Origin of the sequence: Amycolatopsis sp. 505 (assembly GCF_031625235.1) — a bacterium.
GTDB lineage: Bacteria > Actinomycetota > Actinomycetes > Mycobacteriales > Pseudonocardiaceae > Amycolatopsis.
The window spans coordinates 590,111-647,130 of sequence record NZ_JACKQP010000005.1 but is presented as its reverse complement, the minus strand read 5'-3'; the positions used below and the strand labels follow the sequence as shown (position 1 = coordinate 647,130).

At 72.1% G+C, this 57,020-nt stretch carries 52 protein-coding genes (2 of these 52 running past the window's edge); 18 read left to right on the top strand and 34 right to left on the bottom strand.

Annotated features, from left to right (window positions below; translation table 11 throughout):
• The 3 genes from H5965_RS22310 to H5965_RS22300 form a co-directional block, all read right to left on the bottom strand.
• On the bottom strand, positions 1-475 hold the start of the coding sequence (locus H5965_RS22310) for an ABC transporter permease subunit (RefSeq protein ID WP_310971984.1). It extends 1,535 nt beyond the left edge of the window; the window shows 475 of its 2,010 coding nt (coding positions 1-475); the start codon lies at positions 473-475; the stop codon falls past the left edge of the window.
• Entirely contained in the window at positions 472-1,908 is a 1,437-nt protein-coding gene (locus H5965_RS22305) for an extracellular solute-binding protein (RefSeq protein ID WP_310971983.1), read from the bottom strand. The genes H5965_RS22310 and H5965_RS22305 overlap by 4 nt, the downstream gene beginning before the upstream one ends.
• 150 nt (positions 1,909-2,058) lie before the next feature.
• On the bottom strand, positions 2,059-2,805 hold the full coding sequence (locus H5965_RS22300) for an FCD domain-containing protein (protein ID WP_310971982.1): 747 nt from the start codon (positions 2,803-2,805) through the stop codon (positions 2,059-2,061).
• 72 nt (positions 2,806-2,877) lie between these two features.
• Here H5965_RS22300 and H5965_RS22295 point away from each other — a divergent pair, with 72 nt between their 5' ends.
• Together H5965_RS22295 and H5965_RS22290 are read left to right on the top strand one after the other, a co-directional pair.
• A complete protein-coding gene (locus tag H5965_RS22295; protein WP_310971980.1) occupies positions 2,878-4,035 on the top strand; it encodes a mandelate racemase/muconate lactonizing enzyme family protein in 1,158 nt (385 codons plus the stop codon).
• Between the two features lie 123 nt (positions 4,036-4,158).
• Positions 4,159-4,371 carry a three-helix bundle dimerization domain-containing protein gene (locus H5965_RS22290; protein ID WP_310971979.1) on the top strand — a complete coding sequence of 71 codons (213 nt, stop codon included), beginning with the start codon at positions 4,159-4,161 and terminating at the stop codon, positions 4,369-4,371.
• A gap of 203 nt (positions 4,372-4,574) precedes the next feature.
• Here H5965_RS22290 and H5965_RS22285 read toward each other — a convergent pair whose 3' ends face one another.
• Positions 4,575-5,882 carry a pyridoxal phosphate-dependent decarboxylase family protein gene (locus tag H5965_RS22285; protein WP_396136925.1) on the bottom strand — a complete coding sequence of 436 codons (1,308 nt, stop codon included), beginning with the start codon at positions 5,880-5,882 and terminating at the stop codon, positions 4,575-4,577.
• A gap of 166 nt (positions 5,883-6,048) precedes the next feature.
• Here H5965_RS22285 and H5965_RS22280 point away from each other — a divergent pair, with 166 nt between their 5' ends.
• The 6 genes from H5965_RS22280 to H5965_RS22255 all read left to right on the top strand — a co-directional run bounded on the left by H5965_RS22280 (position 6,049) and on the right by H5965_RS22255 (position 9,662).
• Positions 6,049-6,498, top strand: a complete 450-nt coding sequence (locus H5965_RS22280) for a MarR family winged helix-turn-helix transcriptional regulator (protein ID WP_310971977.1) — start codon at positions 6,049-6,051, stop codon at positions 6,496-6,498.
• 4 nt (positions 6,499-6,502) lie between these two features.
• Positions 6,503-7,267 (top strand): PIG-L deacetylase family protein, encoded by a 765-nt coding sequence (locus tag H5965_RS22275; RefSeq protein ID WP_310971976.1) that lies wholly within the window; start codon positions 6,503-6,505, stop codon positions 7,265-7,267.
• A 44-nt stretch (positions 7,268-7,311) separates the two neighbouring features.
• Complete coding sequence (locus tag H5965_RS22270) at positions 7,312-7,698, top strand: DUF6153 family protein (protein WP_310971975.1); 387 nt, start codon at positions 7,312-7,314, stop codon at positions 7,696-7,698.
• Between the two features lie 52 nt (positions 7,699-7,750).
• Positions 7,751-8,284, top strand: a complete 534-nt coding sequence (locus H5965_RS22265) for a DUF305 domain-containing protein (protein ID WP_310971974.1) — start codon at positions 7,751-7,753, stop codon at positions 8,282-8,284.
• Between the two features lie 89 nt (positions 8,285-8,373).
• The gene (locus tag H5965_RS22260; RefSeq protein WP_310971973.1) at positions 8,374-8,736 is read left to right on the top strand and encodes a BlaI/MecI/CopY family transcriptional regulator; all 363 of its coding nucleotides are present in this window, start codon (positions 8,374-8,376) and stop codon (positions 8,734-8,736) included.
• On the top strand, positions 8,733-9,662 hold the full coding sequence (locus H5965_RS22255) for a M56 family metallopeptidase (protein WP_310971972.1): 930 nt from the start codon (positions 8,733-8,735) through the stop codon (positions 9,660-9,662). The genes H5965_RS22260 and H5965_RS22255 overlap by 4 nt, the downstream gene beginning before the upstream one ends.
• Positions 9,663-9,668: 6 nt before the next feature.
• On the opposite strand, the gene H5965_RS22250 is transcribed toward H5965_RS22255, so the two are convergent.
• The 3 genes from H5965_RS22250 to H5965_RS22240 are packed head-to-tail and all read right to left on the bottom strand — an operon-like array spanning position 9,669 to position 13,028.
• Positions 9,669-11,927 (bottom strand): heavy metal translocating P-type ATPase, encoded by a 2,259-nt coding sequence (locus H5965_RS22250; RefSeq protein WP_310971971.1) that lies wholly within the window; start codon positions 11,925-11,927, stop codon positions 9,669-9,671.
• The gene (locus H5965_RS22245) at positions 11,924-12,796 is read right to left on the bottom strand and encodes a hypothetical protein (protein ID WP_310971970.1); all 873 of its coding nucleotides are present in this window, start codon (positions 12,794-12,796) and stop codon (positions 11,924-11,926) included. Before H5965_RS22245 ends, H5965_RS22250 begins: the two co-directional genes overlap by 4 nt.
• Positions 12,797-12,821: 25 nt before the next feature.
• On the bottom strand, positions 12,822-13,028 hold the full coding sequence (locus H5965_RS22240; protein ID WP_310972037.1) for a heavy-metal-associated domain-containing protein: 207 nt from the start codon (positions 13,026-13,028) through the stop codon (positions 12,822-12,824).
• A 137-nt stretch (positions 13,029-13,165) separates the two neighbouring features.
• On the opposite strand from H5965_RS22240, the gene H5965_RS22235 reads away from it, so the two are divergent.
• Entirely contained in the window at positions 13,166-13,732 is a 567-nt protein-coding gene (locus H5965_RS22235) for a dihydrofolate reductase family protein (RefSeq protein ID WP_310971969.1), read from the top strand.
• 6 nt (positions 13,733-13,738) lie between these two features.
• On the opposite strand, the gene H5965_RS22230 is transcribed toward H5965_RS22235, so the two are convergent.
• The 4 genes from H5965_RS22230 to H5965_RS22215 all read right to left on the bottom strand — a co-directional run bounded on the left by H5965_RS22230 (position 13,739) and on the right by H5965_RS22215 (position 17,304).
• Complete coding sequence (locus H5965_RS22230; RefSeq protein WP_310971968.1) at positions 13,739-14,686, bottom strand: RNA polymerase subunit sigma-70; 948 nt, start codon at positions 14,684-14,686, stop codon at positions 13,739-13,741.
• 23 nt (positions 14,687-14,709) lie between these two features.
• The gene (locus H5965_RS22225; RefSeq protein ID WP_310971967.1) at positions 14,710-15,378 is read right to left on the bottom strand and encodes a DUF2306 domain-containing protein; all 669 of its coding nucleotides are present in this window, start codon (positions 15,376-15,378) and stop codon (positions 14,710-14,712) included.
• A gap of 115 nt (positions 15,379-15,493) precedes the next feature.
• Positions 15,494-16,174, bottom strand: coding sequence for a response regulator transcription factor (locus H5965_RS22220; RefSeq protein ID WP_310971966.1), 681 nt, complete (start codon positions 16,172-16,174; stop codon positions 15,494-15,496).
• Entirely contained in the window at positions 16,171-17,304 is a 1,134-nt protein-coding gene (locus H5965_RS22215) for a histidine kinase (RefSeq protein WP_310971965.1), read from the bottom strand. Before H5965_RS22215 ends, H5965_RS22220 begins: the two co-directional genes overlap by 4 nt.
• Positions 17,305-17,520: 216 nt before the next feature.
• On the opposite strand from H5965_RS22215, the gene H5965_RS22210 reads away from it, so the two are divergent.
• The 3 genes from H5965_RS22210 (at position 17,521) to H5965_RS22200 (ending at position 20,800) form a co-directional block, all read left to right on the top strand.
• The gene (locus H5965_RS22210) at positions 17,521-17,814 is read left to right on the top strand and encodes a hypothetical protein (protein ID WP_310971964.1); all 294 of its coding nucleotides are present in this window, start codon (positions 17,521-17,523) and stop codon (positions 17,812-17,814) included.
• Positions 17,815-17,942: 128 nt separating this feature from the next.
• Complete coding sequence (locus H5965_RS22205) at positions 17,943-19,340, top strand: CHAP domain-containing protein (protein WP_310971963.1); 1,398 nt, start codon at positions 17,943-17,945, stop codon at positions 19,338-19,340.
• 17 nt (positions 19,341-19,357) lie between these two features.
• On the top strand, positions 19,358-20,800 hold the full coding sequence (locus H5965_RS22200) for a glucosaminidase domain-containing protein (protein ID WP_310971962.1): 1,443 nt from the start codon (positions 19,358-19,360) through the stop codon (positions 20,798-20,800).
• Between the two features lie 89 nt (positions 20,801-20,889).
• Here H5965_RS22200 and H5965_RS22195 read toward each other — a convergent pair whose 3' ends face one another.
• Genes H5965_RS22195 through H5965_RS22185 form a run of 3 tightly spaced genes read right to left on the bottom strand, consistent with a single transcriptional unit; the run spans position 20,890 to position 25,643 of the window.
• Positions 20,890-21,867 (bottom strand): VCBS repeat-containing protein, encoded by a 978-nt coding sequence (locus H5965_RS22195; RefSeq protein ID WP_310971961.1) that lies wholly within the window; start codon positions 21,865-21,867, stop codon positions 20,890-20,892.
• Between the two features lie 34 nt (positions 21,868-21,901).
• Positions 21,902-22,633 carry a hypothetical protein gene (locus H5965_RS22190; RefSeq protein ID WP_310971960.1) on the bottom strand — a complete coding sequence of 244 codons (732 nt, stop codon included), beginning with the start codon at positions 22,631-22,633 and terminating at the stop codon, positions 21,902-21,904.
• Positions 22,626-25,643, bottom strand: coding sequence for a DEAD/DEAH box helicase (locus H5965_RS22185; protein WP_310971959.1), 3,018 nt, complete (start codon positions 25,641-25,643; stop codon positions 22,626-22,628). The genes H5965_RS22190 and H5965_RS22185 overlap by 8 nt, the downstream gene beginning before the upstream one ends.
• 143 nt (positions 25,644-25,786) lie before the next feature.
• Between H5965_RS22185 and H5965_RS22180 the strand changes: the two genes are divergently transcribed.
• On the top strand, positions 25,787-26,476 hold the full coding sequence (locus H5965_RS22180; RefSeq protein ID WP_310971958.1) for an SDR family oxidoreductase: 690 nt from the start codon (positions 25,787-25,789) through the stop codon (positions 26,474-26,476).
• A 48-nt stretch (positions 26,477-26,524) separates the two neighbouring features.
• Here H5965_RS22180 and H5965_RS22175 read toward each other — a convergent pair whose 3' ends face one another.
• Positions 26,525-28,972 (bottom strand): glycoside hydrolase family 3 N-terminal domain-containing protein, encoded by a 2,448-nt coding sequence (locus H5965_RS22175; RefSeq protein WP_310971957.1) that lies wholly within the window; start codon positions 28,970-28,972, stop codon positions 26,525-26,527.
• A gap of 341 nt (positions 28,973-29,313) precedes the next feature.
• Between H5965_RS22175 and H5965_RS22170 the strand changes: the two genes are divergently transcribed.
• Positions 29,314-30,795, top strand: a complete 1,482-nt coding sequence (locus tag H5965_RS22170) for a non-reducing end alpha-L-arabinofuranosidase family hydrolase (protein WP_310971956.1) — start codon at positions 29,314-29,316, stop codon at positions 30,793-30,795.
• A gap of 81 nt (positions 30,796-30,876) precedes the next feature.
• Here the strand turns inward: H5965_RS22170 and H5965_RS22165 are convergent, their stop codons facing one another.
• Positions 30,877-31,800: an NADP-dependent oxidoreductase gene (locus H5965_RS22165; protein WP_310971955.1), complete on the bottom strand. Its 924-nt coding sequence runs from the start codon at positions 31,798-31,800 to the stop codon at positions 30,877-30,879.
• A 98-nt stretch (positions 31,801-31,898) separates the two neighbouring features.
• Complete coding sequence (locus tag H5965_RS22160; RefSeq protein ID WP_310971954.1) at positions 31,899-32,273, bottom strand: MerR family transcriptional regulator; 375 nt, start codon at positions 32,271-32,273, stop codon at positions 31,899-31,901.
• A 53-nt stretch (positions 32,274-32,326) separates the two neighbouring features.
• Here H5965_RS22160 and H5965_RS22155 point away from each other — a divergent pair, with 53 nt between their 5' ends.
• Entirely contained in the window at positions 32,327-32,845 is a 519-nt protein-coding gene (locus H5965_RS22155) for a helix-turn-helix domain-containing protein (RefSeq protein ID WP_310971953.1), read from the top strand.
• Positions 32,846-32,854: 9 nt separating this feature from the next.
• A complete protein-coding gene (locus H5965_RS22150; RefSeq protein ID WP_310971952.1) occupies positions 32,855-33,985 on the top strand; it encodes a cytochrome P450 in 1,131 nt (376 codons plus the stop codon).
• A gap of 182 nt (positions 33,986-34,167) precedes the next feature.
• Here H5965_RS22150 and H5965_RS22145 read toward each other — a convergent pair whose 3' ends face one another.
• Together H5965_RS22145 and H5965_RS22140 are read right to left on the bottom strand one after the other, a co-directional pair.
• Entirely contained in the window at positions 34,168-35,211 is a 1,044-nt protein-coding gene (locus H5965_RS22145; RefSeq protein WP_310971951.1) for a hypothetical protein, read from the bottom strand.
• Complete coding sequence (locus tag H5965_RS22140) at positions 35,211-35,711, bottom strand: SigE family RNA polymerase sigma factor (protein ID WP_310971950.1); 501 nt, start codon at positions 35,709-35,711, stop codon at positions 35,211-35,213. The genes H5965_RS22145 and H5965_RS22140 overlap by 1 nt, the downstream gene beginning before the upstream one ends.
• Positions 35,712-35,878: 167 nt before the next feature.
• On the opposite strand from H5965_RS22140, the gene H5965_RS22135 reads away from it, so the two are divergent.
• Positions 35,879-37,333, top strand: a complete 1,455-nt coding sequence (locus tag H5965_RS22135) for a cellulose binding domain-containing protein (protein WP_310971949.1) — start codon at positions 35,879-35,881, stop codon at positions 37,331-37,333.
• A 65-nt stretch (positions 37,334-37,398) separates the two neighbouring features.
• Entirely contained in the window at positions 37,399-39,999 is a 2,601-nt protein-coding gene (locus tag H5965_RS22130; RefSeq protein ID WP_310971948.1) for a hypothetical protein, read from the top strand.
• A 67-nt stretch (positions 40,000-40,066) separates the two neighbouring features.
• Here the strand turns inward: H5965_RS22130 and H5965_RS22125 are convergent, their stop codons facing one another.
• The 15 genes from H5965_RS22125 to H5965_RS22055 form a co-directional block, all read right to left on the bottom strand.
• Positions 40,067-40,648 carry an aminodeoxychorismate/anthranilate synthase component II gene (locus H5965_RS22125; RefSeq protein ID WP_310971947.1) on the bottom strand — a complete coding sequence of 194 codons (582 nt, stop codon included), beginning with the start codon at positions 40,646-40,648 and terminating at the stop codon, positions 40,067-40,069.
• On the bottom strand, positions 40,645-41,985 hold the full coding sequence (locus tag H5965_RS22120) for an anthranilate synthase component I family protein (protein ID WP_310971946.1): 1,341 nt from the start codon (positions 41,983-41,985) through the stop codon (positions 40,645-40,647). Before H5965_RS22120 ends, H5965_RS22125 begins: the two co-directional genes overlap by 4 nt.
• Entirely contained in the window at positions 41,982-43,139 is a 1,158-nt protein-coding gene (locus H5965_RS22115) for a DUF362 domain-containing protein (RefSeq protein WP_310971945.1), read from the bottom strand. Before H5965_RS22115 ends, H5965_RS22120 begins: the two co-directional genes overlap by 4 nt.
• On the bottom strand, positions 43,132-43,806 hold the full coding sequence (locus H5965_RS22110; protein ID WP_310971944.1) for a cyclase family protein: 675 nt from the start codon (positions 43,804-43,806) through the stop codon (positions 43,132-43,134). The genes H5965_RS22115 and H5965_RS22110 overlap by 8 nt, the downstream gene beginning before the upstream one ends.
• Positions 43,807-43,821: 15 nt before the next feature.
• On the bottom strand, positions 43,822-45,156 hold the full coding sequence (locus H5965_RS22105) for a hypothetical protein (RefSeq protein WP_310971943.1): 1,335 nt from the start codon (positions 45,154-45,156) through the stop codon (positions 43,822-43,824).
• An 18-nt stretch (positions 45,157-45,174) separates the two neighbouring features.
• Positions 45,175-46,416, bottom strand: a complete 1,242-nt coding sequence (locus tag H5965_RS22100) for an MFS transporter (protein ID WP_310971942.1) — start codon at positions 46,414-46,416, stop codon at positions 45,175-45,177.
• The gene (locus H5965_RS22095; protein WP_310971941.1) at positions 46,413-47,630 is read right to left on the bottom strand and encodes an ATP-grasp domain-containing protein; all 1,218 of its coding nucleotides are present in this window, start codon (positions 47,628-47,630) and stop codon (positions 46,413-46,415) included. Before H5965_RS22095 ends, H5965_RS22100 begins: the two co-directional genes overlap by 4 nt.
• A 49-nt stretch (positions 47,631-47,679) precedes the next feature.
• Positions 47,680-48,948 carry an ATP-grasp domain-containing protein gene (locus tag H5965_RS22090; RefSeq protein WP_310971940.1) on the bottom strand — a complete coding sequence of 423 codons (1,269 nt, stop codon included), beginning with the start codon at positions 48,946-48,948 and terminating at the stop codon, positions 47,680-47,682.
• Between the two features lie 10 nt (positions 48,949-48,958).
• Positions 48,959-49,582 (bottom strand): DsbA family protein, encoded by a 624-nt coding sequence (locus tag H5965_RS22085; protein WP_396136924.1) that lies wholly within the window; start codon positions 49,580-49,582, stop codon positions 48,959-48,961.
• Positions 49,552-50,640 (bottom strand): branched-chain amino acid aminotransferase, encoded by a 1,089-nt coding sequence (locus tag H5965_RS22080; protein ID WP_310971938.1) that lies wholly within the window; start codon positions 50,638-50,640, stop codon positions 49,552-49,554. The genes H5965_RS22085 and H5965_RS22080 overlap by 31 nt, the downstream gene beginning before the upstream one ends.
• A complete protein-coding gene (locus tag H5965_RS22075; RefSeq protein ID WP_310971937.1) occupies positions 50,637-51,947 on the bottom strand; it encodes an adenylosuccinate lyase family protein in 1,311 nt (436 codons plus the stop codon). The genes H5965_RS22080 and H5965_RS22075 overlap by 4 nt, the downstream gene beginning before the upstream one ends.
• Complete coding sequence (locus H5965_RS22070; protein ID WP_310971936.1) at positions 51,944-53,869, bottom strand: FAD/NAD(P)-binding protein; 1,926 nt, start codon at positions 53,867-53,869, stop codon at positions 51,944-51,946. The genes H5965_RS22075 and H5965_RS22070 overlap by 4 nt, the downstream gene beginning before the upstream one ends.
• 24 nt (positions 53,870-53,893) lie before the next feature.
• Positions 53,894-54,931: a 3-deoxy-7-phosphoheptulonate synthase gene (gene aroF / locus H5965_RS22065; RefSeq protein ID WP_310971935.1), complete on the bottom strand. Its 1,038-nt coding sequence runs from the start codon at positions 54,929-54,931 to the stop codon at positions 53,894-53,896.
• A gap of 26 nt (positions 54,932-54,957) precedes the next feature.
• Positions 54,958-56,622: a class I adenylate-forming enzyme family protein gene (locus H5965_RS22060; RefSeq protein WP_310971934.1), complete on the bottom strand. Its 1,665-nt coding sequence runs from the start codon at positions 56,620-56,622 to the stop codon at positions 54,958-54,960.
• A 216-nt stretch (positions 56,623-56,838) separates the two neighbouring features.
• A protein-coding gene (locus H5965_RS22055) for a BTAD domain-containing putative transcriptional regulator (RefSeq protein ID WP_310971933.1) crosses the window boundary here: on the bottom strand, positions 56,839-57,020 show its final stretch. It continues 1,648 nt past the right edge of the window; only the last 182 of its 1,830 coding nucleotides appear in the window; the start codon falls outside the window, past its right edge; the stop codon is at positions 56,839-56,841.

Below are 57,020 nucleotides of genomic sequence, written 5' to 3'. Positions count from 1 at the left end.
GGACGTTGACGCTGCCGAAGATCGGGTCGAGCAGGGACCGCCAGGTGAACGCCGTGACGACGGTGGGGATCACCCACGGCAGCAGGATCACCCCGGCGACGAGCGCCTTGCCGTGGCGCATGTGGTGCAGCATCAGTGCCGCGATGAGCCCGAAGGTCACCTTGAAGATCTCGGCGTAGGCGGTGAAGACGAACGAGTTGAGCACGCCGTGGTGGAACAGGGCGTCGTCGACGAGGGCGGTGTAGTTGTCCAGTCCGGTGAAGACCGTCTCCGCGCCGTGGCGTTCGGTGGTGCTGGTGAAGATCGAGTCGGCGATCGGGACCAGGATCAGGCCGGCGACCAGCAGCAGCGTCGGCCCGATGAACACCGCGGCGAGGCGCCAGTCGCGCCCGAGCAGCCGCTGCGTTTTGGTGAGCGAGGAAGACGGGCCCGGCGCCGGACGGACCGGCGCCGGGCGCGGGCGGAGGACGGTCACTGCCGGTAGCCCTGCTGCTCGAAGATCTGCACGATCCGGCCGTGCGTCGCGGCGACGGCGTCGGCCGGCTTGGTGCCCTGGATGACCGACTGCATCATGTCGGTCAGCAGGTAGGCGGCGAGGGCGGCCTGCTCGCCGGGGCTCGGGGCCTGGGGGAACGCGTAGCCGGTCTTGGTCTTCACCGGGAGCTGCACGCGGGTCTGCTCCCGCAGGGCGGGGTAGGCCGGGTCACCGGTCGTGTAGTACGGGTCGGAGTCCCACACCTTGCTCCACGACGGGTTCACCAGGCACGGTGCTTCCTTCGCGACCCCGAGCAGCGCGGTCCCGCCGACCATGAACTTCGCCACCAGCTTGGCGAGGTCGGGGTTCTTCGCCCCCTTGAACACGACGAACGAGTTGGACTCGCCGAACGCGAGCGGCTGGTCGATCGCCGGTCCGGTGGCGCCGTTGAACACGTGGGTGTTGGCGTAGACCGGGTTCTTCTTGGTCTTCGAATCGGCGTAGACGCTGAACTGGTTGAGCGTCAGCCCCAGGATCTGGGCCAGCCAGTTCTCGTTGTTGCTCGAGTCGGTCCAGCTGCCGATCCCGGGCGGCAGCATCGGCGCGTACTTCGGGTTCGTGTAGATGTCGCCGATGAACGTGACGGCGGCGACCGTCTCCGGCGAGTTGAACACCACCTTCGTGCCGGTGTTGTCCGCGATCGCCCCGCCGTAGGTGTTGATGACGTTCTGGATGAAGCCGTTGGCGTCACCGGAGCGGTTCACCGTGAGCCCCCAGCCGAAGCGCCGCTTCGCCGGGTCGGAGACCGCCAGCGCGTTGTCGCGCAGTTCTTCCCACGAATAGAAGGGTTTGAGCGGGAGACCCTTTTCCTGGTACCAGTCCTTGCGCAGGTACATCCCGGACGCGATGAAGTGGTACGGGATCGCGAACCAGCGCCCGTCGAACACGCAATAGTCGTTCGCCTCGGTCGCGGGCTCCCCGTAGAGCGCTTTCATGTCCTCGACCACGTCGGTGACATCGGTGAGGGCGCCCAGGTTGTGCAGCTGGCCGACGAACCGCCGGTCGCTCATGAAGGCCAGGTCCCGGTTGGTGCCCGCCTTCACTTCGGCGTCCATCTTCGCGACCATGTCGCCGGCGTCGCCGGAGACCAGGTCGTTGCGGATGGTGGTGCCGGTGGCCTGCGCGAACACCTGCAGCGACCGGTCCAGGGCCTTGTTGGCGGCCTCCGAATACAGCTTCTGCGAGAGCATCCCCACCGAGCCGCCGCGGAGCGCGGCCGCCTGGTCGAGCAGCGCCTTGGGCACCTGGACGTCGACCTGCGGTGCGGGTGCCTGACTGCTCCCGCACCCGGCGAGACCGAGCACGCCCAGCGCGCCCACCCCCGCGCTCATCCCGAGGAACGAGCGTCTCGTCCAGTCCGTTTTCTCTGCCATGACCACTCCTTTCGCGTCCGATCGGGCGGACGCGGACCGACGGGGCGACGTTGCAACCGGCGGGGCAGCGGGGCGAGCGCCGCGCTGCAGGTCGTTCATGCGGTGAGTGATGCCGAACGCTGGGGGGTCGAGCGCCGTCCGGAAAGGCGGCTAGCGCCGCCGGGCGGCCCGCTTGCTTCGCTGTTTCTTCTCCGCGAGGAGCGTGGAGTAGTTGTTGCTCAGGTGCCGGCGCATCGCGGCGCGTGCGGCCTCGGGGTCGCGCGCGACGAGCGCCTCGTAGATCTCCGTGTGCTGGGCGGTGGCGCGGTGCAGCCCGGCCGGCGCCTCGTTGGTGACGCGGCGGCTGGCCGTGCCGAGCCAGCGGGCGGAGTACATGATCCGGTCGAGGATCCGGTTGTCGGCCGCCCGGCAGATCTCCATGTGGAATTCGTGGTCGACTTCGAGGTAGGCCTCGGGCTCCGCTTCGAGCACCGCCATACGGTCGAGCTCGTCCCGGAGCCGGTTCAGCGTCTCGTCGCTGATGCTGGCCGCGGCCATGGCCGCCAGCTCCGGTTCGAGCAGGGCGCGCATCTGGTGCAGCTCCTGCAGCAGTTCCTCGACGATCTCCGCGGGCAGCCACTCGATCAGCAGCGGGCTCAGGTAATCCCATTCCGCGCGGGGCCGCACGACGACGCGGCGGCCCTGCGCGACGTCGACGATGTCGAGCGAGGCGAGGATCTTGAGCGTCTCCCGCGCGACCACGCGGGACACCCCGAACTCGTTCACGATGTCGAGTTCGGACGGTGCCCGGCCGTCCTCGATTTCGCCGCGGACGATCCGCCGGGTCAGGTGGGCCGCCACCTGCACCGGAAGGGTCCGGACCTTGACAGCGTCCGGAGACTCTTGTCTCCTTGGCATGTCATCAGCTTATCGGACAAGTTGGACGTCGCATTAGTCCGTTCGTACGCACCACCCGGGGACGGGAGAGCAATGCGGATCGTGAACGTCACGACGGCGGTGGTGGCCTACCACGGTGAGGCCACGCTGGTGCGGATCGACACCGACGAGGGCCTCAGTGGCTTCGGGGAGGCCAATCCCGACGCCGGCGCGGGCGCGGTCGTCGGGATGATCGGCTCCCTGGCACCCCTGCTGCTCGGCGAGGACCCGCGCAACGTCGAGCGCTGCTGGGAGAAACTGCGCCGCAGCAAGGTTTTCGCGGGCCCGCAGGGCGGGGTGTTCGTGATCGCCCTGTCCGGGATCGAGCTCGCGCTGTGGGACCTCGCGGGCAAGGCCGCGGGCCAGCCGGTGTACCGGTTGCTCGGCGGGAAGTTCCGCGACCGCATCCGGCTCTACGCCGACTGCGGCGACGGCGACGACCCCGCGGGCTCGGTCGCCGGGTGCGTCGACCGGGCGCAGCGGATGGTCGCCGAGGGCTTCACCGCCCTCAAGTTCGACGTCGACGACCTGCGCCACCCGGCCAAGTTCGACCCGTTCAACCACACGGTCAACGCGGCCGAGCTGCAGTCGATGGTCTCGCGCGTGGCCGCCGTCCGGGAAGCGATCGGCCCGGACGTCGACCTGGCGATCGACCTGCATGCCCGCTACGACCTGCCCAGCGCCTGCCGGATCGCGTGGGAGCTCGAGCCGTTCCACCTGATGTGGCTCGAGGAGCCACTGCCGGCGGAGAACGTCGACGCGCTGGTACGGGTGCGCGAGCAGACCCGCACACCGATCTGCGCGGGAGAAAACCTTTACCTCCGTTGGGGATTCCGCGAGCTGCTCGAACGCGGCGCCGTGGACGTGATCGAGCCGGACGTCCCGAAGTGCGGCGGCCTCGCCGAGGCCAAGAAGATCGCGAACCTTGCGGAGCTGCACTACATCCCCTTCGCGCCCCACCTGGTGTCGACGCCGCTGGGCACGATGGCGACGTCCCACCAGTGCGCGGCGATCCCCAACTTCTTTGTCCAGGAGTGGCACGCGCTCGAGGAACGCGCGGTGTGGGACAGCTACGTCCACGCCCCCGACGGGAGCGGCTCGATCGTCAAGGACGGCTACATCACGCTGCCCGACACACCGGGCATCGGCGTGGAGCTCGACCTGGACGGCGTCCGGGCGCACGCCGTCCCGGGCTACGGGGTGTTCGAGTAGCCACTCACGGGGTGCGCTTCCAACGCGACGCAGAGAGAAGCGCCCCTTTGTTCACCTCGGGTTCACCTTCCGGTCGTCTCATGGGGCATGTTCTGCGTACGACGGCCGACCGGAAGGTGAGCGATGAGCACGTTGGACACCCTGGCTTCCGAGCAGCTCGACACCCACTTCGCGCAGCTGGAGGACCGTTTGGACCACGACTACGCGGACGTCGCCCGGACGCGGCTGCACGCGATGGTCGACCGTGAGCGGGCCCGGTTCGCGAGCGCTCGCGTGCACGCCTTCGTGCCGATCCTGGTCGAGCGAGCGGTCCGGGCCGCCCTGGCCGGCACCTGAGGACCGGCGCTGACGGTATTCGCCGACCTCGAGCACCTGGCGCTGGCGTTCGGCCGCGATCGCGCCTCCGGGCTCATGGGGTTGGCGACGATCCCGTTGAGGTACCGCGAAAGCCGTGGCCTCCGCCGTGGTCACGCGGCCCTGCCCGCGGAACGACGGCGGCCGACCAGTGGACGAGGAACGTCGGGAAGGAGCAACCGGCGCTAGGGCGAACTCAGCTGGACGATCTCGCGGTGCAGCCCGGGGACCTGCGCCTCGTTCTCCGGCTTCATCAGGACGCTGCGCAGGATCCGGCCCCGCGGAACGTCCGCCCGCACCGCATGCCCCCGCCGCGCGAGGTCCGCACCGGTGACCGTGTAGGTCGCCACGAACACCGCCTCCTCCGGAGGTCGCGCCATCCCGGCCTCGAGCACCTGCGCGCTGACCCGGTCGATCTCGGAAAGCGTTTCCCGGACCGGAAAGTAGCTCACGATGTCCAGCTCCGGCGGCTGGTACAACGCCAGCTCGGCACCGCCGGCGAGCAGCTCCGCCCACGCGAGCGCGGCCCGGCGCCCGGGCCGGAGCACCGCACCCAGCCCGTCCGGGGTCAGCGGCAGGACCCGCAACGTCAGCCACAGCGCCGCGGCCGCGGCGCCCGCCCGGGAGCATTCGAGGGAGATCTCCCCGAGGTGCAGGTCGTCGGACGTGAAGTAGGTGTACGGCGAGTCGTGGAGGTAGTGGCGGGCCACCGACGGGTCGCGGAACAGCACCGCGCCGCAGCCGTAGGGCTGCAGCCCGTGCTTGTGCGGGTCGATGACGACCGAATCGGCGTCGGCGATGGCGCGGAACGGGGCCGATCGCACGCCGTCCGCCGAGTCGTCGGCGATGAGCCGGAAGAAGCCGCCGTAGGCCGCGTCCACGTGCACCCGGGCGCCGTACCGGCGGGCGAGGGCGATGATCTCGCCGACCGGGTCGACGGCGCCGAGGCCCGTCGTCCCGGTGGTCGCGACCACCGTGCCGATGCGCCCGGTGCGGAGCAGGTCTTCGAGCGCGTCCGGATCGAGGGCCCCGGTCGCGGTGGTGGCCACCGGAACGGCCTCGATGCCGAGCAGGTGGCTCATCCGGCCGTGGGTGTAGTGGGCGTCGGCGCTGTGCGCGATGGCCTTGCCCGGGTGCGTCTCGCGGGCGACGAACAGGGCTTCGAGGTTCGCGATCGTCCCGCTGCTGGTCAGGTGCCCCAGGTGCTGCGGCAGGCCGAACATCGCCGCCAGGTCCGCGACGACCTCATTCTCCATGGCCGCCGTGGCGGGGCCGCCGTCGAGGGCGTGGTTGTTCGGGTTGATCAGCATCGCGCTCAGGTAGCCGGCGACGGCCGCCGGGTGGGGCGGCTTGAGCATCTGCCCGGCGTAGCGGGGGTGGAAGAACGGGTAGTTGTCGCGCAGGCGCCGGTGCAGTTCCGCGGTCGCCTCCCGGAACGGCCCGAGCGGCACGTCCTGGGAGTGGTGCGGGTCGTAGCCGCCGTACTCCGCCATCCAGACCCCGACGTCGCGGACGGCGTCGCCGAGCACCGCGGCGAGTTCGGCGAACCCGGCCGGCCCCGCGCGCAGGACCCCATCGTTTCGGCTCATCGGCGTCGACACTCCCCGGATAGTATGGATACATAATTATGTTTACATAACTATCGGGTAGCGTAAAGGGGTGCCTCTCCCCCAGGATCCCTACGCCGACCTGGCCGATCTCGTGCTCAACGTCGCACGCCTGATCCGCCTGCGCACCCCGGCCGGGCCGGAGGTCGTGCGGCTCACCGCCACCGAGCGCCAGGTCATGCGGATCGTGGACCTGGACCCCGGCTGCACGCCGAGCCGGATCGCGGAGCGCACCGGGCTGCAGCGCACGAACGTCAGCACCGCCCTGCGCGGACTCGAAGCCAAGGGTCTGCTGACCCGCGCCGGCCTCGGCCGGACCGTCACCGTGCACCCCACCGAGCTGGCCCGGACCAACCTCGAGGTCCTCCGCGGCGCCTGGTCGGAGCTGCTGGCCGACCTGCTCGCCGACATCGACCCGGAAGCGATCACCCGATGCAACCGGACGCTCGCTCACCTCGAGCGCCGCTTCGCCCGAAATCCCGACGATCCGTCCGAGGGCTGACAGGATGTCGGGCATGACGCTGCCAGCCTTGCCCGAAGAGTCCTTCCGGCGCGTGCTCTGCGTCGTCGCCCACCCCGACGACATGGAGTACGGCACGTCCGCGGCGGTCGCCCGCTGGACCGCACGCGGCATCGAGGTCGGTTACCTCCTGCTCACCCGCGGCGAGGCCGGCATGCCCAACCCGCCCGAGGAGACGGCCCGCCTGCGCGCCGCCGAGCAGCAGGCCGCCTGCACCGTGGTCGGGGTCGAGCACCTGACGATCCTGGAGCACCCGGACGGCGTGCTCGTGTACGGCCTCGACCTGCGCCGGGACATCTGCCGCGAAATCCGCCGCTTCCGGCCCGACGTCGTCTACGGCACCGGCTTCGAGGTCGAGACGCCGTGGGGCTTCGACCAGGCCGACCACCGCGCGGCCGGCCTCGCGACCCTGGACGCGATCCGCGACGCGGGCAACCGCTGGGTCTTCCCGGAGCAGATCGACGACGAGGGCCTCGAACCGCACTCCGCCCGCTGGTACCTCACCCCGGGCATGACGAACCCGACGCACGGCGTCGACGTCACGGGCGAGCCGCTGCGCCGGGGCGTGGCGTCGCTGGAGGCGCACGCGGCGTACCTGGCCGCGCTCCCCGACCACCCGGCGCCCGCCGACTTCATCCCGCAGTTCGCCGCGATGAGCGGGAAGGCGATGGGTGTCGAGCACGCCGTCCTGTTCCGGGCCCACGACCTGCAGGCCCCACCGGAGCTCCCCACCGAATCCACAGAGGACTGACCCACCCGGCCGTCTACTACTACGGCACGTAGTAGGATGGGGTCGTGACGGCGGCCCGGCCCGGCAAGCTGCAGCAGGTCCTCCTGCTGTGCGCGCTGGCCGTGGGCGTCGTGGCGATGCACCACGTCGGCATGGCGAGCGCGGCCGGGGCCACGACGATGCACGCCATGGCCGCCCCGGCCCCGCAGGTCCTCACCGCTGCCCCGGACAGCAACCCCGGCGAGCACGATCCGGGCCTGCACGACGTCCTCCACCTCTGCCTGGCCGTGCTGTGCGCGGCCGGCGCGCTCCTGCTTGCCGTCGTCCTCTTCCTGGCTGTTTCCCGGTGCACCACGACGTTCTCGCGGACGCCCGATGCCCGTGGCTCGCCGAGCCGGGGACGGCCACCCGGCCGCAGCGTCCTGATTTCCCTGTGCATTTCGCGCACGTGATCCGACCGGTTTTCCCGTCCGATCACCCTCACCGCACAGAGAAGGATCCGTCATGCGCAAAAACTCCCTCATCGGCGGCATCGTGCTGGCCGCCGCCCTCCTGCTCGGCGGCTGCGGCGGCGCCGACGCCCCCGCCGGCCACAACGCCGACGACGTCACCTTCGCCCAGCAGATGGTCCCGCACCACATCCAGGCGCTCGACATGGCGAAGCTCGTCCCGGCGCGCAGCGCGAACCCGAAGGTGCTCGGCCTCGCGAGCCGGATCGAACAGGCCCAGGATCCGGAAATCCGGCTGCTGCAGGGCTGGCTGACCACCTGGGGCGCCGCCCCGGCCCACGAATCGATGCCCGGCATGGGCGGGTCGATGTCGGGCGCCGACCTGAAGCAGCTCGAAACCGCCACGGGTGCCGAGTTCGACAAGATGTGGCTCGGCATGATGATCCAGCACCACCAGGGCGCGATCGAGATGGCCAGGACCGAACTGGCCCAGGGCGCCGACGCCGGCGCCAAGGCGCTCGCGCAGAAGATCATCGACGCGCAGCAGGCGGAGATCGCCGAGATGCAGGGCCTGCTCACGCAGAGCTGAGCACGGGTCGCCGGGGCGGCCGCCGCCCCGGCGACCAGCTTTCTCCGGTGGGCCGCCGGGCGGGAAGTATCCTGCCCACCGGAGGTGCCGTGCTGGGTCTGGGCGAGCTCGAAGCGTCGGTGATGGACGTGCTCTGGGACGCGGCGGAACCGTTGCGGGTCCGCCAGGTGCTCGACGAGCTGAACCGCGACCGCAAGCTGGCGTACACCACGGTGATGACCGTGCTGGACAACCTGCACCGGAAGGGCTGGGTCGTGCGCGACCTGGAGAACCGGGCGTACCGCTACCGCGCCGTCACCACCCGCGCGGAAGCGACCGCGCAGAGCCTGCGGGAGGTGCTCGACTCCGTCGACGACCGCGAATCCGTGCTGCTGCACTTCGTCAGCACGGTCACCGAAGAGGAGTCGGACGTCCTCCGCCGGGCCCTGCGCCGGAAGCCGAAGAAGCGGTGATCGTCGCCGCCGCTCTGCTGCTCGGCACCGTCGCGGTCGGCTGGTGGTCTCCGTGGCCGCTGGGCCGGCTCACCGCGCGGATCGACCCGCGGACGGCGCTCGCCTGGTGGCTGCTCACCGCCGCCGGGGTGCTCGGCGGCGCGATCGCCGGGGTGCTGCTGCTCGTCCTGCCGGGACACGGCCCGGCCGACGCGGTCCTGCGGGTGCTGCACGACTGCTGGACGGTGCTCGACCACGACGAGGTGCCCGCGCTCGACCCGGTCGCCGGCACGATCGCGGGTGCCGTCGTGGCGGTCGCGGCCGGGCGGCTGGCGACGACCTGGCTCGCCCGGCGGCGACGGCGGACGAGCCTGCACCGCCGTCACCTGACCGCGTTGCGCCTCGCCGGCGCCCGCGACACCCGGCCGGTCCCGACCCTGTGGCTGCCGGACGACCGGCCGATCGCCTACAGCCTCGGCGGCCGCCGCTCCCTGGTGGTCGCCAGCGACGGCCTCGCGGCGCGGCTGACGAGGCGCGAGCTGGGCGCCGTGCTGGCCCACGAACGCGCCCACGTCCACGGGCACCACCACCTGCTCACCGGCGCCGCGGAGGTCCTCGGCCGGACGCTCGGGTTCGTGCCCCTGCTGCGCGAGCTGCCCGCGGCAACGCGCCTGCTGGTGGAACTGGCCGCCGACCAGGCGGCGGCCACACACTGCGGCCGCGAGCCGCTCAGGTCGGCGCTGGTGTCGATCCACGCGGTGGCCGAACCCCGCCGAGCCCTCGCCATGGCGGGCGGCGACACCGCCCTCCGACTGAGCCGGCTCGACAACGGCATGTCGGCGACCCGGCGGTCGATCACCGTCGTTGGTGGGGTTGTCGCCTTCCTCGCTTCGCCCGCGATCGCGGTGGCTTTGGTGCTGATCACCGGCTTCGTGGTCTGCCGCTGACCGGCTTCAGGCACGGACCACCGACGTCGACGCGAAGCCACGCAACCGCAAGCTGTTGCCGACCACGAACACCGAGCTGAAGGCCATCGCCGCGCCCGCGATCATCGGGTTCAGCAATCCCGCCGCCGCCAGGGGCAGGGCCGCCAGGTTGTACGCGAACGCCCAGAACAGGTTGCCCTTGATCGTGCGCAACGTGCGGCGGGACAGCCGGATCGCGTCGGCGGCCGCGCGCAGGTCGCCGCGGACCAGGGTGAGGTCGCTCGCCTCGATCGCGACGTCCGTCCCCGTGCCCATGGCCAGCCCGAGGTCGGCCTGCGCCAGCGCCGGCGCGTCGTTCACGCCGTCGCCGACCATGGCCACGACCCGGCCTTCGTTCTGCAGGCGCTTGACGACGGCCAGCTTGCCGGCCGGCAGCACCTCGGCGATCACCTCGTCGATGCCCACCTCCGCCGCCACCGCGCGGGCGACGGCCGCGTTGTCGCCGGTCAGCAGCACCGGGGTCAGCCCCAGCTCGCGCAGCTGGGCGACGGCCTCGGCCGACGTCGGCTTGACGGTGTCGGCGACCAGTAGGACGCCACGGGCCGCGCCGTCCCAGGCCACCGCCACCGCGGTGTGGCCCCGCTCCTCCGCCGCGGCCTTCGCGGCCGCGAGGTCGTCCGGCAGCGGTTGGCTCCAGTCCTCCAGCAACGCCGTCCGGCCCACCAGTACCGCGTGCCCCTCGACGATCCCCCGCACCCCGAGCCCGGCCACGTTCGTGAAGTCCTCGACCGCCGGGAGGTCGACGCGCTCCCGCGCTCCCCGGGCGATGGCGGTGGCGATCGGGTGCTCCGACGCGTCCTCCAGCGCCCCGGCCAGCCGCAACAGCTGCGCTTCGTCGACGCCGTCGGCGACGTGGACGCCGGCCAGGGTCATCCGGCCCGCGGTCACCGTGCCGGTCTTGTCCAGCACCACCGTGTCGACCCGGCGGGTCGATTCGAGGACCTCCGGCCCCTTGATCAGCACGCCGAGCTGGGCCCCGCGGCCGGTGCCGACGAGCAGGGCCGTCGGCGTGGCCAGGCCGAGCGCACACGGGCAGGCGATGATCAGCACCGCCACCGCGGCCGGGAACGCCGCCGCCGTGCCGGCGCCGGTGCCGAGCCAGAACCCCAGCGTGGCGGCGGCCAAGCCGATCACGATCGGCACGAACACCCCGGACACCCGGTCGGCCAGCCGCTGGACCTCGGCCTTGCCGCTCTGGGCGTCCTCGACCAGCTGGGCCATCCGCGCCAGCTGCGTGTCCGCGCCGACGCGGGTGGCGCGCACGACCAGCCGCCCGCCGGCGTTCACCGTCGCCCCGGTGACGGCGTCCCCCTCGCCGACCTCGACCGGCACCGATTCACCGGTGAGCATCGACGCGTCGACCGCGGACTTGCCCTCCTCGACCACGCCGTCGGTGGCGATCTTCTCGCCCGGCCGCACGACGAACCGGTCCCCCACCGCCAGCTCGGCCGCCGGGATCCGGACCTCGCCGCCGCCCCGCAGGACCGCGACCTCCTTGGCGCCCAGCTCCAGCAGTGCCCGCAGCGCGGCACCCGCGCGGCGCTTGGACCGCGCCTCGAAGTACCGGCCGGCCAGGATGAACGTCGTGACGCCGGCAGCGACCTCGAGATAGATGTCGCCCGCCCCGTCCGAGGGGGCGATCGTCAGCTCGAACGGGTGCACCATCCCCGGCGTTCCGGCCGTGCCGAGCAGCAGCGCCCACAGCGACCACGCGGACGCCGCGAGCACGCCCATCGACACCAGCGTGTCCATGGTCGCCGCGCCGTGGCGCAGGTTCGTCCACGCCGCCCGGTGGAACGGCCACGCGCCCCAGGTGACCACCGGCGCGGCCAGCGTCAGCGAAATCCACTGCCAGTACGTGAACTGCAGCGCCGGCACCATGGCCAGCAGGATCACCGGCACCGCCAGCACGGCACTGGTGATCAGCCGCTGCCGCAGCGGGCGCGCCGGATCGTCTTCGTCCACTTCGGACTCGACGGCCGGTTCCGGCCGCGGCAGCGTGGCGCGGTAACCCGCCGCCTCGACCGTGGCCACCAGCGTGCCCGGGTCGAGGCCCGCCGGAGCGCGCACGCGGGCTTTCTCGGTGGCGTAGTTGACCGCCGCGGTGACGCCGTCGAGCTTGTTGAGCTTGCGCTCGATGCGGTTGGCGCACGAGGCGCAGGTCATGCCGGCGATCGCGAGTTCGATCTCGGTCACCGGGCCGGACCCGGCCGTGGTGCTGGTCATGATCGTCCCCCTTCGCGGGTGGTGACGGTGAACTCGGCGGTGCGCACGACGTCGCCGTGCTTGAAGTCCAGGAACAGCCGGTAGGTCCCCGCGCTCGGGACCTCGGCGGCGAACTTCACCTGCGGGCCCGCGGCCGTCCTGCCGTCGCCGGGGGCACCGTCCGGGTGGACGTGCAGGTAGGCGAGATCGCCTTCGCGCAGCGCGACCAGGTGCCCGTACGCGGCGAGGTAAGGCTGCAGATCGGTGACCGGCACGCCGCCGCGGCGGACGGTCAGCGTCAGCGGCGACGTCTTCCCGGCCGTCAGCTCGCCGGCGAGCTCGACGGTGTACCCGTCGACCTGGGCCGTGCGGCTGGGCTCGTAAGTCGCCGGCTGGTAGGCGCCGGCGACCGACAGGTCCACGCCGAGGGTCATCGCCTTGCCTCCGGTCGGCGCGAAGTCGGCGAACGCGCGGTAGGAACCGGCGGCGGGCAAGGTCAGCGGGACGCTCCACGTGCCGTCCGGCGCCAGCTCCGGGTGGACGTGCCGGAAGCCGGAGGTGTCCCGGCGGACCACGATCAGGTGCAGCCTCTTCTCGTGTTCGACGTCGAACGCGGTGACGGGCTTCCCGTCCGGCCCGGTGATGGTGAACGAGAACCTTCCGGGCTCCGGCGCCGGGCCGGCGGTGAAGGTGTAGCCGTCCTGGCTCGACGCCAGCCCGCCCGGCAGTTCGCCGGCCGGAGCGGCCATGCCCGCGTGTTCGCCGCCCGGGTCACGGTGTTCGGTGGTCGCGGCCGAAACCGGGCCCGCGGTGTTGCCCACGGCGAATCCCCCGGCCGCCAGCAGGACGAGCGCCCCGCCGAACCCGGCCAGCCGTGCTGCGGTGTTCATGTCTGCTTCCCTCCGTGGCGCCGGACTACCCGGCGAGCGCGTACCCGGCCTTCTCGACGGCCGCGCAAACCTGCGCGTCGTCGACCGGCCGGTCGCTGGTGACGGTGACGGCCCCGGACGGCAGGTCGACCGCGACCTCGGTGACGCCGTCGAGGGCGCCGACCTCTTCGCTGACCGAGGCCACGCAGTGCGAGCAGGTCATGCCGGTCACGGTGTAGCGGCTGGTGCTCATGGGGTTCCCTTCGCTCATGCCGCCACAGTACCCCTAGGGGGTACCCGTATCAAGGCGGTCCCGGCCTCGTCGCACCGATGAGTTTTCCGGGCCGCCGCCGTCCATACCTGCGAGATCGACACCCAGGAGGACGCACGATGCGGAAACTGATCTTCGGCATGAACCTGACGCTGGACGGCTACATCGCCGCGCCCGGTGATGACATCGGGTGGAGCGGGCCGCCGAGCGACGAGCTGTTCCGGTGGTGGCTCGACCAGGAGCGGGCCAGCGAGCTGACGCTCTACGGGCGCAAGCTGTGGCAGACGATGAGCTCCTACTGGCCGACCGGCGACCAGCAGCCCGGCGCCAATCCGGCGGAGGTCGCCTTCGCGCGGAACTGGCGGGACATGCCGAAGGTGGTGTTCTCCTCGACGATCGACAAGGTCGACTGGAACACCCGCCTGGTCACCGGCGACGCCGTCGCCGAGATCACCCGGCTCAAGGCCGAGGACGGCGGCCCGATGAGCATCGGTGGCGCCACCCTCGCCGCGGCGGCCATGCGGGCCGGGCTGATCGACGAGTACGCCGTGGCCACCCACCCGGTCCTGGTGGGTGGCGGCACGCCCTTCTTCACCGCGCTGGACAGCTGGGTGAACCTGACCCTGGTCGAGACGCGGACCTTCCCCGGCGGCGTGGTGCTGACCCGGTACGAGACGCGGCGATGAGCACGGTCACAGCGTCGGCGGCAGGCCCAGCCAGGGTTTGCCGGCGGCCTCGAACCCGGTGAGCTCGGCGATCTTTCCGTCGACGACGTGCAGGAGCGCGACGGCGAACAGCCGGTGCTCCGGGTCGCCGGGGGCACGCAGGTACAGCACGGCGGCCGGCATGCGGTTGACCGTCGTGACCACCCCGCGCCAGTCGTCGTGGCCGCGCCGGAAGAGCCCGCCGGAGACCCAGCCGTCCACCGCGTCCCGGGCCGTCGTGCTCACGGTGGTCTGCCCGGGCAGCATCGCGAAGCGCAGGTCGTCGCGCAGCAGGGCCGTCAGCGCGTCGAGGTCGTTGCGCTCGTGGGCGTCGAGGTAGGACTGCACCACACCGCGCTCGTCGTCCGACAGCTCGTGGGTGGCCCGGCCGCGCCAGTCGAGGCGGCGGCCGGGCAGCTGCCCGCGCACCGTCACCCGCGCCCGCTGCAGGGCGCTGGTCACCGAGGCGACGGTCAGCTCGAGGACGTCGGCGACCGTGGCCGCCGGCCAGCCCAGGACGTCCCGCAGGATGAACACCGCCCGCTGCCGCGGCGGCAGGTGCTGGACGGCGACGATGAACGCCAGCTCGATCGTCTCCCGCGCCACCGCCGACTCCTGCGGGTCCTCGGGAAGCATCCGATCGGGGTACGGCTGCAGCACCTCCCAGGCCGCGCCCGGCAGCTCGGCCGGCACGGGGGTGCGGCCGTTGCGCTTGTCCAGGAAGTCGAGGCAGGCGTTCGTCGCGATCCGGTACAGCCAGGTCCGCCACGCGGCGTGCCCCTTGAACGACTCCCGCTTGTCCCACGCCCGCAGGAACGTCTCCTGGGTCAGGTCCCGGGCGTCCTCGTAGTTCGCGAGCATCCGGTAGCAGTGCACCTGCAGCTCACGCCGGTGCCGCTCGGTGAGGAGCGCGAACTGCGCGGCGTCGTCGGTCATGGTCGTGCATCCTTCCACCGGGATCAGGGACTACCCGAACTGACGATCGGGCGCCGGATTTCTGATCGGTGGGGCCGCCGGCGCAGGGCCCACTCGGCCACGCCGAGGTTGAGCACCCAGCCCGCCGCCATCAGCATCGCCCGGGTGCCCTCGCCGGGCACGCCCACCAGCAGGGCCCACGGGAGGTGCGTCAGCACCTGCGTCCCGGCGCCCAGCCCGATCGCGTATCCGCGGGTCATCCACACCCGGTGCCGGCGGACGTCCCGGCGGCGGACGGCGACCGTGGCCAGCACGATCGCCACCGCCATCGCCGTGCCGAAGAACAACCGGAACACCGCGAGGAGGTCGCCGTCGCCCGGCGGGAGGTCGGAGAACAGCGTCAGCCACAGACCGGACAGGGCCGCGACCAGCCCGCACGGAACCAGCAGCCGCCCGGCGAGCCGGTGCCAGGTGGGCCGGCGCCGGCGCAGGGCCGGCACGAACTGGAACGCTCCCAGGACGCAGAAGGCGCTCGCGCCGAAGATGTGCAGCACGACGGGCAGCGGCATGGCGAAGAACCGTGCGTTGTCCGCGGTGACCCGCGCGCCGCCGGCCAGCTCGGCCACGCGCGCGGAACCGGCGGCCACCGGGACGGCACTGAGCAGGAGCAGTCCCGCCGGGACGAGCCACTCCGGTCTCTTGGTGGGCAGCAAGGGAAACCCCTCTCGGAGGTCGGGCACGGACGTGTTCGCCCAGCATGACCGCCGGCGGGCCGCGGCTCATCGGTCCACGGGCCGGATCTCGACCGGCCCGAAGTACGGCCCCGTTCTAGTACTTTCGGCGCGGCGCGGGTGCCGCCTTGGGGACGCGGCGGGTTTCGTAGGCCCAGATGGCGATCTCGACGCGGTTGCGGGCCCCGAGCTTCGCCATCAGGCTCGCGATGTGGGTCTTGACCGTGCTGAGCGTGATGTAGAGCTCCTCGGTGATCTCGCGGTTGGTCCGCCCGCGCGCCACGCTGAGCAGGACCTGTTCTTCGCGGTCGGTGAGGGGTTCGACGGGCTGGCTCGGCGCCTCGGATCCGGTGCCCGCGAAGGCGTCGAGCAGCCGCGCGGTGACGCTGGGCGCGATCAGGGCGTCGCCGCTCGCGGCGGCGTGGACGGCCTGGGCGAGCAGCTGCGTGCCGGCGTTCTTGAGCAGGAACCCGCGCGCGCCCGCCCGCAGCGCCGCGTAGACGTACTCGTCGAGGTCGAACGTGGTGATGACGACGACGGCGAGCGGGTCCTCGACGCCCGGCCCGGCCAGGCGGCGGGTGGCCTCGATGCCGTCGGTGCCGGGCATGCGGATGTCGAACAGGCACACGTCCGGACGCAGCCGCCGGGCCAGCTCGACGGCCGCCTCGCCGTCGGCGGCCTCGCCGACGACCTCGATGTCCGGCTGGGAGTCGAGCAGCATCGTCAGGCCGGTGCGGACGATCTCCTGGTCGTCGGCGACGAGCACGCGGATGCTCATGCCACCGCCCCGCCGCGGGGCAGGACGGCGGTGACGGTCCACCCCCGCCCCGGGTCCGGGCCCGCTTCGCAGGTCCCGCCGAGCAGGCCGGCCCGCTCGATCATCCCGGCCAGCCCGTAGCCGGGCGAGGGCGCCGGGCGCACGAGGCCGGGCTCCCCGTCGTCGCTCACGCGCAGCCGGACCGCTTCGTCGTCGGCGGTGACCCGGACCTCGATCCGGGTCACGTGCCGGGCGTGGCGCCGGGCGTTCGTGACCGATTCCTGGGCGAGGCGGTAGATCGCGCTCCCGATCGACGGCGGCAGGTCGCCGACGTCACCGGAGACCGTCACGTCGACCGACGGCCGGGCCCGGCTCGCGAGCCGCTCCAGATCGGCGATCCGCGGGTTCGGGGCGAGGTCGGCCGGCTCGTCGCGGCGCAGGACGCGGACCATGGCGCGCATCTCGTCGAGCGCCCGCGCCGCTTCGGCTTCGATCAGCTCCAGCGCTTCGGCCGCGGCGGCCGGCCGCGTCGGCATCATCGCGAGGCCGGCCTGGGCGCGGATGGCCATCGCCGAGACGTGGTGGGCGACCGTGTCGTGCAGATCGCGGGCCAGCCGTTCCCGCTCGAGCAGCTTGGCCTGGTCCAGCTCCCGCAGCCGCGCCCGGGCGCGGTAGCGCAACGCCGCGGCCAGCGTGACGGCCGCGAACAGCACGACCATCCCGCCCGCCGCGTCCGCGGCGCTCTCCTGCCCGAGTGCAACCGACAGACCGGTCTCGGCCAGCACGAACCCCAGGCCGAGCACGATCTCCCGGCCCGCACCCCACCGCGCCAGCGAGTACGCCAGGAGCAGCAGCCCGGCCGTCGCGTACGCCGACGGGGCGGCCCCGCCGGTCAGCAGCATGACCACCGACGTCGTGCCGAAGGAGGTGAGGAACATCGGGAACGGCCTGGTCCGCCGCCACAGCAACGTCGGCGCCAAGGCGGCGACGACGAGCACGGAGACGACCCGCCACGGCATGTCCGGCCGGAACAGACCCTCGGCGGCCACCGCCGTCCCGAGCACCCCGAGCAGCGCCCAGTCCCGCCACACCCGCGACGGCGGATCGGGCGGCCGGGGTTCGTCCCACAGCGAGCGGAGCACAGCGGTCACCCGCTGATGGTACGAAAGGACCGGGCGGCCCAGATCGCCCGAAAGTACGACCCGGCGTCGCCGTTCAGCGCGCCCGCACCCGCCGCCTCGCAGGCACGGGTAGCCCGGCAACGGGCGCGGGGAGGTCAGCGGATCCCGGAGAACCGGGTCAAGCGTTGTTAACCTGGGATTCACCGGTGCATCACCGGGTGAGGCGACCAGGCGAGGTTGGTGGACGTGCCCGACGAACAGTCCGTGGAACTCGTACCCCGGTCGGTGGCCGAGCTCGCCGCCGACCCGGCCTGGACGGTCACCCGCACCGGCACGACCGGTCACTGGCTCACCGCCGAACGGGTCGTCGAGGGCAACGGGCAGCGCCGCCTCATCGGCCTGACCCCCATCCGGCCCGGCACGGTCGCGCTCATGCTGTGGTCCGGCGGTGAAGTCGTCGAGCACCTCCGGAGCACGGAAGCCGAGGCCTGCGCGACGGCACACCGGTGGATCGAGGAGCTGCTCGCCGAAGAGTCCTGAGCGAGCGGCCGGCCGCGCCCTTGCCGGCGCGGGCTCCGAAGATCCTGAAGGCCGCCTTTGAGGTTTTTCGCAGCCGGGGACGTCATGGTCTGCCCAGACGATCCGCCAGCCTCGAAGGGGAGCCCCGAATGTCACGCACCGCGTTCACCCGGTTTCTGACCGCCGTCCTGGCCGCCGCGGCGGTGGTCTCGGTCGCGGCCACGCCGGCGTCGGCAGCGACGGCCCAGGATGTGGTCGGCCTGGCCAGAGCCAACCTCGGCAAGCACTACTGCGACACCAACAGCCTCGGCACCCGCGGCTACGAGACCAGCTGCAGCGCCGAAGCCTGGTGCGCCGACTTCCTCAAGTGGGTGTGGCGCAACGAAGGCCTCAAGATCGACGGCCTGACCGCGGGCGCGGGCTCGTTCTACCTCTACGGCCGGCGCAACGGCACCCTGCACGCCGACGCCGGTTACGTGCCGCAGCCCGGCGACGCGGTGGTCTACAACTTCAACGGCGTCGACTACGCCGACCACGTCGGCATGGTCACCGCCGTCGACGCGGACCGCCACATCCAGGTGATCAACGGCAACTTCGGCGACAGCCCGACCACCTCGACGGTCGCCTACTCGTCCGGCTACGGCCAGGTCGGCGCCACCATCGCCGGCCAGCGCATCAGCGGCTTCGTCAGCCCGGTCGGCCTCACCGCCCCCGTGCCGGCGACCGGTCCCGGGATCTCGGTGGGGTCCGACGGGACGCAGATGGTGTTGAGCACCAAGGGCAACGGGACGGTGTTGGCGAAGCAGGGCATCGGACTCTACGGCTGGACGGTGGAAACCGACCCCGGGGTGAAGAAGGTCGCGACCAACGGCGGCGTCCAGATGATCCTGATGAAGGACGGGACCGTGCTGGCCAAGGACAGCATCGGGCTCTATGGCTGGACCGTCGAAACCGACGCCGTCGTCAGCGACATCGCCGTCGGATCCGACGGGACCCAGATGATCCTCGACCGCTCCGGCGTGGTGTCGGCGAAGAAGGGCATCGGTCTCTACGGCTGGACCGTGGAAACCGACGCCGTGGTGAAGCAGATCGCCACCAACGGCGGCGTGCAAATGATCGTCGACAACACCGGCACGGTGCTGGCCAAGAACAGCATCGGCCTGTACGGCTGGACGACCGAAACCGACGCGGTCGTCAGCAAGATCGCCGTCGGCTCCGACGGCACCCAGATGATCCTCGACCACACCGGAGTGGTGTGGGCGAAGAACACCATCGGCCTCTACGGCTGGACCTTCGAAACCGACGCCGTCGTCACCGACATCGCGGCCGGATCCGACGGAACCCAGATGATCCTCGACCGCAGCGGCGTCGTCTCGGCCAAGAACACCATCGGCCTTTACGGCTGGACCTTCGAGACCGACGCCGTCGTGAAGCAGATCGCCACCAACGGCGGCGTCCAGATGATCCTCGACAACACCGGCACGGTCCTGGCCAAGAACGGCATCGGCCTCTACGGCTGGACCGTCGAATCCGACCCGATCGCCTGAGAGCGCGGAGACCCGAGATGACCATGAGAACCTGGTACCGCAACGCGCTGCTGCTGACCGCCGCAGCCGCGCTTTCCCTCACCGCCACCGATCCCGCACTCGCCGCCCCGCCCGGCAGCCCGCCCGTCATCGCCGACGCGGCGCGCGACGGGGCCATCCCGACCGACCTGCAAGCCGCCGACACCGGCTTCATCGACGTCGCGGGTCCGGCCGCGCAACCGGGCCAAGCCGAGTTCGGGGTACCGGCGTCGGTCACCGTCGCCCAGGCGATCCAGGAGTCCGCCTGGGGCCAGGCCGCGCCGGGCAACAACTACTTCGGCATCAAGTGCGGCAGCGGCGGCCGTGGCCCGATCGCGACCGGCTGCCAGGACCTGTCCACCACGGAATGCGATCCGAACTGCCACACCGTGATCGCGTCGTTCCGCGTCTACGCCTCCATGACGGACTCGTTCCGGGACCACGGCCTGTTCCTGCGTTCGAACTCCCGCTACCGGCCGGCGTTCGACTACACCGGCAACCCCGACCAGTTCGTCCGCGAGGTCGCGAAGGCGGGGTACGCCACCGATCCCGCCTACGCCGACAAGATCATCGGCCTGATGCGGACCTACGACCTGTACCGGTTCAACGTGCCGGCGACCGGCCCCGGGATCTCCGTCGGATCCGACGGGACGCAGATGCTGTTGAGCACCAAGGGCAACGGGACGGTGCTGGCGAAGCAGGGCATCGGACTCTATGGCTGGACGGTGGAAACCGACCCGGGCGTCAAGAAGGTCGCGACCAACGGCGGCGTCCAGATGATCCTCATGAAGGACGGGACCGTGCTGGCGAAGAACGGCATCGGGCTTTATGGCTGGACCGTCGAAACCGACGCCGTCGTCAGCGACATCGCCGTCGGGTCGGACGGAACCCAGATGATCCTCGACCGCACCGGTGTCGTTTCAGCGAAGAAGGGGATCGGTCTCTACGGCTGGACGGTCGAAACCGACGCCGTGGTCAAGCAGATCGCCACCAACGGCGGCGTCCAGATGATCGTCGACAACACCGGCACGGTGCTGGCGAAAAACACCATCGGCTTGTACGGCTGGACGGTGGAGACCGACGCCGTCGTCAGCAAGATCGCCGTCGGCTCCGACGGAACGCAGATGATCCTGGACCGCACCGGGGTGGTGTGGGCGAAGAACACCATCGGCCTCTACGGCTGGACCTTCGAAACCGACGCCGTCGTCACCGACATCGCGGCCGGATCCGACGGAACCCAAATGATCCTCGACCGCAGCGGCGTCGTCTCGGCCAAGAACACCATCGGCCTTTACGGCTGGACGGTGGAAACCGACGCCGTGGCGAAGCAGATCGCGACCAATGGTGGGGTCCAGATGATCCTGGACAACACCGGCCGGGCGCTGGCCAAGAACGGCATCGGCCTCTACGGGTGGACCGTCGAGTCCGATTCCGTCGCCTGAGCCGCTCCGCGGTGACGGACTGAGCAGTGCGAGCGGGTCCCGCTGCCCTCCTGAGCAGCGGGACCCGCTCTCGCTCGTGCCGGGACGCCTCAGAACACCTGGTAGGAGTCGACGATGCCGACCGGGTTCCAGCCGGCGTCCCGGCACGCGGGGTTGCACGACCAGTCGAGGTCGTAGGATCCCGTCTTGGTGAGGGCGCCGTCGGACGTGTGCACCGTGACCGTCCCCGACCAGTAGTCGAGCGTCACGATGTCCAGGTTGCCGTCGCCGTTCATGTCCCCGAGCCCGACCGGCTCGGCGCTGCCCCAGGAGATGCCCCACCCGAACGGAACCGGGGCGCTGGTGACCTGGCCGGCCCCGTCGAGCAGCCAGAAGCCGGTGCGAAGAAGGTTGGAGTTCGCCCAGGCGATGTCGGCGTCGCCGTCGTTGTCCATATCGCCGACGCCGATGACCTGCCAGTCCCTGGCGCAGACGGCGTTGCACGACGACCCGCTGATCCACTGCTCGCCGATGACGTGCCCGGCCCCGTCGAGCAGCCACGACGCGAGCGCGCCCCGATCGGAGTTCTCCCACCAGAGGATGTCGTCGTAGCCGTCGTCGTTCATGTCCGCGAGCGCGACCGGCCCCCACTTCCCCGAGCATCCCGCGCAGGGCCGGTCGACCAGCGTGCTCCCCATCCGGCTGGTGTCCGCACCGGTCCAGATCCGGACCTGCCCGCTGCCGGGATCCCAGGAGAGCAGGTCGTGCTCCTTGACGATCCGCGGTCCGGCGAACCGCACGTGCGCCCGGCTGACCGCCACGATTCCGGCCCGGCCCCACACGTCCCCGCGGCGCGGGCACGTGCCCCAGGTGGCGCAGTTGTACGGCCAGATGGACTGCCCGAGGACCGTAGTGGAAGAACTGGTGCGCCACATCCCGACCTGGCCGGTGGAGGCGGTGGCGGGCTGCTTGTTGTTGCTCCACAGCACACCGCTGGCCGGAGGCGCCGCGTCGGACGGTGGGGCGGCGATGAGCAGGGCCGCCAGGGCGAGAACGGTGAGCGTCAAGGCGCGCAGCGGTCCTGTCATGCCTGTCAGTATGCGGCACGAAGAACAAGCGACGCTAAATTCCGTCTTCTCCGGCGAGCGCCCGATAAACCGGCCGAAGCAGCTCCACGACATCCTCGCCGTCCGTGGTGATCGCGAACGGTGGCACCTGGTTCAGCAGCGCGTCCGACGGCGTGCGCGGTCCGTGCAGTGGTGCCGCCCCGCCCAGGCCCGGTGCCGGGCCGCCGGCGAAGAACGTGTCCATGACTTCGGCCAGCGCCGGGGACCGGTCGGCGGGGTCGAGGGGCTCGGCCGAGATGAGCCGGTTCTTCAGCTCCTCCAGCACCATTTCCTTGTTCCGGCCGCGCAGGGCCAGCACGGTGAACGGGTCCTCGCCGACCCGAGAAACGAGCGCGGCGAACACCGCGTTCAGGTGGCCGCACGGCACCTCGGGGTCCGGGCAGGTGCAGTCCAGGGACACCTCCCGCGCCGAAGACGGGAACAACGGCAGCCGGACCGCCTTGAACGTCTCTTCGACGTCACGGGGCAGCTCGCCGCCGAGCAGCTGGACCGTGGTCGACGCCTTGGCCGCCAGGGCATGGGTGATCGCCGCCCAGTCCGCCTTGCCGAACGCCGTCAGCCCGATCCGCACCTGGTGACTCCGGCCGTCCCGCACCTCGGCGTCGACGCGTCCGGCGCCGACCTCCAGCGCAACGACGTCGCCCCGGCCCTTCGCGGGCAGGAGGACACCGATCGCCGTCAGCGCCCGGATGAAGCGGGCCGGCCACCACGGCAGCGGCTCAGTCATCGATCGCCTCCTCCCCCAGCGCGAGCACTCCGCGCAGCGCGTCCGTGGACAGTTCGGTGAGCCGGCTGTCCCCCTCGCCGACCACCAGTCCTGCGAGCGCGCGCTTCTGGTCGATCAGCGTGTCGATGCGGTCCTCGATGGTGCCGGGGCAGATGAACTTCCGCACCTGGACGGTGCGGTGCTGCCCGATCCGGAACGCCCGGTCGGTCGCCTGGTTCTCCACGGCCGGGTTCCACCAGCGGTCCAGGTGCAGGACCTGGCCGGCGGCGGTCAGCGTGAGCCCGGAACCGCCGGCTTTGAGCGACAGCACCAGGACCCGCGGCCCGTCGCCGGACTGGAAGCGGTCCACGATCGCGTCCCGCGCCCCCTTGGCCAGGCCGCCGTGCAGGAACCCGACTTCGGTGCCGAGCCGGTCCGCCAGGTGCGGCACGAGCAGGTGCCCGAACTCGGTGTACTGCGTGAAGCACAGCGCCCGGTCACCCGACGCCAGGATCTCCGCCAGGACCTCTTGGAGGCGGCTGACCTTGCCGGACCGGTCCCCGAGCGGGGAGCCGTCGTGCAGCAGGTGCGCGGGGTGGTTGCAGACCTGCTTGAGTTTCGTGATCGCGGCGAGGATGTTGCCGCGGCGCTTGATGCCTTGGCTGTGCTGGATCTTCGTCATCATCTCGTCGACGATCGCGCTGTAGAGCGTGCCCTGTTCGCGGGTGAGCCGGTATTCCTGCCGGATCTCGATCTTCTCCGGGAGCTCGGGAACGATCACGGGGTCCGTCTTCACCCGGCGCAGCAGGTACGGCTGCGTGATCCGGCGCAGAGCGGCGGCCGTGGCGGTGTCGCCGGTGCGCTCGATCGGAGCCGCGAACCGTTGCCGGAACTCGAACCTGCTGCCGAGCAGCCCCGGGTTGAGCAGGTCCAGCACCGACCAGAGGTCCGCCAGCCGGTTCTCCACCGGGGTGCCGGTCAGCGCGAGCCGGTGCCCGGCGGGGAACCGCCGCACCGCCTTGGCCGTTGCGGTGTCGGCGTTCTTGATGGCGTGCGCTTCATCGAGCACCAGGCGCCGCCAGCCGAACTTCGCGAGCTCACCGGCGTCACGGGTGGCGGTGGCGTAGGTCGTGACGACGAGGTCGGCCGCGGCGACCTGCGCGGCGAGCGCGTCCCCGTGCGCGCGGGCACTGCCGTGGTGGGCGTGGACCCGCAGGTCCGGGGCGAAGTTCGCCGCCTCCCGCTGCCACATGCCGACCAGCGACATCGGGCACAGCACCAGCGTCGGCCGCCGATCGCCCCGCGCCCGTTCGACGGCCTCGAGCGCCAGCGTCTGGACGGTCTTGCCGAGGCCCATGTCGTCGGCCAGGCACGCACCGAGCCCCAGCGCCGACATGAACGCCAGCCAGGCGACCCCTCGCTGCTGGTAGGGGCGCAGCGTGGCGCGGAACGACGACGGCAGCTCGACCGGTCGCAGCGCCTCCTGGACCCGGCCGGACAGGACGTCCCCGACCCAGCCGCCGGCCCGGACGTCGGTCACCGGGAGCGGTGTCTCCCGCCCCGGGTGGACGAGCTCCAGCAGGTCGGCCGCGGTGGGGCGCGGGGTGCTCCGGTGCGGGTCGCGGCGCAGGAATTCGAGACCAGCGCGAAGACGGTCGGCGTCGACGCTGATCCACCTGCCGCGCAGCCGCACCAGCGACGACTTCGCCGCGACGAGCCGGGCCAGCTCTTCCTCGCCGATCTCGTCGTCGCCCACCGCGACCGACCAGCGGAACGCGGCCAGTTCGTCGCGGCCCACCCGGGCGACGACCTGCTCGGAGGGCGTACTGCGGACGGACAGGCGCAGCCCCAGCCGGCGCCGGCCGTCCCAGGCGGCCGGGAGCTGCACCTCGAACCCGGCTTCGACCAGCCGGTTGGCCTCCGAGATCAGGAACTGCTCGGCTTCTTCGAAGCTCAGGTCGTACTCGGACGGCCGGGTCCGACGCAAGGCCGGCGCCAGCATCGGGGCCACCAGCGCGGCCCGGCCGAGCTCGGCGACCAGCAGTCCCTTCGGGTCCCGGACCAGCCCGTGCGCCTCGCCCGACCAGATCTGCCCCGCCGACAGCAGCAGGCTCGGATCGGCGGTGGCCCGCAGGAGGAACTGCAGCTGCCACTTGGTGCCGTCGCCGGTCTGGTCGTCGGGGTCGTCCGCGTCCGGCTGCCTGAGGGTGCCGACTTCGGCCAGCCGGAAGCACGCCCGGCCGTCGACGACGTCGGTGTCGGCGACCTCGTCCCACTTCGCGACGGCGTCGGCCAGGACACCCAGCTCGTCCAGCGGCAGTTCGACGCGGGGAGCGCCGCCCTGCAGCGCGGACAGCCACACCCCGGTCACGCCCCGGCCCCCGGCCAGGTCGACGGGCGGATCGGCGCGCGCCAGCCGGTCCCGGACCGCGGCGTCGACCAGGGTGTGCAGGGCATCGGTGACGAGCGCGCGCGGCGAGGCCCCGGTCAGCGGCGCGATCTGTTCGGCCCGTCCGACCGGCGGCATGGCCGCGACCAGGGCGTCGAACGCGACGAAATCCACGCCCTGCAGCACCGGGCGCCAGCGGGCCTCCGCCGCGTCGCCCTGCCGGACCAGCGTCGGCAGCACCCGCCCGCGCCGGACCAGGTCCGCGGCCAGGTGGGCCACCGCCCGCAGGTGGGTGACCGAGGCGCCGTAGGAGGCCGAGTCGTCGAGGTCGTCCAGCTCGGCCGCGTCGACGATCAGCGCGGGCACCGACCACGGCCGCAGTGACGGCGCCGGGCCACGCCGCCGGCCGTCCGCGGCCGGTTCGGAAGAGGCGAGCGGCCGGTTCGCCCGCGACGGCAGCAGGACCGTCGCCGAGGCGGGCTTGCCGGGGTGCAGGGCGGTCAGGTGCGCGCCGGAGACCGCGAACGGGTGCGGCAGCGCGATCCGCGCCGAACGGCTCGACGTGCCGGCCGGGCCGCCGTCGCGCTCCGCCCAGAGCAGCAGACCCCGGCCCGGCGACCACAGCGCGTGCACCAAGGGCAAGGTCTGGAGCTCCTTCGTCCGGGGTCCGGGTTCCGCCCCGATCGTCGCACGCGCCCGGATCTGGGCCGGCCGCGGTGCGGTCTTCGATCAGGCGGAGGTGCTCGCGCACCGCGGTGAAGGCACGGGTTGGCTAGGGTGCGCCGGTGACCGATCCCGTGTTCCTCATCACCGGCGCCTCCCGGGGCATCGGCGCCGCCACCGCCCGGCTCGCGGCCGAAGCCGGCTACCGCCTGGTCCTCGTGGCGCGAGACCAGACGCGTCTGACCGACCTCGCCACCCGGCTGGGCGACGCCGACCGGGTGTGGCCGGCCGCCTGCGACGTCACGGACTGGGCCCGGCTCGACGCGCTCGTCACCCGGGTCCGGGACACGTGGGGCCGGCTGGACGTCGTCTTCGCCAACGCCGGCGCGAGCGTCGTCACCTCCTTCCTCGGCGAGGGCGGCGCCCCGCCGGAGGAGTGGCGGGACATGGTGCTGGCCAACGTGTACGGCCCCGCACTGACCGCCCGCGCCGCCCTCCCGGCCCTGGTGGCATCCGGCGGCCACCTCGTCCTGACCGGCTCGGCCGCCGGCCGCGGAATCCGCCCGGGCAACCTGTATTCGGCCACCAAGTGGGCCGTCACCGGCCTGGCCCAGAACATCCGCGCCGAGTGCGTGGGCACCGGCGTCCGGGTCACCTTGATCCAGCCCGGCCTGGTCGACACCGGCGGCATCCCGGCCGAACGGTCTCGTGACCCCAAGCTCGATCCCGCCGACGTCGCCCGGGCCGTGCTCTATGCGGTCGGTCAACCGTCTACTGTGGACGTCAACGAGATCCTCGTCCGCCCGGCCTGACCGGCTTGCGGGGCGACGCACGCGCCGCCCCGCAAACCAACCCCGGCGCTACTGGATCACGAACGGCGCCGACACGTCGACCGAGTACGGTGTCGTGCTGTTCTTGTTCAGCTGCAACACATAACTGCCCGGCAGCACGACCGGCGGGCCGGACGCGTTGATGTCCCCGGCGCTCGTGGCCAGCGCCGATGCCGGGAAGGACACGCGCACGACCTGGGACCGGCCCGGGTCGAGGGTCACCCGGGCGAAGCCGACCAGCCGTTGCGGCGGGACCACCACCGGGCTCACCGGCTGGGCCGCGTACACCGGCACGATGTCGGTGCCGGCGCGGGTTCCGGTGTTGGTGACGGTGAACGTCGCGGTGGCCGTGCCGTCGCGGCCGATCTTCGGTGTCACCGCCAGGTTCGTGTGCGTGAAACTCGTGTACGACAGGCCGTACCCGAACGGGAACTGCGGGTTGTACGCGTTGCCCTGACCGGACGCCGTGCTGGGCAGCTGGTCGAAGAACTTCGGCTGGTCCCCCAGCGGGGACGGGGCCGTGCCGGCGAAGTCACCGCCGACGGCCGGGGCGTCGGACGGCCAGCTGATCGGCAGCTTGCCCGCCGGGTTCGCCTTGCCGAACAACACATCCGCCACGGCCGTGCCGGCTTCCGTGCTGCCCTGGTAGGCCATCAGCACCGCGTTCGCCTTCGCGGCCGGGCCCAGCCCGACCGGCCGGCCCGCGACGACCACGACGATCACCGGCTTGCCGGTCGCCTCCAGCGCCGAAATCAGAGCCTGCTGGTCCGGCGCCAGGGCCGGCGCCGGGTTGTCGCCCAGTCCTTCCGCGTAGGCCTTCTCCCCCACCACCGCCACGTAGGCGCTGGTGTCCGCCGCGGCCGCGACGGCGCTCGCCTGGTCCGGCGCGTACACCGCGGCCGGGTTCGCGGCCCGGATGCCGTTCAGCACGGTGGTGCCCGGCGGGATCTGGTTGTCCGGGCCCATGCAGCACACGTGCCCGGCACCCGCCACGCCCTGCCAGCTCACGCTCCAGCCGCCGAGCTGGTTGGTCATCGAGTCCGCGCTCGGGCCGGTCACCACGACCTTCGCGCCCGCGGGCAACGGCAGCGCGTTGTTCTCGTTGCGCAGCAAGGTGATGGACTCCCGCGCGGCCTTCAGCGTCTGATCGCGGCCGGCCGTGACGGCGGCGTTGGCGGCGTTCGCGTCGACGCACGGCTTCGCCGGGTCGGCCACGCACGGCTGGTCGAACAGGCCGAGCTGGAACTTCAGCGTGAGGATGCGGCGCACGGCCTGGTCGATCCGCGCGCGCGAGATCTTGCCCGTGTCGACGGCCTGCAGGATCGCGGCCTGCCACCCGGCCGCGTCGGAGACCTGCATGCTCATGTCGACGCCCGCGTTCACGGCGGCGGCGATGGCGCCCGGCAGGTCCGGCGCGATGTGGTAGGCGGTCTGCAACGCGGTGACGTCCTGGTAGTCGCTGATCACGACGCCCTGGAAGTGCATCTGGTTGCGCAGGATGTCGGTCAGCAGGTAGCGCGACGCGGTGGCGGGCACGCCGTTGATCGACCCGGAGTTGACCATCACCGTCCCGGCGCCGGCGTCGATCCCGGCCGCGTACGGCGGCAGGATCGTCGTCTGGAGGTAGTTCATCGGGAGCAGTTCCTCGGCCCGGTCGTGGCCGTTGATCGACTGCGAGTAGCCGGCGAAGTGCTTGACCGTGGCGCTGACGTTCAGTTCACCGCGCTTTCCGGGCGTCTGCATGCCCTTGATGTTCGCGGCACCCATCGCGGCCGACAGGATCGGTTGCTCGGCCCACGTCTCGTAGGTGCGGCCCCACCGGTTGTCGCGCGCGATGTCCTGGACCGGGGCGAAGTTCCAGGTCCAGCCGGTGGCGCGCAGGGCGTCCGCGGTCGCCTTGCCGCCGGCCCGGGCGAGCCCGGGGTCCCAGGTGGCGCCCATGCCGATGGACTGCGGGAACAGCGGTGCCTGCCACGGGTGGCCGAAGCCGTGCACCGCGTCGACGCCGAACACCACCGGGAGGTGCAGGCGCGAATTCTTGATCGCGTACTGCTGGATGATGTTGTACTCGGTGGCCCAGTCGTAGCCGGTGTTGCCCACCCCGCCCTTGCCGGTGGTGTCGACCGGATTTTCGGTACCGCCCGCGAGAATCGAGCCGACGTTGGCGTCGATCAGGATTTTCCGCATGCATTCGGGATTGGGGAGGTTGAATCCGTTGTTCCCGCACGTCGTCCCGTTCGGGTCGGTCAACGTGGTGACCAGCTGCTGGTCCATCTGGCCGACCTTCTCGGGCAGCGTCATGACGTGCAGCAACGCCTCCACCCGCGCCGGCACCGGGCGCCGCGCGTCCATCCAGGGCGCGAGCCCGGGATCGGGGGCGGCACTGCTACTGGCGGCGAACGCGGGAACCGCGAGCAGGACCGCCGCCGCGAGCACCGTGACGGTGGCGCGGGTACTGCGTCTGTGTTTGCGGAACACCTGACCTCCTTCAGCCGTGGTCGGCACGGACCGGCCGCATGGGTGCGAGCGCACCGTAGGCACCTTCCGCAAGGCGGTAAAACCGCCGAACGGCGGCCGGGACCGTCTACTGTGACCGCCACCCCGGCTCGCTCCGCCGCGTCGAGCCGGAGTTCCGGCGAAACCTGCGTCCGGTCTTGACGCCGCGGACGTTGTCGTTCACAGTCCTCTGGTGCGTTCGGACGCACCCCGGTCGACCTCCTACCCCTCCCGCCACCCCTTCCCCGGCACCCAGCGCGCCGCTCGATGTTAGCGCTAACAGTATCTCCATGTCCCCCTCAACGACGAAGGGAACGATCCCCATGTCGATCGGAATCGCGCGCGCCACCAGGTGGCGGCACCGGCCCTGGCCGGCCGCCGCGGCCGTGGTGGCGGCCGTCGCCGGGCTGCTCACCGTGGCCCCCACCCCGGCTTCGGCCGCCACGGTGGACACCTCCGCCTGGTACGTCCTGGTCAACCGCAACAGCGGCAAGGCGCTCGACGTCACCGGCGCCGCCACCACCGACGGCGCCGGGCTCATCCAGTGGAGCCGGACCAACGCCGCCAACCAGCAGTTCCAGTTCACCGACACCGGCGGCGGAAATTACCAGCTGCGCGCGCGGCACTCCGGCAAGCTCGCCGACGTCCAAGGCGCGTCCACCGCCGACGGCGCGCCGGTGGTGCAGTGGGCCGCCAACGGCGGCGCCAACCAGCAGTTCAGCGTGGCCGACGCCGGCGGCGGGTACGTCCGGCTGGTGAACCGCAACAGCGGCAAAGCCCTCGACATCCAGGGTGCCTCGACCGCCGACGGCGCCGGCGCCGTGCAGCAGACCGGCTCCACCGGCACCGCCCAGCAGTGGCAGCTCGTCCAGGTCGACGGCGGTGCCACGAGCGCCTGCACCCTGCCCTCGACCTACCGCTGGAGCTCGACCGGCCCGCTGGCCACCCCGAAGCAGGGCTGGGTTTCCCTCAAGGACTTCACGAACGTCGTGTACAACGGCAAGCACGTCGTCTACGCGACCACGCACGACACCGGATCGGCCTGGAAGTCCACGAGCTTCAGCCCGTTCACGAACTGGTCCGACATGGCCACCGCGAGCCAGAGCACCATGTCCTTCGGAGCCGTCGCGCCGACCCTGTTCTACTTCGCCCCCAAGAACATCTGGGTGCTCGCCTACCAGTGGGGCTGGCCCGACACGTTCTCCTACCGCACGTCGAGCGATCCCACCAACCCCAACGCCTGGTCCGCGCAGCAGACGCTGTTCACCGGCACCCTCCCCAGCGGGGCGCCGATCGACCAGACCCTCATCGGCGACGGCACGAACATGTACCTGTTCTTCGCCGACGACAACGGCAGCATCTACCGCGCCACCATGCCCATCGGGAACTTCCCGGGCAGCTTCGGCTCGAACTACACGAAGATCATGAGCGACACCCCGCAGAAGCTGTTCGAAGCGCCCGAGGTCTACAAGGTCAAGGACCAGAACCAGTACCTCATGATCGTCGAGGCGCGGGGCACGAACGAGCGCCGCTACTTCCGCTCGTTCACCGCCACCAGCCTGAGCGGCACGTGGACCCCGCAGGCCGCCACCGAAAGCAACCCCTTCGCCGGCAAGGCCAACAGCGGTGCCACCTGGACCAACGACATCAGCCACGGCGACCTCGTCCGCACCAACCCCGACCAGACCAAGACCATCGACCCCTGCAACCTGCAGTTCCTCTACCAGGGCCGCGACCCGGCCTCCGACGGCGTCGACTACGGCCTCCTGCCCTACAAGCCGGGAGTGCTGACCCTGCAGCGCTAGCACCACCGGGCAGGCTCGGATCGGCCGGGAGAGCGTGATCGCTCTCCCGGCCACGCCGGATTCTCGCAGCCGGCGGGGAGCTCACGCCACCTTGATCACGACCTTCCCCGCGGCGTGGCCGTTCTCGACGGCGGCCAGGCCGGCCGGGGCGTCGGAAAGCGGGTGGACCGCCGTGATCACCGGGGCCAGCACTCCGTCCAGGGCCAGCCGGGCGGACCGCTCCAGGTTCTCGCGGTCGAGGCGGCGCTCGACGAACCGCCCGCCGAGCTCGGGCACCGACATGTCCCCCACCGCGATCACATTGCGGGGGTCGCGGGCCAGCGGCGCGACCGTCCGCAGCGAGGTGCCACCCACCAGGTCGACGATCCCGTCGAAGCCGTCCGGAACCAGCTCGCGTGCCGTGGCGACGACGTCTTCGGCGGTGTAGTCGACGAACCGCGCCCCGGCCGCTTCGGCCTGCTCGCGCTTGGCGGCGCTGCCCGTGCCGAGCACCCGCAGCCCGCGCGCGGCGGCCAGCCGGGCGACCGCGAGACCGACCCCGCCACCGACCCCGTTCACCAGGATTACCGCGCCGGCCGGCAGCCCGAGCTGGTCGAGTGCGTCCACCGCGGTCGTCCCCGCCACCGGCAGCGTCGCCGCCACCGTGGCCGCCAGGCCCGCCGGGATGCGGGCGGTGTTCGGCGCCGAGAGCACCGTCGTCTCGGCGTAGGTGCCGCCGCCGGTGAGCGCGAAGCCGAAGACCGCGTCGCCGACCTCGAGCCCGTCGACGTCCTCGCCCAGGGCGAGCACGGTCCCCGCGGCCTCCATGCCCAGCACGCGGGGGAACGGCCGTCCGCCGTCGAGACCGGGGACCACGCCCGCGCGCACCAGGTGGTCGAGGGGGTTCACCCCGGCGACGTCGACGCGGATCAGCACCTCGCCGCGACCGGGAACGGGATCCGGCCGCTCGAAGAACTCCTGCACCTCAGGCCCGCCGTGCCTGCCGAAACCCCACGCCTGTCCCATTTCCTGCTGCCTTCCGGGTGACCGGCCCGGCGGTTCCGGGCCCTGCGGCCATGCTCACCGCTGACACCGGTGTCAGGGGCAACCACCCGAGGCGCAGGTCACACCGGCGCCACCAGCTCCGCCTGGTGCCGCCGGTTGGCCTCCATCACGGTGTCCAGTGCGTTGCGGGCCTCGGTCAGGCGGGCGATTTCGGCGTCGATCCGGTCGCGTTCCCGCGCCATCGTGGCGAACGCCGCCTCGACGACGTCCGGATCGCCCGGGGTTTCCACGCACGGCAGCACGGCCGCGATCACCCGGCTGGACATCCCCGCGTCGAACAGCTGCCGGATGAGCCCCACGCGCTCCACTTCGGCGTCGGAATAGTGCCGCTGCCCGGCGTCGGAGCGGGCACTGGTCAGCAAGCCCTGCTGTTCGTAGTACCGCAGCGACCGCGAACTCACGCCGGTGCGCTGCGACAGCTCCCCGATCCTCATACCGGCGAGGCTACCCGTGGCAATTACATCACTATCGATGTATCGTTTCCGATGTGAAGGTGAGTGAGCTGTACCTGCTCGGCAAGCACCTGATGGAGCTCGCCGCCCGGGGCATGCGCGACGACGCCGATCCCGAGGTGCCGGAGATCTACCTGGTGGTCATCTCGGTGCTCGTCGAAGCGCCGGGCATCTCGATCAGCGAACTCACCGCACGCACCGGCTTCGCGCAGAGCCACGTCTCCGCCGCCGTCGCCCAGCTGCGGGAGCGCGGCGCCCTGAACACCGGCCCGGACCCGGCCGACCGGCGGCGCACGCTCGTCACCCCGGTGGCCGGACTGGTCGAGGCGGTGGCCGAGCGCCAGCGCCGTGACGCCGAGGAGGTGCTCGCCGCGGCCCTCGCCGAGGCGGAGCCCGACGCGGAATCGGTCGCACCGCGGGCCGCGCGGCTGGTCGAAGCCGCCGACGAGCTGTACCGGCTGCTCACCGCACGCGCGCTCGGCGTGACCGGCGAAGCCACGCTCGTGCCATTGCACTCACTGGCCCGGAAAGCGGCCGGTGAACCGGAAAAGTAGGGGGATCCCATGCACTACCCGTTCGCGGACGCGGCACCGTTGCGCTGCCCGGCCGAGTTCGCCCGGCGGCAGGACGAGGAGCCCGTCGGCCGCGTGCGCCTCGCGACCGGCGAAGACGCCTGGCTCGTCACGCGCTACGCCGACATCCGCGCGCTGCTGACCGATCCGCGGTTCCGGCCGTGGCTGCCCGGCACGCCCGCGACCGAAGGCGGTGGCCTGCTCTTCACGATGTCCGGCCCGGAACACGCCCGGCTGCGGCGCGCCGCAGCCCAGGCCCTGACCCCGCGCCGGGTGGAGCGGCTTCGTCCCCGAGTCGAGGCGCTCGCGGCGGAGTCAGCCGAGAAGTTCGTCGCGCAGGGGCAGCCCGCCGATGTGCTCGCCGGCTACGCGGTCCCGTTCGCGTTGGCGGTGCTCAACGAGCTCCTCGGTGTCCCACCGGAGGCCCGGGACGACCTGCGGTCGTGGACCGACGGCGTCGTCGCGGTGTTCACGGCACCGGACTACGCGGAGATGGCCGAGGCGGCCCGGAACCTGGGCGAGTACCTCGCCGAGCTCGTCGAGGCGAAGCGGCGCACACCGGGCGAGGACCTGCTGACCGGGCTCCTCCAGGCGGAGGTGAGCCCGGAGGAGGTCACGCAGCTGGCGTTCGCGATCCTGATCGCCGGCTACGTCCCGGCGGCCAACGCCCTGGCCACGGCGGTGCTGCGGCTGGCGGCCGAGCCGGCCCTCCCCCGCGACCCGGCCTCGATCCCGGCGGTGCTGGAGGAATTGCTGCGCCAGGACCCGGGCTCGGCCGCCGACCAGGGCCGCGTGGCGGTCGAGGACGCCGAGATCGGCGGCGTCCCGATCCACGCGGGCGACTTCGTGCTGGGGGCCTTGCGGGCGGGCAACCACGACACCCGCCGATTCCCCGCCCCGGAGCGGGTGGATCCGGCACGGGAGCCGGGGCACCTGGCTTTCGGCCACGGCCCGCACCACTGCCTCGGCGCGGCCCTGGCCCGGTCGGAGCTGCGAGCCGGAGTGACGGCGTTGCTGTCGGCGGCGCCGGAGCTGCACCTGGCGGTGCCGGTCGGCGAGCTCGAGTGGAGGCGGATGTTCGTGTCCCTGCACGGCCCGGCGGCGGTGCCCCTCCGGTGGTGACGCCCGCCTCGGGGCAAGGTGACACAGCGCCAGAGCTTGCGCTGCGTCCGCTCGCACCCCCGACCTGCCCCGACGTAGGCCGCAACGTGCAGGACCACACGGGCTGCTTCGGCAGCGGCTTCCCCGTCCCCCGAACGGAGCGCGGGTCCTCCTCGGTCTGTCCGAAGAGGACCCGCGGCCGCTCAGCGGGGCAGGACGAGGTGCTCGGCGATGGCGTACAGTTCCGCCCGCGGGCCGGGGCCCGCGATGGCGATCGGTGCGCCGTGGACGGCCTTGAGGATCCACAGCGTGTGGTAGCCCTTTTCCTCCTCGTAGCGGGTTTCGTGCCCCTGGACCCGTTCGCCCGCGGTGCCGCGCACCCGGTCGGCCTCGTCGCTGCGCACCTGGATCGGCGGCAGGGTGCTGCACGTGCCCACCGAGTAGCTCGTGCGCGCCCCGCCCGGGCCGTGCTCCTCGATGTCGAACGTGCACATCCGCCGGCCGTCGGGCAGCTTGCCGAGGCCGAACGCCGGGGCGACGGTGGTCGTGCCGGGGAAGGTGACGTTCTCCGCGACGCGGCGGCCCGCGTCGGTCAGCTGCTGCGCCGACGCCGTGCTGCCCGGCTGCGCGGCCACGTTGACGTACAGCGAGCCGCCGGCGGGGTGGGTCAGGTACACCTCGTAGCCGCCCGGGCCGCCGGAGTTCGAGCTCTCCACCCCCGCGCGCCCGCCGATGGTGACGGGCCGGCCCGGACCGGACTTGAAGGCGGCGCCGCTGATCGGCATCGACCGCATTTCCTGGACGTCCACGAGCAGGACCTGAGGCCCGGACGTGACGGTCAGCATGTACTCGCCGCCGTAGACCGGCTGGTCGGGGTTCGCCGCGCTGCCCCCGATGTTGATCCGGCGCACCAGGTAGCCGGCCTTGCCCGGCGGCAGCCAGCCGAGCGAGTAGGGCATGGCCAGCTCGCCGATGCCGGGCTTGGCCGGCGCCTCGGCAGCGGCCGGAGCGCTGCTCGGGCCGGTGCCCGTGGCCACCCGGTCGTCCGGCTCGGATCGGTTCAGCGCGACGACGGCGACCGCGCCCAGCGCGAGCAGGACCACCGCGGCACCGGCCGCAAGCGGACGGCTCACCACGGCGCGCCGCCGGTCGAGGCGCTCCCGCGTGGCCGCCAGCACCCGGTCGGTGTCGGGGACGTCGTGTTCGTGGGCGGCGAAGGTGTCCTTGATCAAGTTCTCGATCTCCATCAGCTCTCCTTGGCCTGGGCCATCCGGTCGAGGCTCAGGCCGTGTCTCAGGGTGGTCAGGGCCTTGCGGGAGTGGGCCCGCACGGTGGCCTGGGCGCAGCCGAGCAGGTCGGCGATGTCGGCGTCGGGGAGCTGCTCGTAGTACCGGAGCACGACGACCGCGCGCTGGCGCCGGGGCAACCGCGCCAGGCGCTGCCACATGTCCTCACGTGCCGCGTGGTCCGACGCGAAGTCGTCCGGCCGCGCCTCGTCCGGCGGGTCGCCCACGGCGATCAGCCGCGCCGACCGGCTGCGCCGCCAGGACAGGTAGTCGTTGGTCACCATCCGCAGGACGTACCGGTCGGGGTGCTCGGCGTCGCTGATCCGCGACCACCGCCGGTACACCTTGACCAGCACGTCCTGCACCAGGTCGGCGGCCTGCTCGCGCTCCCCGGCCAGCATCGTCGCGTAGCGCAGCAACCGCGGCAGGTGTGCCCGGACGAAGTCTTCGTAGTCAGCCATCACTACGAAGACTGCTCCCGCGCACGATCCGTGTACCGCCACGCGGAACTTTCCGCGTTTCGGCTGACCGAGGCATTCAGGTTCGACGGCGCAGCGGATAAGCTCACCCTGAGAGCGCTTCCAGAACCGGCCCGTCCCATCCGCTGCCTGTTCTCGGAGGAACGCAGATGCACACCACCCGCCGATCCCGGCCGGCCGCCGTCGCCGGTGTCCTGGCCGTTGCGGCCGCCGCCGTCACCGTCGGCGCGGTTCCCGCCGCCCGCGCCGCGACGGGCTGCCGGGTCGACTACGCGATCGCCGGACAGTGGCAGGGCGGCTTCAGCGCGGACGTCGACGTCACCAATCTCGGCGACCCGGTCGCCAGCTGGCAGCTGACCTGGACGTTCCCCGCCGGCCAGCGCGTCACCCAGCTCTGGAACGGCACGATCGCCCAGTCCGGCGACCGGGTGACCGTCGGCAACGCCGCCTGGAACGGCTCCCTCGGCACCGGCGCGAGCACCCGGTTCGGGTTCACCGGCTCGTGGACCTCCGCCAACCCCGTCCCCACCGGGTTCGCCGTCAACGGCACCCCGTGCAACGGTCCCGTCCCCCCGACGACGACCACGTCGCCACCGCCGGCGGACCCGCTGGCCGGGGCGTACACGGTGGGCCGGGTGAAGACCACGGCCGGTGCCGCGCAGTACACCTGGCCCGGCACCTCCTTCGAAGGCCGCTTCCGCGGCACCGGCGTCGACGTCCGGCTCAATGACACCCAGAACGACTACGACATCCAGGTCGACGGCACCACGGTCGCCACGCTGGTCACCCCGGGCCGCACCACGCGCCAGATCCGGGGGCTGACCGACGCCGAACACAACGTGCGGCTGGTCAAACGCACCGAAAGCCCGTGGGTCGCCGGCGAGTTCGACGGTTTCGCCGCGGCACCCGGCGGTGAGATCCTCGCGAAACCCGCCGCCCGCACCCGGCAGATCGAGTTCATCGGCGACTCCCTGACCGCGGGCTACGGCGACCTCTCCACCACCCGCGACTGCTCGGCCAACGGCGGGATCGACCGCAACACGAACACCGACATCAGCTACGGCGCCCTCACCGCCCACGGCCTGAACGCCGATTACCAGGTCAACGCGTACTCCGGCCGCGGCATGGTCCGCAACTACAACGGCGGCGACCCAGGGACCGACTTCCGCACCTACTACGACCGCACCCTGCAGAACGTTTCCGGCGACGTGTGGCACAACCCCGCCACCTGGCGGCCGCAGCTGGTCGTGGTCGCCTTGGGCACCAACGACTTCAGCACGGCGCTGCACTCCGGTGAGCCGTGGACCGCCGACAGCCTGATCGCCGCCTACCAGACCGCGTACCAGGGTTTCCTCGACAAGCTCCGCGCGCAGTACGGCACCGGCACGATCATCGTCGTCGGCGCGACGAACCTGTTCGCCGCCCAGGCCCGGCAGGTCGTCACCGACCGCAACGCCCGCGGCGACAGCCGGGTCCGGTTCTGGAACTTCGACGACCCGCGCCTGGACCACCTCGGGTGCGACTGGCACTTCTCCCGCACCGACCACCGCATCATCTCCGGGCTGCTCACCGACTACATCGCCGCCCTCCCGCTCACGTGGTGAGCCGGCAACCAATCCTCCCGTTCAGGCGTGTACCTCCCGCATGCAGGGAAACAGGGAGGACCGGCATGACCTTACGAAGATCGCTGACGTTGCTCACCGTCGCGCTCGCGCTCACTGTCACCGACAGCGCGATCGCGGCAGCGGAAACGCCTGGTCAACAACGTTCCGAGGTGACGTTGGCCGCGACGTCCTGGGGTTACGTCGACTCGGCGGCACCGACGACCACCTACTTCAAGCCGGGCGACCGCCTGCCGATCGGCACCTGGGACACCACACCGCACCGCCAACGCTCGTATGTGGACTTCGACCTGAGCTCGTTGCGGGGTGCGCCGTTCACGACGGTGCTGCTGTCGGCCGGTGAGACGCACTACGTCGACTGCGACAGCCGCGCCACCGAGGTGTGGCGGACCTCCGCCTACACCCAGCAGTCGGCCTGGCAGAACCGGCCGGCGGAGCAGACCCGGGTGGCGTCCAGGGGTGGCGACGGCACCTGCATCGACAATCACGCCACGTTCGACGTCACCTCCGCGGTGCGGGACGCGGTCGCCCACAAAGCGCGTCACCTCACGCTGGGCTTCCGCGTCGCCGAAGCCCACGAGGCAGACCCGGCGTTCTACCGGCTGATCGAGGCTCCGCCGACGCTGCGGGTCGTCGACAACGCGCCGCCCGCGAAGCCGACCGATCTCCGCGCCAACGACGCACCCTGTGCCAAGAACGGCACCGGAGCGCTCGCGAGCTGGCAGCTGAAGCTGAGCGCGAAGGTGTCCGACCCGAACGGCGACCTGACGTCCGGGCAGTTCACGTGGTGGCCGGTGGCGAACCCGGCGCAACGGCACACGGGCGCCGGGTGGGGCGACCCCGCCACGGCGTACCCGGACACCTCCGACCTCGCCGACGGCACCTACGCGTGGGAGGTGTACGCCCAGGACAGCTGGGGGGCGAAGTCGGCCACGGCCGGCCCGTGCCGGTTCACCGTGGACAACACGGACCCCGACGCGCCTGCCGTCGTCTCCACGACGTACCCGGCGGGCGCCGAGGGCGGCGGGATCGGGGTGGCGGGCACCTTCACCTTCTCCCCCAACGGATCCTCCGACGTCGCGAAGTACGACTACAACTTCGGCGGGAACACGCGGGAGATCGCTGCCGGCCCCGACGGCAAGGCCACCGTCGACTTCACACCGACGGCCGCCGGCTGGCAGTCGGTGGTCGTGCGGGCGTGGGACCGGGCGGGCAACCTCTCGCTGAGCACCTACTACACGTTCATCGTCAAGGAGACGCGGCCGACGGTCACGTCCGACCGCTACCCGCCGCAGGGCGGCCCGGACGGCGGCATCGGCGTGCCGGGCGTGTTCCGCTTCGCGCCGGGGATGCCGAACGTCGTGGCGTACGACCACCGGCTGGACGGCGGCGCGTCCGCCACGGTCCCAGCCGGCCAGGGTGGCGTCGCCGAGGTGACGATCACACCGGCCACCGGCGGTGAGCACGTGCTGTTCGTCCGCAGCACGGACGCCTCGGGCGGGAAGTCGCCGGAGCGGGAGTACCGATTCTTCGTCGATGCTTCACCGGTGGTGAGCGGGCCCGAGAACGTCGACCTGGGCACCTCGGCCACGTACACGGCAGCCCCGAGAATGCCGCACGTCGCCGAGTACGACTACTGGTTCGCCAGTGCCGAGAGTACGAAGTGGACGGTCAAGGCGAAGGCCGACGGAACCGCCGCGCTGCCGGTCGAGTTCACCTCGGCCGACCAGACCCTGCTGCGGGTCCAGGCCCGCGACGCGTCCGGCGGGCTGTCCCCGGTGGCGGAGAAACGGCTGTCGCTCAACACCTGGCGGCCGGAGATCGGCTACCAGGGCGACATCGGGACGGAGGGCCGGGCCACCACGTTCACGTTCACCACCCCGATGCCGAATGCGGTGGAGTTCGAGTACTGGCTGGCGGCGGACCCGGCGACCAGGTGGACCGTGCCGGTCAGCGGGACCACCGCGACGGTGAGCTACACCCCGCCGAAGATCGGCGACTACGAGATGCTGGTACGGGCAAGGAACACGGCGGGTGTGTGGTCGTCGACGGACAACATCACCTGGACGGTGACGAACGGGCCGACGGTGACCTCGAAGGAGTTCCAGCCGAACGCCCGGGTGTTCCCCGGGACCTTCGCGTTCGAAGCCCGCCAGCCGGGCGCGGTGACGTTCGAGTACTCGTTCGACTGGGGTCCGTTCCAGCAGCTGGCCGCCGAGAACGGACGCGCCGCGCTGCCCTGGACTCCCCCGCTCCCCCCGGACGGCTGGGCCTCCCACAACCTGCGGGTGCGCACGGTGACGGCCGGCCAGGTGTCGTCGCAGGAGAGCACGTACTACTTCAACGTGTTGAGCGCGCCGTACGTGTCGTCTCGGGAATACCCGGAGGGCGTGTGGTCGGGCGGTGCCGGTGTGCCGGGGACGTTCACCTTCACGCCGGGCATGCCGGGCATCGTCTCGTACACGTACTCGATCCGGAACGACCGGGGTGTGGAGACCGCGGAGACCACCGTGCCGGCGGACGGCGCGGGCGCGGGGACGATGACGTGGACCCCGCCCGAGCGAGGCACCTACGCGGTGTTCGTCCGAGGCAACACGGCGGACGGCACCAGGTCGGGCGGCATCGGGTACTCGGTGTACGTCCACTGACCGCGTGAGCCTGCGGCCCCGCTCCCCCCGGGGAGCGGGGCCGCAGGTTCGACCGCGGCCATGAGACTCAACCGTGCACCAGGCTGCGTGAGCGCATCGCGTTCGCCACCATCGCCACGCCCTCCTCGGTGAACAGGGACTCCGGGTGGAACTGGACGCCTTCGATCGGGAACTCGCGGTGCCGGACGCCCATGACCTCCCCGGACGGCGACCAGGCCGTCACCTCCAAATCGGCCGGCAGCGAAGCCGGGTCGATCACCAGGGAGTGGTAGCGGGCCACCGTCAGCGGGGTGCGCAAGCCCGCGAAGACACCGCGGCCGTCGTGGGTCAGGGGTGTGCACTTGCCGTGCATCGGCTCCCCCGCGTGGATGATCCGGGCCCCGAACGCCGCGCCGATCGCCTGGTGGCCCAAGCACACTCCGAGGATCGGCACCCGCCCGGCCAGGCTGCGGACCAGATCCACCGAGATGCCCGCGTCCGCCGGGTCGCCGGGGCCGGGTGAGATCAGCACCAGGTCCGGCTCGAGCGCGGCGACGTCGGCCACCGAGATCTCGTCGTTGCGGTGGACCTCGCACTCCGCGCCGAGATTTCCCAGGTACTGCACCAGGTTGTAGACGAACGAGTCGTAGTTGTCGAGCACGCAGATCATGCCGCCGCCCCTTCCACCGTCACCCCGAGCGCCCGGGCGCCGGACCCGAGCTTCGCGAGGCACTCCGCGTACTCCTCGGCCGGGTCGGAGTCGTGGACGATGCCGCCGCCGGCCTGCAGCCGGACCTCGCCGTCGACCCACACCATGCTGCGGATCGTCAGGTAGAGGTCCACGTGGGACACCCCGAACGAGCCGACCGCGCCCGAATACAGCCAGCGCCGACGCGGCTCCAGGGCATCGATGAGCTCCATCGCTCGCACCTTCGGCGTCCCGGTCATGGTCCCCGCCGGGAACGTCGCCCGGATCAGCTCGGCGGTGCCACGCCCCTCCGACGGCTCGCCCCGGACGTCCGACGTCAGGTGCATGACGTGCGAGTACCGCTCGACGGCCAGCAGCCGTTCCACCGACACGCTGCCGGGGCGGCAGACCCGGCCGAGGTCGTTGCGGGCGAGGTCGACCAGCATCCGGTGCTCGGCCAGCTCCTTCACCGACGAACGCAGGTCGTCCTCGGCGAGCCGGTCGGCGTGGCCGTCGCGGCCCCGCGGCCGGGTGCCGGCCAGCGGGCGGATCAGCGCCCGCCCGTCCGAGAGCGTCAGGCACGGCTCGGGCGACGCCCCCATGGCCTCGAACTCCGGCCCACCGTACCAGAAGTGGTACGGCGACGGGTTGATCTCCGTAAGTCGCTTGTAGACAGCCAAACCGTCCACTGTGGCCGGTGCGGTCCAGGCGTTGGACAACACCAGCTGGAAGACGTCGCCGTCGAGGATGTGCCGCTGCGCGCGCCGTACGGCGTCGACGTACTCGTCGTAACCGAAGCCGAACTTCCCGGTGCCCACCGCGACCGCCCCGAGCGGGGCCACGACGAGCCGGTCGAGCGTGCGGGCGACGAGCTCGGCCGCCTTGCGCGCGGCCGCGGGTGTCGTGCCGCGGCCGATCACCCGCTCCTCGGTGACCAGCACCTCGGGCAGGAAGAACTCGTACACCGGACGCCCGCCCGACGGGTGACGGCTGGGCAGCCGCTCGAAGTCGCGCGCGGCGTCGTAGGCCAGGAAGCCGTACCAGGCCGCCTCGGCGTCGGCCAGGTCCGGCGGCAGGTCCAGCCCGGCCAGCAGGTCCACCGCCGCGGTGAGCGGGGCGGGCCCGTCACCGCCGGGGTGCGACAGGACGGCGAGCTCGCCCGCGGCCAGCACCGCGTCCCGGCCGCCCGGCCCGGCGGTGAGCATGACGCGCCCCGCCGGACGCAACGCCGCCGCGGCCGCCACCGGGTCCACCGGGGACACCAGCGGGACGACGTGGCGGTGCAGCCGGGCTCCGGGCGACAGCGCGGACGTGATCATCGCGCGCCCGCCGGCACCCGGAACTGCGTCCGCTCGTGGGCGCCGACGGGCTTGCCCATGGCGTAGCGGAACGCGGCGAGCTGGATCGCCCGCGGCGGGCAGCCTTCGACGAAGATACCCAGATCCCGGCTTTCGTACAGGCAGTTGCCGACGAGCACCACTTCCCCGCGCAAGGGTGGCACCTCGACCTGGGGCCCGGAAATGACCGTCAGCTCCCCGTCCCACTCGCACAGCTCGCCGGCCAGCGCTTTCATCGCCCCGGCGACGAACCGGCTGCACGCCGGGCAGGCGTTCTCGGCGTAGACGTGGATCCCTTCGCGCGGCACGACGATCTCGACCGGCGCCTTCACCATGTCGAACGCCAGGTCCTCGAGCGGGGTCCCGAGCAGCTCGATGTCGTCCAGGGACAGCGGCCCCATCCCGCGGGAGTGCGCGTCCCGCAGGTAGGCGACGCTGTCCGGGTCGAAGCCGGCCAGCGTGCCGACGGCGACGTCGAGCGCGACGGCGTTGCGGCTCGCGGCGAGGAACCCGGCCTCACGGGCCTGCCCGTCCATCGGGTAGTTGCCCTCGATCACCGTGGTCCCGTCGCACACCACCAGGTCCTGCGGGCGCATCAGGTTCAGGTCCACAGTGGACTCGTCGACCCCCGCCATGTGCACGATCCGGGTCGTGTACCCGGGCAACAGCCCCACCAGGTTCTTCATCGCGTTCGAGTAGACGACGCTCGCGTGCGTGCGCAGCTGCGGGACGCCGATGAAGTAGTCGCAGTCCAGGATCAGCTCGGGCACGGCGATCGGCACCCGCAGCGACGTCGCCTCCGGGATGCCGGTGATGCGCAGCGGCAGGTCGTCGAAGCTGACGACCCGGGCGTACTTCGCGGCCTCGTGGTCGCCCAGGATTTCGTAGATGGCGTGCGTGCGTTCGGCGATCACCGGACGCGCCCCGTGCTCGGCGACCACGCGGGCGATCGCGGCCAGCAGTGCCGGCCGCACGTGGAACTCGGGTGCCGTCTGGAAGAGGTTCGGCTTGATCAGCACCTCCGCGCCGGCCGGCAACCCGGACAGGGGGTCGCCGAGCAGGCCCAGGAGCCGGTCCAGGCCGGCCGGCACGTCGGCGTCTTCACCGACGGCCGTGAGGGCGACCGCCTCAGTCATCGGTGTCCTCCACCGCGATGACGCGCGCCGGGGCGGCCTCGGCGCCCGCCACCTTGGTCGGCAGCGCGATCAGCTGGACGACCGGGCGGGTCAGCTCGTGCAGGTTGGTCACGTACTCCAGCAGCGGGATGCCGGCGGCGAGCAGCGCGTGGTGCACCGGGGACTCCGCGTCGCCGGGCCGTTCGGTGAGGCAGTCGAACCCGATGAGGCAGGCGCCGTTGTCGATGGCCCACCGCGCGGCCGAGGGCGTCAGGTACGGCGGGCGGTCCCAGTAGTCGGGCCGGCCCCAGTTGTGCCGCAGGTAGTCGGTGCGGATGAGGAGCCGGTCGCCGGGCTGCCACACGGCCCGCAGCGTCTTCTCGAGGTCTTCGCCGGTCACTTCGTCGAGTTCGCCCTTGAAGGACAGGTCGGCGACGCAGGCCCGGCCGATCAGCGTCTCGAGGGGCACCTCGTCGATGCCTTCGGTGCCGGGGAAGAAGTGCAGCTTGTACTCCATGTGCGTCCCGTTGTGCGGGAACACGTGCAGGTAGGAGAACGTGCGCTTGGTGCCGTACGGGTCGGTCTCCGGGGTCATCGAGCGTTCGCTGACGAACTTCGGGAACCAGTCGGCGGGGTAGGACGGCATTCCGTCGTAGAAGCCGTGCGTGAGGTCGACGAATCGGGGCACCGGGGTTCTCCTTGCTCAGCAGGTGACGAGACAGGTGTTGCGGACGTCGGGGTTGTTGATCATCGTGATGACCGTGGTGCCGCCGGGCGGGATGGCGCGCACGCCGCCGCCGGACAGCCCCGTCGGCGTCATGAACGCCGCCCACAGCGCGTACCACTCGGAACGCTCGCCGGTGCCGGGGTCGATCACCGCCTCCAGGTTGGGCCGGACGATCTCCTGGACCAGCGAGCCGGTCCGCGAACCGGCTTCGAGCGTTTCCCGCCAGGTCGCCGCGTCGACCTCCGGGCCGATGACGACGCCCTGGCCGCCGTACAGGCCGGTCGGCTTGAACACCAGCCGGTCCTGCCGCTCGAGGCACTCCTCGATGCGGCCGGCGTCCGGGCCGGCACCGGGGCGGCCGAGCATCCGGCTCCACGGCAGCACGCGCTCGATCGCCGCCCGCTCGGCCGGCTCGAAGGTGCCGGCGAACTCCGACAGCATGGCGAGGGTGCCCTTGTTGCTGAACACGTTCGTCGGGGTCCAGACGACGACCTGGCCGTTCTCGTGCGCGCGGAACACCGGTTCCAGCAGCGCGTCGCAGTCCGGGTGCGCCAGCATCTCCTCGAGGCCGTAGTAGCGCAGGATGACGTCGACCGGTGTGCCGTCGAGGTACGGCTTGCCGGAGCGGAACTCCAGGTCGCCGATCTCCCCGACCCGGCACTCGACGTCGTTCTCCGCCAGCAGTTCCGCGATCGCCCGGCGCTGGTGGCCGTAGGTCGTCATCCCGCCGGGGCCTTCGACGATCGCGACCACCGGCTCGCCGGCGCCGATCGGCTTGCCCGCGGAGCGCAGCGCCGCGGCGAGGTCGGAGCCCATGTCCAGGAACCCGAGGCCGTGCTCGGCGGCGAACTCGGCGACCGCCGGGACCCGCAGGTACGCCTTGGGCAGCGTGCCCACCATGTCCAGGCCGCCGAGCGCGCTGCCGATGTTGTACTCCAGCAGCTTGAACGCCGTGCCGTCGTAGTAGACGTCGGCACGGCCGTAGAGCGGCGGCGGTCCTTCGCCGAGCAGCCGGGTCATCAGCGCGGCGTGCCGGTCGTCGATGCCCAGTGCCCGGCGGAACCGGTCGAAGTCGCCGTCGAACAGCCGCCGCGGCAGGGCGCAGACGAGCTCGTAGACCGTGACGAGGTCCCGGCCGAACGCGCGGTACTCCGCCTCGTCGACCACGACCGGCCGCGGCAGCAGCCGGGGCCAGGAGAGCCGTTTGGTTTCCGACAGCTCCAGGCTCTCCCGGGCGTGGCGCAAGGGGCTCTCCGGGTCCGCGCACGCGGCGAGGTAGGCCTTGGTGATCCGATCGGACCGTGCCGACATGGTTACCTTCCAGGGGTTTCAGGCGGAGACCGGGACGGGCGTCGCGCGGCGGGCCAGGATCACGCGGTACTGGAGGATGATCACGACGCCGAAGAGCAGGTAGATCCCGGCCATGCCCTGCGTGCTGACGATCGCGCTCAGGCTGATCAGGATCGAGTTGACGATCTGGCCGAACCGGATGTGCAGGTAGTAGGCGGCCAGGTACCGCGGCCGGCCGTCGTCCGGGGCCAGCTCGGCCAGCAGGGCCTGCTGCACCGGCAGGTTCATCAGCTCCCCGGCGGTCAGCACGACGACGGCGACGAGCAGCAGCCACGCGTCGTCGGTGACGGCGAGGACCGCGAACCCGCCCGCGTACAGCGTGATGCCCGCGTACAGGCGCGCGCGGTCCGGCATCCGCTTGAGCAGCGTGTTGACCACCAGCGCGAACGCGACGACCAGGACGGTGTTGACCGCCTTGAGCACGCCGAGCATCTCCACGCCGGTGACTTCGCCGAACGGGAACACCGGCTGCACCGGGAAGTCCGTCGCCAGCCGGATGCCGATCGCCGTGCTCAGCTGCCCTTCGAGGGTCAGGATCAGCGTGGCGGCGATGATCAGCCGGCGGAACGTGGCGTCGGCCAGCACCACCCGGTAGCCCTGGACGAACTGGGCGACCCCGGTCAGCTTGGTGGCCGGCCGGGGCGTCTCCGGCTTGGTCTCCGCCACGAGCGTGACGGTGACGGTGAGGGCGAACGCCATGCCGATCGCGCCGCCGAGGATCACCGCGCCGAAGTGGGTGCTGTACAGGAAGGCACCGAGCAGCGCTCCGGTGCCGAGCGCGAGGTTGATGACCCAGTAGTTGACCGTGTAAACGAACTTGCGCTCGTCCGGCGGTGTGACGTCGATGATCGTCGCGTCGTTGGCGGGCAGCGCGAGGTTCGTCCCGAACTTGACGACGGCGTAGCTGAAGTAGACGGCGAGCGCGCCCCAACCGGCGTAGTAGGCAACTGCCATCAACGCGAGGAACCCGGTGCCGACGACGTCCCCGACGACGAGCACCGGACGGCGGCCCCAGCGTTCGGACAGGTGCCCGCCGGCGAGCATGCCGACCACCGCGAACGCGGCGAACACCAGGATCAGCGCGCCGGCGACCGCGACGCCGACGTGCGCGGCGAGGTAGATCGCGATGAAGGTGAGGATCATCGCGTCGATCAGCTTGTGCACGAACGCGAGGCCGATCCGGACCCGGACGTTGCGGTGCAGGGCGAAGAAGGTCCTCATCGGACTTCCACTTCGATCAGGGCGCGGACGTGGTCCGCGCGGGCTTGGGCCTCCGCCGCGTTCGCGGAGCCGGTGAGGATGACGAACCCGTGCCGGGTCTTCGAGCTGACCGTCTCCGGCAGGACGTCGCCGGGCGCGAACGGGAAGGTCAGGGTGTCCACGTAGTCCAGTGCGCGGGCGGCGTCGAGCCCGGTCACCGACCGCAGGATTCCCGGGGGGAAGGAGAAGTACGCGATGTGCCCGACCGGGCCACCCGGCTCCGGCAGGGACGTCCGCCCGGCGAGCGCGGCGAACATCGCGCGCTTGACGTCGAAGCCGCGCGCGTGCCCGATGATGTCCGGGATCTTGTCCCCGCCCAGCCGGGCCTGCGACTCCACGATCCGCGGGCCGTCCGCGGTGTGGATCACCTCGGTGTGCGCCGGTCCGCACTGGTAGCCGACCGCGTCGAGCAGCTCGACCGCGAGCGCGGCGACGGCTCGCGTCCGCGCCGTCTCGGGTTCGCCGAAGAGGTGCCCGCGTTCGACGAAGTGCGGCAGCGGGCCGAGCAGCTTGCGCGTCACGCCGAGGACGTGGTGCTCGCCGCGCACGGTCATCGTCTCGACGCTGAACTCGGGTCCGCGCAGGTACTCCTCGACCAGCAGCGGCCCGGAGTAGGCGAGCGCGGCCAGCTCGTCGCCCCACCCGGGCAGCTCGGCGGGGCCGGTGAGCAGCCGCGTCCCGCGGCTGGCCGACAGCGCGGCCGGCTTCACCACGACCGGCAGCGTGAAGCCCGCCAGCAGGCGTTCGACGTCCTGCCAGCGGTCCGCGACGGCGAACCGGACGGTGGAAATGCCCTTGTCGCGCAACAAGGTCCGCATGGCGAGCTTGTCGTTGAGCAGGACCACCGACCGCGGTGAGTTGACCGCCACGCCGAGTTCGTCGGCGACCTCGTAGGCGAGCTGCATGCTTTCCTCGCTGCCGACGTGCCAGACGTGCCGGGCACCGGTGTCCCGGACGGCCGCGCGGATCGCTTCGGCGTAGGCCGCGCGGTCGGTGAAGTCCACCAGCCACAGGCTCTCGGCGAGGCCCTCGACCTCCTTCAGGTACTCGGGGGCGGCCGCGCCGAACAGGCGCGCGGCCTCGGCCGGGTCCCAGATGGCGGTGATCCGGAAGCCCTCCGCCCGCGCCTTGCCGAGGTACGCCTTGTAGGGCATGACCATCACGAGGTTCGGCATGTCTGCTCCTGTCCGGGCTCGGAGTGGCCCAGCCTCGCCGACGCGGCCATCAGTGCACCATCGGCGGCGCATCGGCGCGGGTGCCGACCACGATCTGCTGGGCGGCGGCCTCGGCGATCCGGCCCGCCAGGTAGGCGTCACCGGCCGTCGCCAGGACGTGCCCGACCCGGTCTTCGTTGACCCGCAACGGATCCACCCGGCTACCGGACCCCACGGACACGACGGCCTCGCGCACCCCGGGCAGCGCGGCGGCGATGACCCGGCCGGTCACCTCCGTCACGACGCCGGGATCGGCGGTGAGGTAACGGATCGCCGCGCCACCCTGCGGCTCGGTCACGACGTCGCCGACGGACTCGCCGAGGTATTGGCGGATCAGCAGCTCCATCGTGGACCACCCGAAGCTGTGGTCCATCAGCTCGGTGATCCGGTCGCCCGCCGGGCGCGGGTTGATCTCGACGAGCTTCGGGCCCGAACCGGTGTACTTGATTTCGACGTGCGCGAGGCCGAGGTCGAAGCCGACGGCCGTGGTCGCGGCCACGGCGGCCGACTCCAGCTCGCGCCGGACCGGGTCCGGCAGCGCGGTCGGGAAGCTGTGCCCGAGCTCGATGAACCGGTTGCGCCCGCCGAGGATCTTGTCGGTCACCCCGAGCACGCGGACGGTCCCGCCCTCGGCCAGGACCTCCACGCTGACCTCGAACCCGACGAGGCATTCTTCGACGAGCACCTCGGGTGAGCGGGCCTGACCACGGCGGTTGGTCGTCGCCGAGCGGATCGCCGTGAACGTCCCGGTGACCTCGTCGGGCGTGGTGCAGCGGACGACGTGCGCACCGCTGGTCTCGTCCACGGCTTTGACCACGCACGGCAGCCCGATCTCTTCGGCGGCCCGGACGGCCTCTTCGGCGGTCGTCACGACGCGGAACTCCGGGACGGGCACGCCCCGGTCCGCCCACCGCCGCCGCTGCGCGGCCTTGTCCCGCGCGATCCGGACGGCGGCCGGATCGGGGCCGGGCAGGCCGAGCTGGCGGGCCGCCTCGGCAGCCGGGATGACCTCGTACTCGGCCACCGAGAGCAGCGCGTCGAGCGGCTTCGCGGCATCGACCGCCTTCACCGCCTCCAGCAGCGGTTCCAGCTCGTGGGTCGGACAGGTCACGACCTCGTCGACGCACGTTTCGAGCACTTCGGTGCCGCCCGGCGTCGCGTGGTAGCGGTCCAGGCCGCAGCTGAAGAAGGTGACGTGCAGCCCCAGCCGGCGGGCCGCCCGCAGGGCGTCGAACCCGGACCCGGACCGGTTCGACTCGACGAACCCGATGCGTCTCATGGCCGTTCCCTCATTCGTAGTCCAGGCCCGGCGTCCGGGCGCGCTTCAGCTCGAAGAAGTGCGGGTTGCGGGAGAGCGCGACCACGCCGTCGAACAGGTCGACGGCGTCCTGCCCGCGCGGGATGGCGTTGAGCACGGGCCCGAAGAAGCCGGTGCCGTCGACGTGGATCGCCGGCGTGCCGAGGTCGGCGCCGACCGGGGCGAGCGCCTCGGCGTGGCTCTTGCGCAGGGCTTCGTCGTACTCGGTGCTCTCCATCGCGTCGATGAGCCCGGCCGGCAGGCCGGTCTCGGCCAGTGCCTGCGCGACGACGTCGGGAAAGTCCTTGTTCCGTCCCTTGTGGATCCGGGTGCCGAGCGCGGTGTAGAGGTCGCGCAGCACCTCCTCGCCGTGCTGCTGGGCGGCGGCGACGCAGACCCGGACCGGGCCCCACGAGCGGTCGCAGAACTCGCGGTACCACGGCTCGAGCTCGCGGTCCTCGTTGAGCACGCCGAGGCTCATCACCCGGAACCGCAGGGTGAGGTCCCGGTGCGGCTCGACCTCGAGGATCCACCGCGAGGTGATCCACGCGAACGGGCAGGCCGGGTCGAAGTAGAAGTCGATCTTCACGGGTTCCTCTCCGGGGTGTGCAGCCAGCCGAACTCGTCGGGCGCCTGGCCGTACTGGATGTCCAGCAGCGTGTTCAGCAGATGCCGGGTGACCGGGCCCGTGGTGCCGTCGCCGACGGCCCACTCGCCCTCCGGCGTGACCGCGTGCCCGACCGGAGCCAGCGCGCGGGCGGTGCCGCACGCGAACGTCTCGGTGATACGCCCTTCGCGGCACCCACGCTCCCAGTCTTCGAGCGTGACCGGCTCTTCGGCGACGCCGTACCCGAGCCGCACGGCCAGCCGCAGGATCGAGTCGCGGGTCACCCCGGCCAGCAGCGTCCCGCTCAGCGGCGGCGTCACGAGCCGGTCGCCTTCGACGAAGAACAGGTTGGAGCCGCCCACTTCCTCGACGTACCGGCGTTCGCGCGCGTCCAGCCAGGCGACCTGGTGGCAGCCGTGCGCCGCGGCCTCCCGCTGCGCCAGGTAGGACCCGCCGTAGTTGCCGCCGCACTTGATCGTGCCGGTGCCGCCGTCGGCCGCGCGGACGTACTCCGGGGACGCCCACAGCCGGATCGGCTCCGGTTCCGCCGAAGCGGGCCGGGCGGGGCTGCCGATGACCGCGAACAGGTACTCCTCGGCGGGCCGGTTCGACAGGTGCGTCTCGCTGGCGATCAGGAACGGCCGCAGGTAGAAGCTGTGCCCCCGCGTCCGCGGCACCCAGTCGCCGTCCACGCTCAGCAGTGCCTCCACGGCCGCGAGGAAGTCCGCCTCCGGCAGCTCGGGCATGGCCATCCGGCGGGCCGAGCGCGCGAACCGGGCCGCGTGGTCGCGCGGCCGGAAGAGGACGTGCTTCCCGTCCGGGCGCCAGAACGCCTTCAGCCCTTCGAAGATCGTCTGTCCGTAGTGGAACGCCATGGTGGCCGGGTGCAACGAGAACGCGGCGAGGGGCCGGCTCGTGGCATCGTGCCACCCGCGGCCGGCGGTCCACCGGGCGGTGACCATGTGGTCGGAGTAGAGCGAGCCGAAGCCCGGCATGCGCAGGAGTTCTTCGCGCTGCTCGGCGGGCATCGGGTCCCGCCGCTCGCGGGCGAAGTCCAGGGTCGTCATCGTCGCTCCTCGCGTTCGAAGCGGGCCAGGGCCCGGTCGGCCAGCGGGCCGGAAAGTCCGGTGTAGCCCGCCGGGTCCAGCAGGCCGGGGGAAACGTCGAGCAGGCCGGCCAGTTCCGCGCCGGTGCGCTCGGCTTCGGCGGTGGCCCCGGTCAGCAGGCGCTTGGCCGCGGCCTTGCCCAGCTTCGGGGCCAGGACGGCGGTGACGCGTTCGGAGACGATCGCGCCCCGGGTCAGCCGCAGGTTCGCCGCCATCGCCTCGGGGTGCACCCGCAGCGTCTCGGCCAGCCGGACGCCGTTCGCGGCGGCCCCGGCGGTGCTGCGCAGGGCGTCCCGCAGCGGCTGCCACTCCGCGTGCCAACCGCCCGAGGACCGTTCGTCCTCGGCCGTCATCGACTGGAAAAGGACGACGGCGAGCGGCGGCAGCTGCCGGGCCGCGGTCGCCACCAGCGTCGCGAACACCGGGTTGTGCTTCTGCGGCATCGCCGAGGACGCCCCACGCCCGGGCGCGCGCTCCTCGGTGACCTCGCCGATCTCGGTGCGCGCCAGCACGAGGACGTCCGCGGCGATCTTGCCGAGCGCGCCCGTGGTGACCAGCAGTGCCGAAGCGACGTCGGCGATCGGCGTGCGGATCCCGTGCCAGGGCAGGGTTTGCGGGGCCAAGCCGAGCTTCTGCGCCACGCGGTCGGGTAGCTCCAGCGAGCCGGGTCCGTATTCCTCGTACGCGGCGAGGGTCCCGGCCGCGCCGCCGAGCGAGACCGGCAGGTCCGCGCGCGCCCGGCGCACCCGCTCGACGGCGTCGAGGACGAGGTGCAGCCAGGTCGCCGCCTTGAGCCCGAAGGTGACCGGCACGGCGTGCTGGGTCAGGGTGCGCCCGGCCATCGGCGTGTCCCGGTGCGCGCGGACGTGCCCGGCCAGGGTCCCGGCGGTGGCCAGCAGGTCCCGCTCGACGCGGTCGAGGGTGCTCGCGCAGAGCAGCATCAAGGCCGTGTCGAGGATGTCCTGGCTGGTGCTGCCGCGGTGGACGTACTCGGCGGCGGCCGGGTCGACCGCGGCGGTGAGCCCGGCGACGAACGCGACCACCGGGTTCGCCGTCTCGCGCACTCCCGCGGCGATGGCCTGCGGGTCGAGGTCGGACGCGGCCACGGCCCGGATGGCTTTCGCCGCGGTCACGGGGATCGCGCCCAGCTCGGCTTGGGCTTCGGCGAGGGCGGCCTCGACGTCGAGCATCGCGGTCAGCAGCGCGTGGTCGTCGACGAGCGCCCCGGCGCCGGTCGCGGCCCACGCGGGCGCGAGCAGGTCACTCATGCGGTCCTCCCCAGGTCGTCGTGTTCCACCGCGAGCCCCAGGCACGACCGCGCGATGGCATCGGAGTCGCCGAGGATCACCGAGTTGACACCCGGCCGGATGCCCGCCGCGGTCACCCAGTGCACCGCCTCGGTCGGGACGCCGAACGCGAACCGCCGCGGGTGGGGCCGGCCTTCCGCGTCCACCACGTGGTACGGCCGCCGCGTGACGGCCAGCCCGCCCGTCTCGAACTCGCCGATGCGGTACGGGCGGCATTCGCCGCGGGCGAGCAGCGTCCGCAGCAGCGGGTCCGTCGTGCGCCGCAGGTCGGTGTCCGGCAGGCGCGCCTCGATCAGCGACTTCGCGCGGACGACGACGTCGGGGCAGGCGGCGGACCACGCGACGAACCGGCCGCCGGTGCCTTCGATCCGCAGGTCCGGGCCGAGCACCTCGAGCACGCCCGCGTCCAGCAGCGCGCCGAACTGCTCGACGCGTTCGGCGGGCGGCCCGATCGACAGGTACGCGTTGAGCGGCATGTACCAGCGCCGCAGGTCGTCGCGGTAGGAGGCGCCGGAGATCCCGCCGTGGTCGACGGCCAGCCGGATCTCGTTGCGCAGGTCGCGCAGCACGTCGGTGGCCGCCTTGAGCGGGCCGGTCACGTTGCCCTGGTGCGCCTCGGCCAGTTCGGTGTCCAAATAGGACCGAAGCCACCTGCGGAACGTCGCCGTCGAGGCGAGGTCGGCGGCGGAGTACGGCGCCGCGACCGTCCGCCAGTCCCAGCTCCGGTCGAGCCCGAACTTGGCCAGCACGATCCGCTGGGCCTCGGTTTCCCGCACCGCCAGCGGATCCGCGAGCACCTCCGCGGGGCCGGCCGCCGCGAACGCTTCGGTGAACTCCTCGGCGTCGCATTCGCACCCCCGCTCCCGCACGAGGGCCGCGTAGAAGACCGTGCGGACCTCCTGGTCGATCAGCGGCCAGACGTCCCGGCGGAAGTCGGCGCCGTCCCGCAGCCGCTCGATCACCGCGGGGGTGAGGAACCGCGGTTCGTGCCGTCCGGACGCGCCCTTCTCGTTGCGGGCGCGCGCCTGGTACGGGACCCCGCGCCGCGATCCGGTGACCAGCCGTGGTTCCCGTCCGGACGGCACGTACGCCAGCGCGCCACCCGGCTCGCGGGTGAACCGGCCGCCGCGCCCGAGCGTGAGCAGGGCCAGGTGGTCGAAGAAGTTCAGGCCCATCCCGCGCAGGAGCACCGGCTCCCCCGCGGGCACCTCGTCCGTCGGCTCGTCGGCCGGGTTGCCCGGCCCGAAGTAGCGCAGGCCGTGGCGCTCCGCGTACCGGCTCAGCTCCGCTTCGGCCGGGGTGAGCTCGTGCGGCTGGTGCCCCAGCGCGAGCACGACGGCGGCCAGGCCGGCGAGGACCGTGCCGTCGTCCAGCACGACGTCCTGGCGGCCGGCGTCGCCGTCCCGGACGTCGACCGCCCGCGTCTGGTGGGCCACGAACCGCAGTGACGGCGGTGCCGTCCGCGTGATCCGCCGCCGCGTCCAGCGCAGGTAGCTGCCGTAGAACGCCCGCGACGGGTAGTCGTCCGGGCCGAGCACCTCGGCTTCGGCCCGGACGGCGTCCGGGACGTCCGGGCTGCCGAGCAGGGCGATCGAACGCGCCCACTCGTACAGGCTGGGACCGCGCACGACCGGGCCCGCGCAGTCGACCGTCTCGTCGACGAACATGGTCACCTGGCCGGCGACGGTGTTCATCAGCAGCAGGCGGTCCTGCGTGCTGCGCCACACCTGGCCGCCGTCGGCCAGCCGCGGGTCGACGAGGTGCACCACCAGCCGGCGGCCGGGTGGCACGAGCGAGGCGGCGTTGGCGCTCACCCGTTCCGCGACCGACAACCCGCGCGGGCCGAGCCCGACCACCGCGATCTCCGACGTCTCCCCGAACACTGTCTCCCACTCCCGGTGATTTGGTCAGCGTCTCTGCAGGCTCCGGCCGAGCCCGGCCGCGACGCCGGCGAGGCGGGTCATGAGCCCGGCGAACTGCTCCGGCCGCAGCGCCTGCTTCGCGTCGCACAGGGCCTCTTCCGGCCGGACGTGGACGTCGATCAGCAGCGCGTCCGCCCCGGCCGCGACGGCCGCGAGCGAGAGCGGCTCCACCAGCTCCGGCCGGCCGCCCGAGTGGCTCGGGTCCACGATGACCGGCAGGTGGGTGCGCTGCTTCCACAGCGCCACCGCCGTCAGGTCGAGCGTGAACCGTGACGACGGCTCGAACGTGCGGATGCCGCGCTCGCACAGCACCACCTGGTCGTTGCCTTCGAGCAGCAGGTACTCCCCGGCGGACAGGGTTTCCTCGACGGTGCAGCCGAACCCGCGCTTCAGCACCACCGGCAGGCCGCTCTGGCCCACCGCGCTCAGCAGCGCGAAGTTCTGCATGTTCCGCGCGCCGATCTGGAAGCCGTCCACCACCTCGGCCAGCCGCTTGACGTGTTCCGGGTCGACGACCTCGGTGACGAACGGCAGTCCCGTCTTCGCCCTCGCCTCGGTGAGCAGCTCCAGGCCGCTGAAGCCGAGGCCTTGGAACGCGTGCGGCGACGTGCGCGGCTTGAAGGCCCCGCCGCGCAGGCCGACGGCGCCGTGTTCGGCGACGAGCTCCGCGGTGGCGAGCATCTGCTCCGGCGTCTCGACCGCGCACGGGCCGGCGATCACCGCGACCGAGCCGTCCCCGATCGTGGCCGGGCCGAGGGAGACCGCGGTGCCGGCCGGGCGGAGCTCCCGGCGGCCCAGCCACGCCTCGCCGCCGCGCGGCACGCACCGGGTCGGCGGCGGCAGGTCCGGCGCCGCGGCGAGCAGCCCGTCCCCGTCCACTCCGGACACCGGCAGGACGTGCCCGGCGCCGAGCCGGTACAGCTGGGTCGGCACGCCCGCGGACTCCAGGTACCGCAGCCAGACGCCGACCCCGGCGGGGGTCACGGTCTCATCGAACACGAGCAGGAAGTCTTGGTCGGTCACGGCGATCGTCTCTTCTCGAGAGGGGTTCACGCCAGCGCGTCGACGGCGGCGAGGGTCTTGCCCCGGCGGTCGCGGACGTGCACGGCGAGGTCCTTGTACTTGTCCCGGAGGAAGCGCTTGAGCGACTTGCCGGTGACCCCGAGCGGGAAGTCGTCGCCGCCGGTGGCGACCTCGACCACGGCCAGTTCGGGTTTCCCGTTGGCCCGCAGGGCTTCGTTGGCCGCGAACAGCACCTTCTCCGCGTCCACGTCCCGGCCCGTCACGACGGCCACGGCCAGGTGTTCCCCGTCGTGGCCACCGGCCACCACGGTGCAGTCCTCGATGCCGGCGACCTCGTTGAGGATCAGTTCCTCCATCAGCACCGAATATCCGGGCCCGGCGGCCGTGTGCACGACGTCGACCGCGCGGTCGACCTGGTAGAAGTTGCCGTCCTCGTCGCGGTACGCGATGTCGCCGGTCAGCCAGTAGCCGGCGAGCTTGCTGCGGTAGTAGGTGTCCTGGTTCCCCCAGTAGCCCACGGTCATCGACGGCGGCTTCGCGCCGAGGAGGCCGTACTCGTACGGCTCGGCGAGCGTCCCGTTCTCCCGCACGATCGCGACTTCGGCGAACCCGACCGACTTGCCGACGCAGCGGTCGTTGCGCTCGGTCGCGAGGGTGCGCGGCTGCATGAGCACGCCCCAGCCCAGCTCGGTGGTGCCGAGCCGGTCCAGGAACGCGGCCGGCGGCAGCTCCGGCGACCGGCGGCCGAGGATGTCCTTCAGGTGCCGCTCGTGGATGGCGTCCGCCATGGACACCCAGATGTTCACCGAGTCGAGCGCGCCCTTCGGCGTCTCGATCGCCGCGAGCTCCGGGTAGGCGTGGCCGAAGGCCATCACCATGGTCGGCCGGTGCGTCTCGACGGCTTCGGCCAGCTCGGCGCCGGAGACGTCCCGGTGGACGACCATCGGCTGCCCGCCCAGCACGGCGTAGGCGTTGAAGGACACACACCCCTGGTGCGACTGCGGGAGCGCGTTGAGGATGAGCGCATCCGGCTCCTCCTTATAGTTCACCGCACGCCACTTTGGACCGTCCAAAATGGTCTTGTGCGTGTGGATGACCGGCTTCGGCAGGCCGGTGGTGCCGGAGGAGTGCATGAGGCCGACCGGGTCGTCCGGGTGGTGCCGGAACCGGTCGGCGTCCGGCAGCACCGCCGACGGCGGCCCGGACTGGTCGGTGTGCACCCAGTCCAGGTTCAGCCGGTCGAGGTCCGGGGTGATCCGGGCGAGCCGCTCGGCGTCGGTGTAGAGGCCGGTGGCGCCGCTGCGCTCGATCAGCGCGACGGCGCTGTCGCGCTTGGCGTTGCTGTTGATGAGCATGGAGATCGCGCCGATCTGCGCGAGTGCCGACAGGTGCAGGAAGTACTGGAGGGAGTCGGGCGGGAAGACGGCGACCCGGTCGTGCGGCCGCACCCCCCGCTCCAGGTACCAGACCGACCAGCTCTGCACCAGGTGGTCGAGGTCGCGGAGGCTGAACCAGTGCTTCGTTTCCCCGTCGGTGTACGGGATCGGCGTGAGCGAATGGATGAAGGGCTCGTCCGGGCGGGGGTTGAGCTCGAGCATGGCGGGCAGCAGGTTCCCGCCGCCGATGCTCGGGTCGGCGAGGACCTGCGCCCGCAGTTCCGGGCTCAGGACGGTCTGGTGCGTGAACTCCATGGCATCACTTTCTGCAGCGGGACCGCGGGCTTTTCGACTCCACCGCCGAGCGTGCCGGGTGTGTCCATCGGAGACGCATCGGTGCTGCATCAGCGACGAGGGCGTTGCAGCACAACGGATATCGGAGTCGCACAGCGAGGTCGCCCGGTCACCGGCGGCAAAAGAAAACCGTCCGGAGCCGGTCGGCTGCGGACGGATCGGGGCAGGCCGGGCGGTTCAGCCGAGGCTGCACTCCAGGTCGCCGACCGGGGCCAGCGTGGCCCGGCCGAACGTGGTCAGCAGCCCGTCGCCCAGCTCCGGTTCTTCCACCTTCGTCCGTGCGTGTTCCTGGACCAGGTCGTGGAAGTGGTACCGCCCCGCCGCCCGCTGGCGCAGCAGGTGGGCGTCGAACAGCGCCT

Bases quoted from the DNA above. Each gene is read 5' to 3' on its own strand.
- H5965_RS22080 (WP_310971938.1), bottom strand. From the start codon at position 50,640: ATGACGACCCTGGACTTCGCCCGCGAGCGGCGGGACCCGATGCCCGCC.
- H5965_RS22095 (WP_310971941.1), bottom strand. From the start codon at position 47,630: ATGCCGAACCTCGTGATGGTCATGCCCTACAAGGCGTACCTCGGCAAG.
- H5965_RS22190 (WP_310971960.1), bottom strand. From the start codon at position 22,633: ATGACTGAGCCGCTGCCGTGGTGGCCGGCCCGCTTCATCCGGGCGCTG.
- H5965_RS22240 (WP_310972037.1), bottom strand. From the start codon at position 13,028: ATGAGCACCAGCCGCTACACCGTGACCGGCATGACCTGCTCGCACTGC.
- H5965_RS22300 (WP_310971982.1), bottom strand. From the start codon at position 2,805: ATGCCAAGGAGACAAGAGTCTCCGGACGCTGTCAAGGTCCGGACCCTT.
- H5965_RS22160 (WP_310971954.1), bottom strand. From the start codon at position 32,273: ATGAGGATCGGGGAGCTGTCGCAGCGCACCGGCGTGAGTTCGCGGTCG.
- H5965_RS22060 (WP_310971934.1), bottom strand. From the start codon at position 56,622: ATGGAGTTCACGCACCAGACCGTCCTGAGCCCGGAACTGCGGGCGCAG.
- H5965_RS22265 (WP_310971974.1), top strand. From the start codon at position 7,751: ATGCGCAAAAACTCCCTCATCGGCGGCATCGTGCTGGCCGCCGCCCTC.
- H5965_RS22145 (WP_310971951.1), bottom strand. From the start codon at position 35,211: ATGGAGATCGAGAACTTGATCAAGGACACCTTCGCCGCCCACGAACAC.
- H5965_RS22290 (WP_310971979.1), top strand. From the start codon at position 4,159: ATGAGCACGTTGGACACCCTGGCTTCCGAGCAGCTCGACACCCACTTC.
- H5965_RS22245 (WP_310971970.1), bottom strand. From the start codon at position 12,796: ATGAACACCGCAGCACGGCTGGCCGGGTTCGGCGGGGCGCTCGTCCTG.
- H5965_RS22125 (WP_310971947.1), bottom strand. From the start codon at position 40,648: ATGATCTGCGTGCTCGACAACTACGACTCGTTCGTCTACAACCTGGTG.
- H5965_RS22120 (WP_310971946.1), bottom strand. From the start codon at position 41,985: ATGATCACGTCCGCGCTGTCGCCCGGAGCCCGGCTGCACCGCCACGTC.
- H5965_RS22305 (WP_310971983.1), bottom strand. From the start codon at position 1,908: ATGGCAGAGAAAACGGACTGGACGAGACGCTCGTTCCTCGGGATGAGC.
- H5965_RS22130 (WP_310971948.1), top strand. From the start codon at position 37,399: ATGACCTTACGAAGATCGCTGACGTTGCTCACCGTCGCGCTCGCGCTC.
- H5965_RS22295 (WP_310971980.1), top strand. From the start codon at position 2,878: ATGCGGATCGTGAACGTCACGACGGCGGTGGTGGCCTACCACGGTGAG.
- H5965_RS22115 (WP_310971945.1), bottom strand. From the start codon at position 43,139: ATGACTGAGGCGGTCGCCCTCACGGCCGTCGGTGAAGACGCCGACGTG.
- H5965_RS22275 (WP_310971976.1), top strand. From the start codon at position 6,503: ATGTCGGGCATGACGCTGCCAGCCTTGCCCGAAGAGTCCTTCCGGCGC.
- H5965_RS22170 (WP_310971956.1), top strand. From the start codon at position 29,314: ATGTCGATCGGAATCGCGCGCGCCACCAGGTGGCGGCACCGGCCCTGG.
- H5965_RS22090 (WP_310971940.1), bottom strand. From the start codon at position 48,948: ATGAGACGCATCGGGTTCGTCGAGTCGAACCGGTCCGGGTCCGGGTTC.
- H5965_RS22250 (WP_310971971.1), bottom strand. From the start codon at position 11,927: ATGACCAGCACCACGGCCGGGTCCGGCCCGGTGACCGAGATCGAACTC.
- H5965_RS22195 (WP_310971961.1), bottom strand. From the start codon at position 21,867: ATGACAGGACCGCTGCGCGCCTTGACGCTCACCGTTCTCGCCCTGGCG.
- H5965_RS22100 (WP_310971942.1), bottom strand. From the start codon at position 46,416: ATGAGGACCTTCTTCGCCCTGCACCGCAACGTCCGGGTCCGGATCGGC.
- H5965_RS22135 (WP_310971949.1), top strand. From the start codon at position 35,879: ATGCACACCACCCGCCGATCCCGGCCGGCCGCCGTCGCCGGTGTCCTG.
- H5965_RS22140 (WP_310971950.1), bottom strand. From the start codon at position 35,711: ATGGCTGACTACGAAGACTTCGTCCGGGCACACCTGCCGCGGTTGCTG.
- H5965_RS22205 (WP_310971963.1), top strand. From the start codon at position 17,943: ATGTCACGCACCGCGTTCACCCGGTTTCTGACCGCCGTCCTGGCCGCC.
- H5965_RS22235 (WP_310971969.1), top strand. From the start codon at position 13,166: ATGCGGAAACTGATCTTCGGCATGAACCTGACGCTGGACGGCTACATC.
- H5965_RS22150 (WP_310971952.1), top strand. From the start codon at position 32,855: ATGCACTACCCGTTCGCGGACGCGGCACCGTTGCGCTGCCCGGCCGAG.
- H5965_RS22230 (WP_310971968.1), bottom strand. From the start codon at position 14,686: ATGACCGACGACGCCGCGCAGTTCGCGCTCCTCACCGAGCGGCACCGG.
- H5965_RS22220 (WP_310971966.1), bottom strand. From the start codon at position 16,174: ATGAGCATCCGCGTGCTCGTCGCCGACGACCAGGAGATCGTCCGCACC.
- H5965_RS22285 (WP_396136925.1), bottom strand. From the start codon at position 5,882: ATGGCGGAGTACGGCGGCTACGACCCGCACCACTCCCAGGACGTGCCG.
- H5965_RS22075 (WP_310971937.1), bottom strand. From the start codon at position 51,947: ATGAGTGACCTGCTCGCGCCCGCGTGGGCCGCGACCGGCGCCGGGGCG.
- H5965_RS22165 (WP_310971955.1), bottom strand. From the start codon at position 31,800: ATGGGACAGGCGTGGGGTTTCGGCAGGCACGGCGGGCCTGAGGTGCAG.
- H5965_RS22105 (WP_310971943.1), bottom strand. From the start codon at position 45,156: ATGTCGGCACGGTCCGATCGGATCACCAAGGCCTACCTCGCCGCGTGC.
- H5965_RS22200 (WP_310971962.1), top strand. From the start codon at position 19,358: ATGACCATGAGAACCTGGTACCGCAACGCGCTGCTGCTGACCGCCGCA.